General features: G+C 46.9%; 36 protein-coding genes (2 of these 36 only partly in view). 25 read left to right on the top strand and 11 right to left on the bottom strand.

The features are described 5' to 3' along the window. The 11 genes from AC5YBX_RS01575 to gapS1 form a co-directional block, all read left to right on the top strand. Positions 1 to 428, top strand: the 3' portion of a protein-coding gene (locus AC5YBX_RS01575; RefSeq protein ID WP_494524262.1) for a hypothetical protein. It extends 352 nt beyond the left edge of the window; 428 of the gene's 780 nt are visible here — the last part of the coding sequence; the start codon falls outside the window, past its left edge; it ends in the stop codon at positions 426 to 428. A gap of 84 nt (positions 429 to 512) precedes the next feature. Further along, entirely contained in the window at positions 513 to 722 is a 210-nt protein-coding gene (locus AC5YBX_RS01570; protein WP_494524261.1) for a helix-turn-helix transcriptional regulator, read from the top strand. A 473-nt stretch (positions 723 to 1,195) separates the two neighbouring features. Continuing rightward, a complete protein-coding gene (locus AC5YBX_RS01565; protein WP_494524260.1) occupies positions 1,196 to 2,200 on the top strand; it encodes a YagK/YfjJ domain-containing protein in 1,005 nt (334 codons plus the stop codon). Positions 2,201 to 2,370: 170 nt separating this feature from the next. Next, the gene (locus AC5YBX_RS01560) at positions 2,371 to 3,027 is read left to right on the top strand and encodes an HGGxSTG domain-containing protein (RefSeq protein WP_494524259.1); all 657 of its coding nucleotides are present in this window, start codon (positions 2,371 to 2,373) and stop codon (positions 3,025 to 3,027) included. A 176-nt stretch (positions 3,028 to 3,203) separates the two neighbouring features. Next, complete coding sequence (hsdR, locus tag AC5YBX_RS01555) at positions 3,204 to 5,663, top strand: EcoAI/FtnUII family type I restriction enzme subunit R (protein ID WP_494524258.1); 2,460 nt, start codon at positions 3,204 to 3,206, stop codon at positions 5,661 to 5,663. 147 nt (positions 5,664 to 5,810) lie between these two features. After that, a complete protein-coding gene (locus AC5YBX_RS01550; RefSeq protein WP_494524257.1) occupies positions 5,811 to 7,169 on the top strand; it encodes an MATE family Na+-driven efflux transporter in 1,359 nt (452 codons plus the stop codon). A 129-nt stretch (positions 7,170 to 7,298) separates the two neighbouring features. Continuing rightward, the gene (locus tag AC5YBX_RS01545) at positions 7,299 to 8,795 is read left to right on the top strand and encodes an N-6 DNA methylase (protein WP_494524256.1); all 1,497 of its coding nucleotides are present in this window, start codon (positions 7,299 to 7,301) and stop codon (positions 8,793 to 8,795) included. Beyond that, positions 8,795 to 10,600, top strand: coding sequence for a restriction endonuclease subunit S (locus tag AC5YBX_RS01540; protein ID WP_494524255.1), 1,806 nt, complete (start codon positions 8,795 to 8,797; stop codon positions 10,598 to 10,600). The genes AC5YBX_RS01545 and AC5YBX_RS01540 overlap by 1 nt, the downstream gene beginning before the upstream one ends. A gap of 2 nt (positions 10,601 to 10,602) precedes the next feature. Further along, on the top strand, positions 10,603 to 12,249 hold the full coding sequence (locus AC5YBX_RS01535) for an AAA family ATPase (RefSeq protein WP_494524254.1): 1,647 nt from the start codon (positions 10,603 to 10,605) through the stop codon (positions 12,247 to 12,249). Positions 12,250 to 12,251: 2 nt separating this feature from the next. Continuing rightward, entirely contained in the window at positions 12,252 to 13,121 is an 870-nt protein-coding gene (locus AC5YBX_RS01530) for an HNH endonuclease (protein ID WP_494524253.1), read from the top strand. Between the two features lie 39 nt (positions 13,122 to 13,160). Continuing rightward, positions 13,161 to 14,768 carry a GapS1 family protein gene (gene gapS1 / locus AC5YBX_RS01525; RefSeq protein WP_494524252.1) on the top strand — a complete coding sequence of 536 codons (1,608 nt, stop codon included), beginning with the start codon at positions 13,161 to 13,163 and terminating at the stop codon, positions 14,766 to 14,768. 157 nt (positions 14,769 to 14,925) lie between these two features. On the opposite strand, the gene AC5YBX_RS01520 is transcribed toward gapS1, so the two are convergent. From AC5YBX_RS01520 to AC5YBX_RS01505, 4 genes are all read right to left on the bottom strand, one after another. Continuing rightward, positions 14,926 to 16,164, bottom strand: a complete 1,239-nt coding sequence (locus AC5YBX_RS01520) for a tyrosine-type recombinase/integrase (protein WP_494524251.1) — start codon at positions 16,162 to 16,164, stop codon at positions 14,926 to 14,928. A 495-nt stretch (positions 16,165 to 16,659) separates the two neighbouring features. Further along, the gene (locus AC5YBX_RS01515; RefSeq protein WP_475515163.1) at positions 16,660 to 17,184 is read right to left on the bottom strand and encodes a protein disulfide oxidoreductase; all 525 of its coding nucleotides are present in this window, start codon (positions 17,182 to 17,184) and stop codon (positions 16,660 to 16,662) included. After that, positions 17,181 to 19,334: a protein-disulfide reductase DsbD family protein gene (locus tag AC5YBX_RS01510; RefSeq protein ID WP_494524250.1), complete on the bottom strand. Its 2,154-nt coding sequence runs from the start codon at positions 19,332 to 19,334 to the stop codon at positions 17,181 to 17,183. Before AC5YBX_RS01510 ends, AC5YBX_RS01515 begins: the two co-directional genes overlap by 4 nt. A gap of 349 nt (positions 19,335 to 19,683) precedes the next feature. Then, a complete protein-coding gene (locus tag AC5YBX_RS01505; RefSeq protein ID WP_475515165.1) occupies positions 19,684 to 20,073 on the bottom strand; it encodes a hypothetical protein in 390 nt (129 codons plus the stop codon). A 554-nt stretch (positions 20,074 to 20,627) separates the two neighbouring features. Between AC5YBX_RS01505 and AC5YBX_RS01500 the strand changes: the two genes are divergently transcribed. Next, positions 20,628 to 22,154, top strand: a complete 1,527-nt coding sequence (locus tag AC5YBX_RS01500; protein WP_494520269.1) for a leucyl aminopeptidase — start codon at positions 20,628 to 20,630, stop codon at positions 22,152 to 22,154. A gap of 131 nt (positions 22,155 to 22,285) precedes the next feature. On the opposite strand, the gene AC5YBX_RS01495 is transcribed toward AC5YBX_RS01500, so the two are convergent. Genes AC5YBX_RS01495 through lptM form a run of 6 tightly spaced genes read right to left on the bottom strand, consistent with a single transcriptional unit; the run spans position 22,286 to position 26,836 of the window. Next, entirely contained in the window at positions 22,286 to 23,002 is a 717-nt protein-coding gene (locus AC5YBX_RS01495) for an HAD-IA family hydrolase (protein WP_475517059.1), read from the bottom strand. Then, a complete protein-coding gene (gene xerC, locus AC5YBX_RS01490) occupies positions 22,998 to 23,894 on the bottom strand; it encodes a tyrosine recombinase XerC (protein ID WP_475515170.1) in 897 nt (298 codons plus the stop codon). Before xerC ends, AC5YBX_RS01495 begins: the two co-directional genes overlap by 5 nt. 4 nt (positions 23,895 to 23,898) lie before the next feature. Further along, positions 23,899 to 24,537: a DUF484 family protein gene (locus AC5YBX_RS01485; RefSeq protein ID WP_475515171.1), complete on the bottom strand. Its 639-nt coding sequence runs from the start codon at positions 24,535 to 24,537 to the stop codon at positions 23,899 to 23,901. Positions 24,538 to 24,539: 2 nt separating this feature from the next. Beyond that, positions 24,540 to 25,373 (bottom strand): diaminopimelate epimerase, encoded by an 834-nt coding sequence (dapF, locus tag AC5YBX_RS01480; RefSeq protein WP_494524249.1) that lies wholly within the window; start codon positions 25,371 to 25,373, stop codon positions 24,540 to 24,542. 45 nt (positions 25,374 to 25,418) lie between these two features. Next, on the bottom strand, positions 25,419 to 26,663 hold the full coding sequence (lysA, locus tag AC5YBX_RS01475; RefSeq protein WP_494520272.1) for a diaminopimelate decarboxylase: 1,245 nt from the start codon (positions 26,661 to 26,663) through the stop codon (positions 25,419 to 25,421). Positions 26,664 to 26,665: 2 nt separating this feature from the next. Further along, positions 26,666 to 26,836 carry an LPS translocon maturation chaperone LptM gene (gene lptM, locus AC5YBX_RS01470; protein WP_494520273.1) on the bottom strand — a complete coding sequence of 57 codons (171 nt, stop codon included), beginning with the start codon at positions 26,834 to 26,836 and terminating at the stop codon, positions 26,666 to 26,668. A 449-nt stretch (positions 26,837 to 27,285) separates the two neighbouring features. Between lptM and cyaY the strand changes: the two genes are divergently transcribed. After that, a complete protein-coding gene (gene cyaY, locus AC5YBX_RS01465; protein WP_475515175.1) occupies positions 27,286 to 27,618 on the top strand; it encodes an iron donor protein CyaY in 333 nt (110 codons plus the stop codon). A 38-nt stretch (positions 27,619 to 27,656) separates the two neighbouring features. Here cyaY and AC5YBX_RS01460 read toward each other — a convergent pair whose 3' ends face one another. Beyond that, positions 27,657 to 30,077: a class I adenylate cyclase gene (locus tag AC5YBX_RS01460; RefSeq protein WP_494520274.1), complete on the bottom strand. Its 2,421-nt coding sequence runs from the start codon at positions 30,075 to 30,077 to the stop codon at positions 27,657 to 27,659. 211 nt (positions 30,078 to 30,288) lie between these two features. Between AC5YBX_RS01460 and hemC the strand changes: the two genes are divergently transcribed. From hemC to AC5YBX_RS01400, 12 genes are all read left to right on the top strand, one after another. Further along, positions 30,289 to 31,218 (top strand): hydroxymethylbilane synthase, encoded by a 930-nt coding sequence (hemC, locus tag AC5YBX_RS01455; protein ID WP_475515177.1) that lies wholly within the window; start codon positions 30,289 to 30,291, stop codon positions 31,216 to 31,218. Between the two features lie 5 nt (positions 31,219 to 31,223). Further along, the gene (locus tag AC5YBX_RS01450; RefSeq protein WP_475515178.1) at positions 31,224 to 31,955 is read left to right on the top strand and encodes a uroporphyrinogen-III synthase; all 732 of its coding nucleotides are present in this window, start codon (positions 31,224 to 31,226) and stop codon (positions 31,953 to 31,955) included. A 49-nt stretch (positions 31,956 to 32,004) separates the two neighbouring features. Further along, positions 32,005 to 33,144, top strand: a complete 1,140-nt coding sequence (locus AC5YBX_RS01445) for a uroporphyrinogen-III C-methyltransferase (RefSeq protein ID WP_494524248.1) — start codon at positions 32,005 to 32,007, stop codon at positions 33,142 to 33,144. Next, positions 33,141 to 34,310, top strand: a complete 1,170-nt coding sequence (locus AC5YBX_RS01440) for a heme biosynthesis HemY N-terminal domain-containing protein (RefSeq protein WP_494520278.1) — start codon at positions 33,141 to 33,143, stop codon at positions 34,308 to 34,310. Before AC5YBX_RS01445 ends, AC5YBX_RS01440 begins: the two co-directional genes overlap by 4 nt. Before the next feature lie 290 nt (positions 34,311 to 34,600). Next, complete coding sequence (locus AC5YBX_RS01435) at positions 34,601 to 42,211, top strand: retention module-containing protein (RefSeq protein ID WP_494524247.1); 7,611 nt, start codon at positions 34,601 to 34,603, stop codon at positions 42,209 to 42,211. 249 nt (positions 42,212 to 42,460) lie between these two features. Next, complete coding sequence (locus tag AC5YBX_RS01430) at positions 42,461 to 51,037, top strand: cadherin-like domain-containing protein (RefSeq protein WP_494524246.1); 8,577 nt, start codon at positions 42,461 to 42,463, stop codon at positions 51,035 to 51,037. A gap of 194 nt (positions 51,038 to 51,231) precedes the next feature. Next, positions 51,232 to 53,412: a type I secretion system permease/ATPase gene (locus AC5YBX_RS01425; RefSeq protein WP_494520281.1), complete on the top strand. Its 2,181-nt coding sequence runs from the start codon at positions 51,232 to 51,234 to the stop codon at positions 53,410 to 53,412. After that, complete coding sequence (locus AC5YBX_RS01420; RefSeq protein WP_494520282.1) at positions 53,405 to 54,787, top strand: HlyD family type I secretion periplasmic adaptor subunit; 1,383 nt, start codon at positions 53,405 to 53,407, stop codon at positions 54,785 to 54,787. Before AC5YBX_RS01425 ends, AC5YBX_RS01420 begins: the two co-directional genes overlap by 8 nt. Before the next feature lie 31 nt (positions 54,788 to 54,818). Continuing rightward, the gene (locus tag AC5YBX_RS01415) at positions 54,819 to 56,231 is read left to right on the top strand and encodes a TolC family outer membrane protein (RefSeq protein ID WP_494524245.1); all 1,413 of its coding nucleotides are present in this window, start codon (positions 54,819 to 54,821) and stop codon (positions 56,229 to 56,231) included. Next, positions 56,231 to 56,836, top strand: coding sequence for an OmpA family protein (locus AC5YBX_RS01410; RefSeq protein WP_494524244.1), 606 nt, complete (start codon positions 56,231 to 56,233; stop codon positions 56,834 to 56,836). The genes AC5YBX_RS01415 and AC5YBX_RS01410 overlap by 1 nt, the downstream gene beginning before the upstream one ends. Before the next feature lie 18 nt (positions 56,837 to 56,854). After that, complete coding sequence (locus AC5YBX_RS01405) at positions 56,855 to 57,562, top strand: transglutaminase-like cysteine peptidase (protein ID WP_494520285.1); 708 nt, start codon at positions 56,855 to 56,857, stop codon at positions 57,560 to 57,562. A gap of 8 nt (positions 57,563 to 57,570) precedes the next feature. Then, positions 57,571 to 57,671 carry the start of a bifunctional diguanylate cyclase/phosphodiesterase gene (locus AC5YBX_RS01400; protein WP_494524243.1) on the top strand. It continues 1,822 nt past the right edge of the window, so only the first 101 of its 1,923 coding nucleotides appear in the window; its start codon is at positions 57,571 to 57,573; its stop codon lies off the right edge, out of view.

Raw genomic sequence — 57,671 nt, 5'->3', positions numbered from 1 at the left:
TGTACAACTTGATGTTGCTATATAAGTTAATTGGTGAGTTTAATCAGTTTTTTGAAGATTACCCATATATAAAACGCACCAAACTTACTGATGCTCAGGCTTCGTTTGATGAGTACGAGAAATTTAATAATGAGTACGAAATAGCTCTAGACTTTACGTATGAAGTGTTCAGTAAGTTCTATATGCTCAAAGAAAATCGACACTACAAAGTACATACCCTCATAAAGGTGATAAATAATTACTGTAAAGACAACGATGTCCCATATCCAAAATCCAAGGATAGTAAGGCATACACTGATTTTTATAAAAAAATCCTAGTCTTTGCTACTAAAGAAGCAAAAAAAGTTGGTCGCAGCATAAAGGGATCGACCTTTATAGACTCTGATGATTTTGCTCGGTGTTATGGACACCTCCTGCTAAAAGTTTAATTACCCTCCCCCCCCTACTCCTTCTATTTCACGATTAAAAAAGTAAGTAAAGTCACTCTCGAACAAACTTAAACGAGAGTGACTATGACAACACTAAACCCTATCTCAACAGACCGTATCGTCCGCGAAGCCGAGCGTAAAAGTATCACCTCTATATCACGTACAACGGCTTGGACTCTAGAGCGTAAAGGCCTTTTCCCAAAGCGTCGCCAACTATATCCCCAAGGCACCGCTGTCGGATGGTTGCTATCAGAGCTCAATGAGTGGGTCAGCTCACGCCAAGCTATCAGTTAGGGAAAGTTAAGATGCCGAAGATAGAAAATGATCACTTAGCAATGTACTTAGATGAAAACCGGTTGCTCAAGAAACCTGAAATCCAGAAGCTCTTAGGGATCAGTCGTTCAACATTAGGGAGAAGGGTTAAGTCAGGTCAATTCCCATTACCAGCACTGATACAGAATGGTCGCTCATTTTGGCGATTCAAAGACATCCATAAATGGCTTACTAAGTGATAAACAATAAGCAGGCTCAGGCCTGCTTTTTTATACCCTAAATAACTCATTGGGTTCGTCAGCTGGGTCTCAAAAGACAAGCTTCGCCGCTGACACACTTTGACCCACTTATGAAATTAACATTAACAAGCTGAAAAGCCCTCGAACCCAGATACGCAGCATCGTTCAGGCAAAAACCAATAATGGATTACGGCGGATATTAAATAATATACCCCGTTAGGCTAGCAGTAATGCAAACAACTAGAAAAACTAACCATGGCTAAAAAGACAAATAAACCCAGCAGCAAAGCTAAGTCCCGTAAAAAGCCCTTTTGTATAACCAAACACAACTCAACATTGTTTGCTTACAAGAACCATGCTTACGATGTTTTTAAACCGGATCATAAGTGTTTAAGTAAAAGCATAGTCAATACCATGATCTCTAATTACGAGATCATGCTTAGCCATTACAAGCGACTGCTGGTTGCTAGGATTGACCTACACCCAAGCTATTACTCTGTTGATAATCAAACAATTACAAAATTCTTAAAGCAGTTACAGCAATTGCTTGAAACCCAATACCAGTGCAAGGTTATTTACCATTGCGCCAGAGAGCAGAACACATCGGAGATTGAGCATTATCATCTTGAAGTCATGCTAAGCGCCCACAAGATAAAGCACTCATACCGATTACAATCGCTTATTAAAGCAATGTGGGAAATGCATGCAAATGGCACAGTGTCATTTGTTGAAAACCCTTATTGCATCACTTACAGAGGCGACAAAGCCTCACTCAAGAGTGCCATCTACCGCTCAAGTTACTTGGCTAAAGAGCACACTAAAGAGCTAAATGGCAAAGCTAAAGGCTTTTTAAGCAACAAGCTCGCTCCGGCAACAGGCTTCGACCCAACTACAGATCTCATGCTGGTGGACCCAGAAATCACCTTAGAGAACAACAGGCGAAAACAAGCGTTTAAACATTTCCAAATAACTAATCCACAATTCAATAGCCAAACAACTCGGCCATCAAAATATGGCTGGTTTAATCCGCTTTCTCATGAGCAGCAGCTAAAAGCGTGTATTGCCGAAAGGCCCACCAGCTTAAAGCATTTAACCAATAACCCTCTAAGTGATGCCAAACCAAAGTATCGCTACAAAGACTCGCTCATAAATGATCAAGCTAATGAAGTGATCACTCAGCATGTAACAGTGATCACTCGACTGATAGCCCATGAACCGAAAAGTGATCACTCTTTTTTGGATCACTTAGCTCATCAATGAGCAAATCATAAGACCGCTATAAACAACAGAAAACCAATAAACCTCGGGGTGTTGTGAGCATTTCAGTGATCAACTGCTAACGACAAATTTCAAAATGCAGAACAAAGCCCATGAACCGAAGCAATTTCAAAAAGTGATCACTCGATTGATCCAAAGGAGCAGAAACAAAAATGGCTAGATTTAACCTTGATAACTTGCCCAAATGCGGTGCTAAAACCAGAAGTGGAAAGCCTTGCCAGCGTTATGGAAATATTACCAATGGCCGCTGTAAGCTACATGGTGGACGCTCTACTGGTGCAAAAACTAAAGAGGGAAAAATGGCGCTACGTACTAATGCCTTACTCAACGTTTTTGCCTGGCACTGCGATAAAACAATCTATCAACAAATCAAAAATTCAGACCTTGAAGGCGCCCTTACCGCCTATCTAACTCTAATTGAATTAATAGACCTAGACTCTCGTGAACTAAAAGATACGGTTTTCAACCTCGTTAACCAATATAGAGTTGAGCTAGAAATGTGCAAATACCTCATCGCAGAGCGTGATGGCGCAGCAGCTTTATTGCTCATTCAATCAGCGTTAGATCATTACTATAAAGATGATGCCTACCAACACTTACTCTTCCACATTCATGCGCCAATATACCCCACACCTTTCTTTCAAAGGCTTATTGGTTCCAATGCTGAATTCAATCATCAGATGAAGTTAATGGCTAATACTAACAGAAAAAAAGGACCTTTCTACACAGGCAGCACTAGATTAACCCCGGGAATGAGAGCATTCAACAAGCAGATAAAAGCACTGAAGAAAATGTACAAAGACCTATGACGTCAATGCCACCTGCAAGATCCACTCAAGTAATTAAGGCAGGTAAATAGTCAAACACTCTCCTTATCAATCCTTGAGCTAAATCCTGTGCTTCCTTAAGGCTTTATGACACAATCGAAACGGGCAAAGCTGTCCGTAACTGTTTGTTATCTTTCCTAGAAGGACCTTGTTAGGTTATGAGCATCAATAAAGCAAAACTGACTGAAACCGATATCATCAGCAAATTCATCATGCCAGCGATTAAAGATGCGGGCTGGAATGATATGACGCAAATTCGCCAAGAGGTGAAGCTGCGCGATGGTAAGGTGATTGTGCGTGGCCAGCTCGGTGTGCGCAAAACAGTAAAGTCTGCTGATATTGTGCTTTACCATAAACCAAGCATGCCCCTTGCAGTGATTGAGGCTAAGGCGAACAAACATGAAGTAGGCAAAGGCATGCAGCAAGGTCTCGATTATGCGCGCTTGCTTGAAGTACCTTTCATCTTCGCCTCTAACGGTGATGGTTTTATCTTCCATGATAAGACAAAACTAGGAACGCCTGAAGCACACAACCTAGAATCCGAAATCCGTCTTGAAGACTTCCCATCCCCCCAAGAGCTTTGGGCTAAATATTGTGTCTGGAAGGGCTATACTGAAGCACAGCTGCCGATTATCAACCAAGAATACTATGACGATGGTAGCGGCAAGCACCCTCGTTATTACCAACTGCAAGCCATCAACAAAACCGTAGAAGCAATATCATCAGGTAAAGACCGTGTATTGCTAGTTATGGCAACAGGCACGGGTAAAACTTACACGGCGTTTCAGATCATCTGGCGCTTATGGAAGTCTCGCGCTAAAAAACGCATTCTATTCCTAGCCGACCGTAATATCTTAGTCGACCAAACCAAGACAGGTGACTTTCAACCTTTTGGTCCCGCAATGACCAAAGTCTCAGGCAGAACCGTTGACCCTTCATACGAGATACACCTCGCACTCTATCAAGCCTTAACTGGCCCAGAAGAGAGCCAGAAAGCCTTTAAGCAAGTAGACCCAGACTTCTTTGACTTAATCATTATCGACGAGTGCCATCGCGGTAGTGCCTCTGAAGACAGCGCATGGCGTGAGATTCTAGAGTATTTCAAAAGTGCAGCTCAAGTAGGTTTAACGGCGACCCCTAAAGAAACGACTGAAGTATCAAACTCAGACTACTTTGGCGATCCGGCTTATACCTACTCCCTTAAAGAAGGTATTGAAGACGGCTTCTTAGCGCCCTATAAAGTAGTGCGCGTTGATATTGATGTTGATCTGCAAGGCTGGCGACCAACAAAAGGCCAAGTCGATAATCAAGGAGAGGTAATAGAAGACCGGATCTATAATCAAAAAGACTTTGACCGCACCATGGTGATTGATGAGCGCACTCAGCTGGTGGCCGAGACGATAACCAACTACCTAAAACGTACAGACCCAATGGCAAAGACCATTGTATTTTGTAACGACATCGACCACGCCGAACGCATGCGCCGTGCTATCGCCAACCTCAACCCAGAGCAAATGGCGAAGAACGATAAGTACGTGATGAAAATCACTGGTGATGATGAGCTAGGTAAAGCCCAGCTTGATAACTTCATCAATCCTAAAAAGCCTTATCCTGTCATTGCCACTACTTCAGAGCTGATGACCACAGGTGTCGATGCTAAAACCTGTAAGCTGGTAGTACTGGATCAAAACATTCAATCAATGACCAAGTTTAAACAGATCATTGGTCGCGGCACACGTATCGATGACAGATACGGCAAGTTGTGGTTCACCATCTTAGACTTCAAAAAAGCTACCGAACTGTTTGCCGATGAGCGCTTTGATGGTACGCCAGAGAAGGTCTTAGTCGTTACCCCTACAGATATAGAAGATGACGATACTGACATTGATGGCACAGATGCGATTGATGACCCAAGTGATGAAGATAATCCATTCGATGATGGTGAGCTTGGTGGCGATAGCAGTAATAATCAACCCGATGGTAATGGCGATGATCGTCAAACTGGTGAAGGTGAATGGACAGACGATGAAACTCGTAAAGTAGCCAAATACCGCGTGTCGGGTGTAAGCGTTAGTAAAGTTGCAGAGCGTGTGCAGTATTACGATAGCGACGGCAAGTTAGTTACCGAGTCTTTCAAAGACTACACTCGCAAAACCATGGCTAAGCAGTTCAGCTCTCTCGATGAGTTCGTAAAGCGCTGGAATGATTCTGACCGTAAACAAGCCATCATCGATGAGCTCGCACAAGAAGGCATTATCTGGGCCGCACTTGAAGAAGAGGTTGGCAAAGAGATGGACCCCTTCGACATGATCTGTCATGTGGTATACGACCAACCACCACTAACGCGTAAAGAACGTGCAAATAACGTTAAAAAGCGTAATTACTTCACCAAATACTCTGACACAGCCCAAGCAGTATTACAGAATTTACTGTTAAAATACGCCGATGTTGGGGTGCAAGAAATTGAATCAATGCAGGTGCTCAAAGTACAACCCTTTAACGAGATTGGCAGTCTCAGTGAAATCGTTAAAAAAGGCTTTGGTGGTAAAAAAGAGTACGATCAAGCGATTAGCGAGTTGGAAGCTGAGATTTATCAGCTCCACCAGCAATCAGCATAAGGGTTATTCTTAGCGGCTCAATGCTAAAGCCCGAATCATTATTATAAGAATGAGCAGTGACTAATCCGTTAGTTAGTCACTGCACTAGCTCTAGTACGAACTCTAACCCAAACAGAACCCTAAACTGCCACTACGAATCCAATACACATGCAACCAAACCTCAAAGCTTCAGCCTTTGTAACCGCCTATTTGAAGAGCTATCAAAGTATCAACTTCAAGCTGCTATTGGTGCTCGTCTTAACCAGCTTAATCCCGTTAATATATTCCACTACTCGGATACATTTTTTAGGCGATATCCCTAATCCATGGGCGTTCAGTATCGCAGCGCAAGTGGCTTGGCTTAACGTAATTTATGAGGTGCTTAGTGAAGCGCTACTTTTGCCGCTAGCATTCGTATTTGGTCAAGTGATACGAGAACCTAAAAAGTACCATATCAGGTTATCGACAGGGCTTACTATCGTGGTCATGGCCTATACCATAGTTACTATTACGGTAATAACACTGGCACCACAAATGGTTGCAGCTATGCAGCAGCAAGCCGCGCTTATAGAGCAAACCGTCAGTTATATTCGCCTAGAGTCCCTCGCGATTTTATTGTCGAGTGTATTTTCATTTGCAAGCTTAGTGCTCGTACTCAAAAACAAGCAAAAACTCATCTACCAGTTATTACTTATCCAGACCCTACTCACCCTATTATGCGACAGCCTGTTTGTCAGTCAGCTGCCATTCTCTTTAAACCTTGGGGTTAATGGCATTGCGTGGACCAATATTATCGTCAGCTTGGTTCTATCTAGCGTGGCCATTTTATATTTAACCAGTAAGGGCCTATCGCTACGCCGCATTCAGTTTAATCAGCAACCATGGCTTACAACTTGGCTAAGGGTTGGCGCTAAGTCAGGCTTAGAGTCATTAGTACGCAACACCGCTTTTGTGGTGATGATCTTGCAGCTGGTAAATCAGGTTCAACAAGCCGGAGTATTTTGGTTGGCGAATCAGTTTATCTGGGGTTGGTTACTATTACCTATTCTGGCGCTAGGCCAGTTAGTAAAGCGCGATGCGGCCAATAATGGCGGATTAAGCAAAGGTAAGGTGAACAGCTATATGGGCATAGTATTGGTATTTATATGCGGCTGGCTGGGGTCTATGCCTGCATGGCAGCCTTTTATCGAACACGTTATGGGTGTTAGCCAGTCACAAGCTGTCACCAAGCTAGTGTTACTCATGCTTGGCTTTTACATTGTGTTTGCCTTTAACCATGTCATTGATAGTTACTTTTACGGTATAGGCCGAACAGACTTAATGTTATACCAGTCTTTAATCGTAAACATCGGCTTCTACGGCAGTGCATTTATGTCTTATCAAATGGGCTGGTTCGTTCCATCACTAGATAAAATCGCCATCATGTTTGGCTTAGGAATAACAATCGATGCCATCATCACCGCTTACCTGTACTACCGGCTAACTAAAGCCCGTGCCCCCGACATGACTAACATTCTAGTCCGTTAGAATATGCAGCGACCATAGGGGTGCTAGCCCTACTAGAGCAGCAAAATAATCATAACTAACTCACTGATCACCAGCGCAGGTATTGCTATACTGCCCGGCATTATATTTAGCAATTAAAGTAGCTTTGTTATGTCTATCAGTTCAGCGATTAAATCCATCCAAGATATTATGCGTAAAGATGCCGGAGTTGACGGTGATGCCCAGCGTCTAGGGCAAATGTCTTGGTTACTTTTCCTTAAAGTGTTCGATGCCCAAGAGGAAGAGTTAGAACTTGAACTAGACGATTACCGTGAGCCGATCCCAGCAGAGTTCCTATGGCGCAATTGGGCTGCAGACAACCAAGGCATCACAGGTGAAGAGTTACTGGACTTTGTTAACGATGAGCTATTCCCGCAGCTTAAAAACCTCACTGCGCCGATAGATAAAAACCCACGTGGTTATGTAGTCAAAGAAGCATTCTCAGATGCCTTTAACTACATGAAAAACGGCACCCTACTGCGCCAAGTGATCAACAAGCTCAATGAAATCGACTTTACCGACTCAAAAGAGCGTCACTTGTTTGGTGACCTGTACGAGCAGATCTTAAAAGACTTACAAAGCGCAGGTAATGCGGGCGAGTTCTATACCCCACGCGCCATCACTAAGTTTATTGTCGCGGTAACAGACCCTAAACTTGGCGAATCTATTATGGACCCAGCTTGCGGAACAGGCGGCTTCTTAGCATGCGCGTTTGACCACGTTAAAACTAACTACGTTAAATCAGGCGAAGACCACAAGACTCTGCAGCAACAAATCTTTGGTGTTGAGAAGAAGCAGCTGCCGCACCTACTGTGTACTACCAACATGATGCTGCACGGTATTGAAGTACCAGTACAGATTAAGCACGGCAACACCCTCAATAAACCGTTATCAAGCTGGGATGACCAAGTTGACGTCATCATCACTAACCCACCATTTGGCGGCACCGAAGAAGACGGTATTGAGAAGAACTTCCCAAGCGAAATGCAAACCCGTGAAACTGCTGATCTATTCCTACAGCTAATCATTGAAGTTCTAGCAACGAAAGGCCGCGCAGCTGTGGTATTGCCAGACGGCACCCTATTTGGTGAAGGCGTTAAAACCAAAATCAAAAAGCTACTGACTGAAGAGTGTAATCTGCACACTATCGTGCGTTTACCTAACGGTGTATTTAACCCATACACTAGCATCAAAACGAATATCCTGTTCTTCACTAAAGGGGATGGCTCTGCAAAAACAGCAACTAAAGATGTTTGGTTCTATGAGCACCCATATCCTGCTGGGGTGAAGAACTACAACAAAACCAAGCCAATGAAGTTTGAAGAGTTTGCAACTGAACTGAGCTGGTGGGGTAGCGAGGCCGACGGTTTTGCATCACGAGTTGAAAACGAGCAAGCATGGAAGGTGTCTATCGATGACATCATCGCTCGCAACTACAACCTCGATATTAAAAACCCCCATGTAGGTGATGTGGTCAGCCACGATCCTCAAGAGTTATTACAAGACTACGCCAAGCAGCAAGCCGATATTCAAGCCTTACGTGATCAGCTAAAAGGCATTCTTTCTGCCGCCCTTTCTCCAAAAGATCCAGCGGGAGAAGCTAAATAATGGCTGAGCATGATGTAAAAGTTGCGGCTAAGAAAAGCGCAGAGCAATTAATTACTGAAAACCTAGATATCTGGACCAGCGCCATCGAGCAAAAGTCAGCTTCAGGCCGTGGTTCATCGAAGAAGTTTTCATTGCATGGCATCAAAAAGCTGCGTGAGCTGATTTTAGAACTCGCCGTGCGCGGTAAGCTAGTTCCACAGGACGCTGAAGATGAGCCTGCTAAATATTTATATGAGCGTATAGAAAGTTACCTATGTAATAAAATAGGAAAAAAGAGTTTACCTATTTTAAAGCGTGATAAATCTGTATTTGAACCATCAGAGTTTCATTATGAATTGCCAGCTCTTTGGCAGTGGTGTGAGCTGCAGGACATCACATTGTTTTTGAATGGTAAAGCTCATGAACAATACGTAACAGATGCATCAGGTTTCGTATTGATAAACTCAAAGTTTGTTTCAAACAATGGCACGATAAAAAAGTATACTACTGAACGCTTAACACCATTAAGTCGTTTTGATATTGCTATGGTTATGAGTGATGTCCCTAATGGTAGAGCATTAGCGAGATGTTATCTCGTTGAAGAAGATAATAAATATACTTTAAATCAGCGAATTTGTGGACTGTCTTCATCACCAGAGTTAAACATGCGTTATCTGATGATAGCGTTAGACCGTAACAAATATTTACTTAGCTATAATGATGGTAAAAAGCAATCCAACTTAAAGAAAGTGCAGGTAATGTCCTGTCCAATTGCATTACCTCCTTTAAAAGAACAACACCGCATCGTCGCAAAAGTCGATGAGCTGATGAGCTTGTGTGATGCCCTAGAAGCGAAAACAGAAACGAGCATATCTGCACACCAAACCTTAGTGGAAACCTTGCTAGGGGCGTTACTGCTTCCTTCTGCTGATGCTAACAGCCTTGAGCCGGTAGAAAGCTCTGAGCAGAACTTTATAGAGAGCTGGCAACGTGTTGCCGAGCACTTCGACACGCTATTCACCACCAGCGCCAGCATCGACACGCTAAAGCAAACCATCCTACAACTCGCTGTCATGGGCAAGCTGGTGGAACAAAACTCTAATGACGAACCTGCAGCTAAGCTACTAGAGCGTATCACCGCAGAAAAAGCCCAATTAATAGCCGACAAGAAAATCAAAAAACAGAAGCTACTGCCAGCCATCACCGACGAAGAAAAGCCATTTGAACTACCGAATGGCTGGGAGTTTGTAAGACTCGGGGATTTAACTTCTAGGCTTGGTTCGGGCAGCACTCCAAGAGGCGGACAAAGTGCATACGTGGATGAGGGAGTGATTTTTTTACGATCTCAAAACGTATGGAGTGATGGCCTTAAGCTTGATGATACTGCCTACATCAGCAAAGAAACTCATGAGAAAATGTCTAATACGCATGTATTTCCCAATGATGTGCTTCTTAACATAACAGGGGCATCTTTAGGCCGCTGTACAATATTTCCTGAAGAGCACATTACTGCAAACGTCAGTCAACACGTTACTGTTATCCGATTAATAGAACCTAAAATGAGCCAGTTTCTGCATTTGGGAATTATTTCTCCGTTAGTACAGCGTTTAGTATGGGGGCGACAAGTTGGTATGGCGATAGAAGGACTTAGCAAGAAGGTGCTTGAGCAATTTGAATTTCCGTTACCACCACTCGAAGAGCAACACCGCATAGTAGCCAAAGTCGATGAGCTAATGGCACTGTGCGACCAACTCAAAGCCCGTTTAAGCGACGCCCAAACAACCCAACTCCACCTCACCGACGCCATCGTCGAACAGGCGGTGTAATTATGGAAGAAAATAAAAAGTTAGAGGTTATATTTTGTGAAAGTAAAGGGATTTCTGCTTCACCTCTTGCTGGTCAGGTCTTAATTAGACAGTCAAATGATTGGAATGATTTTGGCTACAATATTAATGCGACCTACAAGTTGTGTATGTGGGACGGCAAGACTGTTTTAGAAGGTGAGTTGCTAGTTGGTTTCTTACCGGAAGTTAATGAAAATCTAGCCTTAGAAGACATTGATAAAGAGTATTTTGAACTACTTGGTAATATAGATAAAGCCTTGAAGTACCAAAACTATGGTAAAGATTTTGTCTTTTTTACTCATTTCCCGAACTTGCAAGAGTACAGAAAAGTTGTTCTAAACCTAGGTGTAAAACATACAGCATTACTTTTGAAATCAATAAACAACGTCCTAGTTGCTGACAATTTCTCATCCCCAAGCGGTTTTTACGAAAAGGTGCTTGCATCAGCAGTCTTTAGCCGCGCTTTTATGCGTAAGTCAGAGTCTTTCTTTGCTTTTCATAATGCAGAGTCAGTTATCAGAGGGATTGAATTCGAAAATTACTCTGCGATTTCAGACTCTTTTACCTTAGGGTTCCAATTAAACAACTTTAAAAATAGTCATAAAATTAATTTCTATTTCGATAGTAAGGCGTTGATACCAAGCCGTATCAGTGTGCTTATAGGAAAAAATGGATTAGGAAAAAGCCAAAGCTTAAATAAGTTATGTCGAGCGCTCTTGAGAAGGTCTGAACCTAATACAACTAAGATTTCTACAAACGATAACCCCTTAAATCAACCGATGTTAAACCGGCTATTAGCGCTTGTTAGTCCTGGGGAGGCAAGTGCTACATTTCCCGGAGAATATGCAAATAGTCAAAAGCTTTTTTACCGCAAAATCGACCTAAATAGTTCTTCAACTACGAACAATAAATCTATAGGCGACTTGTTTGAGCAACTTTTGAGAAGCGATAGCTATATTAGAAAAAGCTATCGTATTGATATATTTAAAGAGGCGCTATCAAAAGCTATTGATATCAAAACGTTATATTTAAAAGTAACGGACAAATACTACATTCCTGTTGAAAAAATGAGGTTTGTAGATGGATTTACGGAGCAAGACTTGAAAATTGCCGAGCAAGTTAAGAACTGTAAACAACCTGTAGTTAAAGTAGCTGATGAATATTATCCTTTAAGTAGTGGACAATTAACATTTTTTCAATTTGCATTGCAATGCTGCTTATATATCGAAAATGGGACTCTTATTGTTTTAGATGAACCTGAGACCCATATGCATCCTAACTTTATTGGTGAGTTTGTTGAGTTGTTAGATTATCTGCTAGAGCACACGGGATCCTTCGCTGTTATAGCAACTCATTCGCCTTACTTTGTAAGGGAGGTTGGTCGTAAACAGGTTCATATCTTTTCATCTGATAACGGGTTTATAGACATATCGATTCCTAGATTAAGAACTTTCGGAGCTGATGTGGAGTCTATATCTCAATTCGTTTTTAAAGAGGATATTGAAAATCGATTGACCGATAAGATCTTTGAGAAAGTAAAAGGTAGAGAGTTTAGTTCGGTTGCTGAAGAGCTAGGTGATGAATTGTCATTAGGTGCGCTAATGGATTTGAAATCTAGGTTAGAGGCTTAGCTATGAAAAAACTAACTCCTGTTAGGGTTAACGACTTCAGGCATTTAGACCATCTAGCTGAGAATAGTGGATTGAATGAAACCTCATATCCTGAGCTTAGGAATCAGAAACAGCTAATAGTTCAGGCGTATAATGATTATGAGGTCAATGGAGGTAACCCTTGGTTAATTTCTATGCCTTTAATCAATAATAAGTTGAAATCGGGATTACTAAAACATTACTCCTCACCACCTGTATCTATAGATTATTTAGATAAAATAAAAGATTCCTCTCCTGAGGTTTGCCCTATGTGTGGCGGTTTTAAGCCTTTTACTCGAGATCATATACTCCCAAAATCGAATTACCAAGCATGGGCAATTTTCTCAAAGAATTTGGTTCCCGCATGTGACTGCAATTTGAAACGAGGTACTGCACTAAAGGGAGATGCAGCAGCTCAAGCCAGAGTCTTGCACCCTTACTTTGATGATGTCTTATCTGAAAGACTACTTAGTTGTAAAATAACCCATCGCGACAATTATCGCTGGTTTGATTTAGGCATTGTTTATGTTGACCCCACCCACCCTGAGATAGCCTCGATAAAGTATCACACTCAAAATATTGTGATTAAGTCTGGTATAGAAAAGTGGCTTAAAGGTCAAATTGGTAAGCTAAAGAATCGACCTTCAAATGTTATTCAGACATTGCCAAGAAGAAGGCAGCAGTCCGAAGCACAAGTAAGGCAAGCTATTGAAGATTGCTTGGATAATAATGATGAATTAACAAATTCTAAAAATAATTGGCTATCGATATTATGCCATGGTCTTCTGAATTCTGATGGTATGGTGCATTGGATAAAAGAACGACATAACGCAACATTGGTCGGTGCAAATTAATTTTAATAGTTTTCGAATATTTGGGATTGAGATGGGCTTATGATCTATAGAAACAAAGCGTTAAAAATACAAGATAGATTATCTAACTATAATCAAAAATCAGTTTTTGAAGCTATTTTACGCCATCTCCATGCACCTACTCATAATATTTATGAAGAAGCCCAGAAAATGCCATGGGTTTGCTTTCTTGCTATTGAGTGGCTTTACCAAATACAACCTAAAAGTAATGCTAAAACAGCCAAGCCTAGCCAAGTTCATAATATTTTAAATCAGATCTACTTATTACAAAGTGAAGCAGTAAAACTAAACGGTCCACTCGCTATAGAGCTTGGATTGAGAAAAATTATGATAGGCCAAATGCGCTGTCAGCGAGCTTTTGAGTTTCACTTATTTTCTTTATCTCGCCTCTACAGTTTGATGGACGTAAAATCTAAATCTAATCCTTTTAAACAGAGCTTCCTGAAAGTTACTGGGGTAGAACTAAAAGACTTTTTTACTTTTTCATTATGGATATTAGCTGGATTTAAAGAAAATAGGTGTGAGATTTCATATGAGAATATTCTTTTGCACTTTTACCCTGAGTGGAACATAGCTAAGATCGCAAAGGTTTTACGTGTTATAGGTAATCTTCCCGTAGATTTAAAACTGATTATAGATAATAAAGGAAATTGCTCTCCAGAGCAGTACTTCAGCAAACCTCAACTGCTGAAGAGTCCCATTTTTTTAACTGAAAGAACAGTACAATGTGCACATATATCTATTGTTACTGAAGGGATTAGTGAACTTGCTCTCCAGATATTGAAAACAGCAGATAATCAAGGATTTCGTAAAAAATTCACAGTGTCATTTGAAAGATATGTTGAAACAGTTTTAAAAGAAAATGATTGTAGCTTTATCACTGAAAATGAAATCAAAGAAATTTATCAAAGCAATGGAGTTAAAGCTAAAGTTGTCGATTTTCTTTATCAATCTGATGGTGCTGTGGTGTTTATTGACGCCAAAGGCGTAGAGCCGCATGCTAAAATTTTAGTAAGCGAAGATCAAAGGGTTATCAGAGACAAGTTAAAAGATAGTTACTTAAAAGGTATTGAGCAGGCAGCGGAGTGCGCTGAAACACTTGAAGCCCTTAATCCAAGCCTATACCAAAACAGACAAAAGTACGCATTGATAATCACTCATCAAGACTTTTATTTAGGCTTCGGCAAACGATTAAAAAGTATTTTAGGCCCTGATAATACCAAAAAAATAGTAGAACAATGTGGGGAAACCATATCGTTAGATAAGACACACTTTTGTAGTATCGAAGATTTTGAAAGCATTATGGCTGTTTGCAATCAAGCGAACATCGGGTTGAATCAATTTTTAGATTTTTGTTCAGAACAACAAGAAAATCCAGCGTCACAAAAATTTACAATGCGACAACACATTGAAGACTTTACAAAAGAACGTTTGGCATTAGAGAAAACACCTCTAGGCACAGATTTGATAGCGAAAGAACAAAAGGAGCAGCTAGAAGCACTTGCCTCTAAGGTTTTAGCTAACCAACTATATTGGAGGAATAAAGGTAGAGACGGCAGTGGTATTAATGAGTTCATCAGCAAATACAAGCAATTACTAAAGTTAGTTCACAAAGCAAAAAGTGAATAACAAACAGAGCCAATACTATTTACCACTCAGCATTGTAAGCATCAACATCAAGTGTATGTGATACGTATTGACTCCTATTAAAACTGGTAATCATTTCTAATGAGAATCTAACTTTTATGAGTCTCTACTAGAACACATCAACCTGAAGAGTTGATAATTACCCTTTTTGATTTGATAAACTCCCCTCTTCCACAACAGACTCTCCCTGTATCTCATCAAGCCACTTATCAAGCGCTACCTTTTTCTCATTGATATAGTGGCTGCGGTTGTAGATCCCTGCAACACCCAAGACAGAGTGACCTAAGAGGTGTTCTACAATATGAGGTGGGATACCTAAGTCATTAAGTCGAGTCGCAAGGGTTCGCCTTAAATCGTGCAAGGTCCACTTCTTCTCGTGCTGTAGCTTTTCCCAAATCTTGCCACCGTAAACGCTGACTGACTCAGGGCTCTTTAACTGCCCAAGCAGATAGCCTGACTTCTGGTTCTTAGCTTTGAGCTGCTTTAACCACGAGTACAACCTAGGCGGTATTGGCCGGATAATTAGCTCGTCAGTTTTGCTGTTAGCTTTAGGGACTGTCCACAAGCCTTTATCAAAGTCCCATTCATCCCAAGAAGACAAACGGACCTCTTGTGTACGCGCACCAAAGATAATCAACAGCCAGATAAGATTGTTGTAATACTCTTGATGCTCACCGGCTTTGACTTGATTGATCACATCTTGCAGTTCAGCTTCAGTCAGTACCCTATCGCGCTTTTTCTGCTTACTGCCAACATCAGTGATAGTTAAGTCGTCTATCACATAGCTGGTGGCATATTCCCGCTTACGGCAAAACAGCAGCGCTTGCTTAGCCCCTTGTAAAACTTGCCCAGCAGCAACAGGAGCCGCCCTTTGCTCATTAGGTATGCCTTTTCTAATTCGATCAAAACAAGCTAGCCATTGAGGCTTAGTTGTTTTTTCTAATGGATACTTACCTATGTACGGATACAAATGCCGTGCAAACTGCGCCCTATGCTTATCAACATTTTTACGGTTATCAGTGGCATATTCCACCAGCCAATACTCTAGCGCCTCTTTAACTGTCACAGCTTCTTTGCGAACGACTTTAGCCAGTGCTAACTCGACACTTGGATCTTTGTCATTATCCAACCATTCACGGCATTGATCGCGCTTATCTCTCGCCTGTTTGATTGAGGTTTCTGGGTACTTACCCAAGCTTGCCCACTTAGGGTTGGTTTCACGACCACCCAATCTGTAACGAAAAACCCAACCAATAACACCCGTTTTTGAAATACGTACAGCTAAGCCATCACCATCAGAAATGACTGATTTTCCGGTGTAAGGCTTACCGGAAACTTTACGTAGAAATGTGTCTGATAATTTATTGATAACGCCCATTTGAATCCTTGGATTGTGACCGTTCGTGCTACACACCGTGCTACACACGGCTTGCTTAAAGGCACGAAACACGCTTAAACGAATACGAACAAGAGTTTTACTAAGATATTAAAAAATAGCAAGTTTTAAATAAAAAACAGAACAAACCCGAACAGGGAAAAACACAGATTAGAAAATACGGCATGAACTAAGAAGTAATTCTTAACCAGCTGTATCAGAACGGGTTTTCCAGAAATGGGAAGCCCGTTTTGCTATCTATTGCACATAATTGTCCCCTTACACGCTCTAATCGGTAACTCCCACCGCTGAGATCACGTCACAAGAGTTGCCCTCGACTCTCTACATAATGGCGCTATCTATCTGTTTATTTTACGAAGCAGCCGTGCTTACCGCGATGAAGTGATGCTGTTTGTCGCTAGCACGCTCAAGTCAATATAACCTTAACGAAAGACGTATCAATGCCTTGAGCGCTTTGCCAGCGGCAAACAGCTATGGTTAGGCTAAGAGCATGCGCCACCACATACCGGGCAGACTGGTAAAGCCTGTGGTGTAATATTTCAGCTCCCCCTCTTTAAATACCATCAGTGTGGGGGTGGCCTGCAACGACCAGGTACGGGCGATGCTATTATCCTTGTCGTTAATGGTGTCGAATCCATATTCTTGATGTTGAAGATATTTTGCTAACTTATCATCTTCACCCGAGTTCATGGCCACCGTTACCACAGGAAAATAAGCCGACATTTGATTGACCGCCGGACTGACAAAGTTACATACGGGGCACCAAGTGCCCCAAAAGTAAACCAGTACCGCTTGCTCTTGGCTTAGCGTCGCAATATCCACCGCCTGCCCTGCTAGGGTTATCCCCTTGAGTTCTGGTAAATTATCCCGTGGAATATCTTTACCACGCCACATATCCATGACACCAGTTAACACCATGGCTAACACTAACCAGAGTGCAATTGTCTTAACTCCACCCCATAATCGCTTAAACAATGGGGTGGATGACTGTTCGCTAGTCATATGTTACTCCTTGGTATTTTCGCTAAGCTGAGCTCTAATTTGTCTTGAACTACCTTGGGTTGAGCATCTGCGGATAATCTGGGTAACATGGACGCCTTATCGATTGCCTCGATCACTAAGTCACTCGTTAGAATCTCTGGTAATTCAATTCCTTGTGGCGCACCAGGGCCATATACCATGTTAAATGGCACCCCAAAACGGTTATGACGCTGAAGATAACGAGTAATTGGCGCTGACGCCTCCGTCCAATCGCCTTGCATCGGTAGCATATGCGGCTGTTGCAATTTGCTGTAAACCGGGTCTTGTAAGATCACGCCAATCTTATTGGCCTTGCAGGTGATGCACCAATCTGCGGTCACATCGACAAAGACTGTCCTACCTTGGGCGACCAGTTGATCGATCACCTGTTGATCCAGCGGTGTCCATGCTAAATCTGCTGGCAAAGGCTTAGCCCACTGATTTACTGTCATAAAGCCTAGTAGCGCCGACAACATGATGCCGACACTGAAACAGCTAACAATGGCAATAGCGCCATATTTTTTAGCCATAAACAGCATAAATGTCAGTGTGATAAGACCGGCTAGCGGCCACAGATACAAGGCATCGATAAAATTAGCTAATAGACTAATCAGCCATAAACTGGTCAGCAGTAGCATGCCTGAGAACAGGATCTTTACCGTATTCATCCAGCGACCGGGTTTTGGGAGGTAGGTTGCCACTTGCGGAAACGCCGCCACGATCAACCAAGGCAATGCCATGCCCACAGCCAATGCAGTAAAGATGACCAACAAACTCAGCACATCGGCGCCTAAGGCAAAGGCCACTACGGTTCCTAAGAAAGGCGCACTGCACGGAGTTGCAAGTAAAGTGGCAAACATGCCCTGTAAAAAGTGGCCTCGATTATCATTGCCACCGGTTGTCGCCAACTTGGTTTGTACACTCGCAGGTAAGGCGATCTCAAATACACCTAACATATTAAAGGCAAAGACAGTGGTCACCAGCGCCATGAAGCCGATAAACCAAGGATTTTGGAACTGCACCCCCCAACCAATGGCTTGGCCAGTAAACTTAAGCATTAAGATAAAACCTGCCAATAACCAGAAAGAGACTAAAATGCCCAGTGCTGAGGCGATAAACTGTTGTCGAATTTGTTTGCGTTTCAGCTCAGGTGCCGCAATCACAGAGCTCAACTTCATCCCCAATACAGGCAACACGCAGGGCATGACGTTTAAGATCAATCCCCCGATAAGCGCTAGCAGGATCATGTTAAACAGTGAGCTTCCCTCCTGCATTACAACTGTGGGGGTGACCTTGGCAGCATATTCCAGCGCACGCTCACTATCGACAACCGTGACGTTAAGCGATTGCCCCAACAGGGCTGGCTCACCAAGCCAGCTCGTGCCACTGAACAGCGCAACCAGTTGCTCACCGCCTGCATCACTCTCTGCGCGCTTAAGGCTTACCAGCTTAAATGTGGTATCTGGCTCGCCATCGATAATCACCATCGGCTGTTGCCAGTGAACATCGCTCAGTCGCACTTCGAGTATGCCTTGCCTTTCATCCCACCCCAATGTCATGGCTGCTGGCGTGACCACCTTTTGCGGTACCAGTGACACCGCCTTGTTGTAAGCAAGCATGGCATCCGTGTCTGCTGGTAAGTTATTAGCGTTAAAATCTAGGCTAATGTGATAATCCGTCAGCACGCAGATGGTGGTACAAGTCGACAGCGTCACTTTACCGCGCAGGGCCGTGGGCTCTGCAAGTTCTGCCAAGGTCAGGGTTAGCGGAAACGTGGTATTGCCGCTATAGCCGAAGGTTTGCAGCCCTAATAACGAAAACTGCTCGGGCGCTGGCCATGCCCAATCCACCTGTTGTAAATTGCTCGAATTATCCCACTTGATAGAGGGCGCGATCCCTCCCTCTCCAGGGCTACGCCAGTAGGTTTTCCAATCGCCATCCAGCTGTACTTCTAACACGGCTGGTAAGGTACGAGTGCTAACATCCACCTTACCAGTCAGCATCAAACGTACCTTGGCGGGCGGATGATTATCATTAACTAACCATCCGGTTGACGCCGCGAGCAACGATGGACTCGCTAACAATAAAACGAATATCCAGCAGGTCGTTAATAGGGATTTTAAATGACTCATTTCGTCCCCTGATTGTGAATAAAATAATTATTATTCAATAACATATATTTAATCTCTTTGGTCAGCATAACGGCTAATCACTCTGATATTCTCGATTCAGCTCATTTAGGTGATACAGCAGTAATACTTAGCATTAGGTCACTTCTATACTCGGGCTTACGCTACGAGCTACACGTCGATATGACTTAGCATTCAGCGATGCGATAGAAGATCGGTATCAAAAAGTCAGATAGGAGGAGTGCTAATTAGGGGATGCTGCAATGACTCAATCTCGCGTAATAATGCGAAAGGGAGTGACAACTGACACATCGACACATACTCACCTATCAATATGATAAATAAGTTGTTTTCATTCTTGAAAACGACAAAAAGTGAGATGTATTCGCCGAGGTTTAGCCTGGTAAACCTGAAGTAGAGGTAAACGCGTAAACACGCGAGAAGTCAGGGGAAAAAGAGGCAGTAAACACAGTAAGATCAATAACGGGGTCAGATCGTTGCTATCGCTACCGAGACGCATCGACTTTTCCGACAACTCACATGGCTTTACCTGAGCCGTGCCAGACGCTGTAGCCGATGACGGGCCATCGATATTACCAAGCGTAAGCGTGCTGCTTGCAACAGAATTAACGCTTGTCACCGCTGTAGCCGAATCGGTTTGCGCGCTCATCTCTTTGAGCAGCAAGTTAAGCATTCCACTATTTTGGGTCAAACAGAGCAGGGTCAAAATGGTAAAGACCATTGTGCCCCATAAACTACCTGTTTGCTTAGTCGCTAACTTAAAAATAGCAATCTCTCTTGGGGTTAATAACGCACATAAACGTTTTGTTGTGTTTGATAGTGCAGGTAAAACGGGTTGGTTTCAATATAGTGATGGATATGACCGCCGGAGTGTAGCAATAGTTCGACCCCATTCAAATTATTTTGCCAGTGGGCTTAGTTGCCCGCTAATGACTCTATAGTTGCACATGGCAAGATAACGCCGCATACATTGCGCTCACGCGGTCTGTAACATAGCCTAGCAACCACAGACACTTGGTTATCTAAGATTTCAAATTAAAAACAGCATATTAACAAGTCAGGTTAGGGGTAACTTAAGTTTCGACTCATGTTTATTTTGTAAACTTACCCGCCATGTGGCAACTCATGATGAAAGTTATCCCCTCTGTTAAATTACAGTGACATCTTTTCATTACATGCTACTGGCCATAATAAGAAAATTGTCAAGTTAAGCACACGCCAACTCAAGTAAAAAATACAACAACCTATCGGGCTCGATTGGCGCTAGAGGATATTATGTTAACTAAAAAAAATCTGATCACCACCGCACTGACCCTTGGCTTATGGGGAACAACTGCACAAGCAGAGACGTTCGACTTTATGCCACAGCCAGAAACTCAAGATACCTTGGTGGTATTTCAAACGGGTGAGCACGCATCCAGTGATTTAACTCGCCTAGATGCATTATCTCAACAACGGATCTCAGCTGCACTACAGCTAAAAAACTTCAGCGGAGAGATGGGACAAACCGTGGAAGTGTTAATGCCACAAGGACTCGATATCCAACGGCTCATCGTCATGGGGATCGGTGACAACAATGGCATGACGCCTGGTGATGTTAACAAGCTAGGTGCTAGCATTACGGCCTACTTTGGTGATAGCCAAAACCAAGCGATATCTATTCTCACCTCGGGGCTTAGCGATGCTAGCAGCAATGTTAGTTTCGCCGCAGAACTGGCCCACGGGATTAACTTACGCGCCTATCAATTTGATAAATACCTAACCGAGAAAAAGCCAGCCGAGAAGCACTACCAGATTAGTGTCGATAATCCCGCAGCCACTGACAAGCGCTACCAACAGCTTGCCGCCATTGAAAAAGGCGTCTTTTTAGCTCGCGATCTCACCTCAGAAGTTCCCAGTGCCATGACACCTGTCGATTTTACCAACGCGGCCCAAGAACTCAAAAAACTCGGGGTAAAGATCACCATCTTAGAGCCCAAGCAGATTGAACAGCTCGGTATGGGCGCCTTGCACGCGGTGGGTCGTGGCTCGAAGGAGGGAGCACGTTTAGTGGTGGCTCACTGGCCGGGTAATGATGATACCCCCATCGCCCTTGTCGGCAAAGGGATCACCTTCGACTCTGGTGGCTATAACATAAAAGCCACCGGCGACTCTATCTCACGTATGAAATCGGATATGGCTGGTGCAGCGACCGTATTGGGTACCATTAAAGCAATGGCCCTGCAGCAAGCTGATGTCAATGTGGTCGGCGTGATGGCAATGGCAGCCAACATGGTGTCAGATACCGCTTTTGCGCCGGGTGATGTCGTGATAACCGCCGAAGGTTTAAGCGTTGAAGTACTCAATACCGATGCTGAGGGCAGATTAGTTCTCGCCGATGGTATGTGGTATGCCCGCCACCACTATCAGCCACAAGTCATGGTGGACATCGCCACCTTAACTGGCTCAAAAGTGCGTGCGCTGGGCAAACGCTATACCGCCATCTTTAGTGACGATGACACCTTAGTCGATGAGTTAACCTTCTCTGGGCATACCGTCGATGAAAAGTTGTGGCGACTACCTCTAGCCTATGAGGATCTATTAAAGAGTCCCATTGCCGATTTAAAAAATGCCGGCTATGGCGGCCCCGGTGCGTCCACGGCGGCAGTATTTTTGAAACAGTTCAGTGGTGACACTACATGGGCCCATTTGGATATCGCTGGCAGTGCACTCGCAGCCAAAGATGAAGGGATCACGCCTAAGGGTGGCACTGGTCACGGTGTACGTCTGTTAAGCCATTGGATCATGAATCGAGACCAATAACTCAGAACACACTAAGCACGCCCCATTGATAATAAGGCGTGCTTTTTCCCTGAATACCATATCAATCGACAATGTAATGGAGTAGGTGAAATACTAATTTTTCACTTACAAGCAACTAGTTAATACCAGTGCTAAACCAGCTGCAGTAGATCGCTCAGGGCGGTTAGGTGTAAGTGCGGCAACAGCCCAGAGCCTGCCACTTGAGACTCGCGGCCAACTGCCGGGTTTAACCACGCCGCCTGACAACCCGCAAGGCGTGCGCCTTGCACATCGGCTGTATAGCTATCACCCACATGCAGTAACAACTTAGTGGGTAAAGCTAAACGTGTGGCCGCTTGATAAAACATATCAGCATAAGGCTTCATACGAGTGCCATTACCCGGATGCACCACAAACTCCAAGACCTCGCCGAGTCCAATTTGCTCGGCATCGACATTGCCATTAGTGATCCCCACTAGGCAATAACGCGCGGCTAATTGCTGTAAAATCGATAACACCTCGGGCGCTACACTAAAGTCGGCGCGATGATAACGAAAATAATCTAAGCCCTCTCTTGCCCCTATTGCCGCCACTTTTCTATCGTAACCGAGCATGAGTAGACCTTGCTCTAAGGTGACGAGTCTGGCCGCCGTGGTGTCATGGGCTAATAAAGGTGACTCGATGACTAGTTGCTGCTTAAGGTGTTGCCAATCTTGGGCTTGCCACTGCAGTGTCTTAGGGTATTGCTGAGCTAAAAAGGCCCATAATTGACGCTCGGCGTTGCGCATAACAGGACGATTATCATAAAGGGTATCGTCTAAGTCGAAGCTGATTGCATTGATAGCCGTTGGCCGAATTGCAACACTAATCATTATCACCTCGTTTTTTGGCTCTAGGGTGAGCCCCGTCGTACACCTTAGCAAGGTGTTGGAAATCAAGACTGGTATACACTTGGGTAGTCGATAAATTGGCGTGACCAAGGAGCTCTTGTACCGCCCTTAAATCGGCGCTCGACTCCAACATATGAGTCGCAAAAGAGTGACGCAGTTTATGCGGATGCACATGCATGCTCAAGCCCTGGGCTTGCCCCCATTTATTCAGCCGCGCCTGAATACTGCGATGGGCCAAACGATTACCTTTAGCTGTAACAAACAGGGCGTCATCAACACAAGGTAAGCTCGCGCGTACCATCAGCCATTGCTCAATCGCCGCCATCGCGATACGGCCGACAGGCACAATACGTTCTTTACTGCCCTTACCCATGACCTTGACCTGATAATCACTGTATTGAATATCCAAGGTATTGAGCGCGGCCAGTTCGGCGAGTCGCAGCCCAGAGGAGTAAAACAGCTCCATCATCGCTTTATCGCGCAGCGACAAAGGATCGTCCCCCTCGATAGATAACAGGTGGGTCACCGAATCTACGTCCATGTTTTTAGGCAGCGGCTTGCCTTGCTTAGGCGCACTTAACTGGGCGGCTGGATCGAGGCTAACGAGCGACTCTCGCAATAAATACTGATAAAACTGTTTTAATGCCGATACACATAGAGCGATAGAGCGTGGCCCTAACCCTTGGCGATGCAGCTTATTGAGCACCCCTTGCAGATGATCGCCATCCAGCTGGTGCCAACTCAGCCCTTGGGGTAATAAGGTTTGCACCCGCCGTAACTCAAAGCGGTAGTTGCGCACGGTATGGGGAGAAACTTGCCGCTCTGAGGTGAGATAACGTTCAAACCGCGCCGTCCAGTCTGCTACGTGCATAACATTACAACTTAGGTAGCAGGTGATCGAGCAACTGTTTTAGTTGGTCTAACAACAAGTTATCCATCTCAGGATGAAAATGTACCGGGTCGGCACTGGCGATAGCAAAGATCACCTGACCACATTGCTTAGATAAACGCGATAAGGCTACCGAACCGACCTCGCTACCAAATAACCGTTTAGACTCTGTTTGGGTCAAACGGCCAAAATAGTAACCTTGCTTCAACCGGTTACTCCAAATATGCGACAGCTCACTGTCGATATCGTGCACGGTAATTAAACGCACATGAGTAAATTGAAATTGTTGCTGCAGCTCATTGGAGAGCACCTGCCTTAGTTCACCTAAGTCGGCGGCCTGCAATAATTTAAGCGATAAAGCTGTATTAAACATGTAGATCTGCTCATTACGCGAGGCCATGGTCAGCAGTGAGGTGATCTCCTCTTCTAACTGAGCCACTCGGCTGCGTAACATCTCTTGTCTGCGTTCGACTAACGAGACGGCGCCACGTTGCGCATGGGGAATACGCATTGCCAACAACAATTCAGGGTAACGACTAAAGAAATCTGGATTATCAAGAAGATACTCGCGGATCAAAATCTCATCAAAAGGCAGCGGTGTTTTTGTATTCATAGCATCATTCATTATTATATTTGTCCGTCATACACATGCTCTGCTGGGCCAGTCATCCATAAGGGAGTCCCCTCACCGTCCCAACTAATAGTGAGCGTGCCACCGGGTAGCTCAACACGCACTCGCTTATCTAGCTTACCTTGCAACTGACCTACCACCACGGCCGCGCAAGCACCACTGCCACAGGCTAAAGTTTCGGCGGCGCCACGCTCATATACCCGCAGCTTGATATGGCCGCGCTCCACCACCTGCATAAAGCCCACATTCACCCCTTTGGGAAAGCGTTCGTGATTGGTGAGTAGCGCGCCTATGCCTTCCACATCGGCGCTGCTGATATCATCAACATCGAGCACACAATGGGGGTTACCCATAGACACGGCGCCACATAAAAAGGTGCGCATCTCATCGCCACGCTGGGTTTGCAGTAAGTAGGTCTTTTCTGCTTTTTTGGCGCTAAAAGGGATCTGGCTTGGCTCTAGAATGGGCACGCCCATATTCACAGTGACATTACCGTCGTGCTCTAACCGTAAAGTAATTTTACCCGATGCGGTGCTGACCTTAATTTTATGCTTATTGGTGAGGCCTTTATTGCGTACAAAACGGGCAAAACAACGCGCACCATTACCGCATTGTTCCACTTCGCTGCCATCGGCATTAAAGATACGATAATGAAAGTCCAAGTCAGGATCGTAAGGCGGTTCAACCAATAAAAGTTGATCAAAACCGACACCGAAATTTCGATCCGCTAATCGCTTTATCTGCTCTGGCGAGAAATAGACATTTTGGGTGACACCATCGACCACCATAAAATCATTGCCTAAACCATGCATCTTGGAGAATTGGATCAAAAGTATATTCCTTTAAATAGCTTACCTAGCTGAATTAACCATAGTTTACGGCAGTAACTGCTCACCTTGCCACAATTGCGACACGGTTTCTCGCGCTCTGACCACATAATGCTTATCACCGTCGACCATCACCTCTGCCGCTCGGGGGCGAGAGTTGTAGTTAGATGACATAGTAAAGCCATAGGCGCCCGATGAGCGTACCGCCAGTAGATCCTTGGCCTGCAGATTGAGCATTCTGTCTTTACCTAAGAAATCCCCAGTTTCACACACAGGGCCAACCACATCGTAATTACGCTCAATCCCTGCACGCGGCACTACGGGGATAATTTTTTGCCACGCACTGTACAGCGATGGGCGGATTAAGTCATTCATTGCACCATCGACAAGTGCAAAATTTTTGTCACTATTTTCTTTTAAATAAAGCACTTGAGTAACAAAGATACCGGCGTTAGCGGCAATAGCCCTACCCGGCTCGAAGATCAATTTAAGATCGCGATCGTCGAGCCTATCGAGTAACGCCGCGGCATAATCGCTGGGCGCAGGCGGCTGCTCATCATCATAAGTCACCCCAAGGCCACCGCCCACATCAAGGTGTGCAATCTTCACCCCTTGCTCGGCGAGGCGATCGATAAGCCCAAGCATTCTGTCCATCGCATCAAGAAAGGGCTGTATCTCGGTCAGCTGCGAGCCGATATGACAATCGGCCCCTTTGACCTCTAGCCCAGGTAATTGGTGAGCCCGCATAAAAATACCTTCGGCCTCTTCCATGGCAATACCAAACTTGTTCTCTTTCAGTCCAGTGGAAATATAAGGGTGTGTGCCCGCATCGACATCGGGGTTGACCCGCAATGAGACCGGGGCAATCTTGCCTACACGCAGCGCCACTTCATTAAGCTGCTCAAGTTCGGCGGCCGACTCCACATTAAAGCAATAGATACCTAGCCCTAACGCCATCTCCATTTCTGCAACGGTTTTACCCACCCCAGAAAACACCACCTTACTCGGGTCACCACCGGCTTCCATAACTCGTGCCAGCTCGCCACCTGAAACGATATCAAAACCGCTACCAAGGCGCGCCAACACGTTAAGCACCGCCAAGTTAGAATTAGCCTTCACTGCATAACAAATAAGGTGGGGATGATTAGCCACGGCACTATCAAAGGCATGCCAATGGCGCTCAAGGGTCGCGCGTGAATAAATATAAAGCGGCGTGCTATAGGTGCGCGCTAAGTCAGCCACTGAACACTGCTCGGCATGGAGCGTGCCCTCTTGATACAGAAAATAATCCATGGTTATTCCTTTACTGCAGATGTTGTTGTGGGCACCTCAGACTGGGGGGTTGCTTGCTCAGCCTGGTTATCTTGCACCTCTGGGGCCTTGTATAGTGGGCCTTTTTGACCGCAGGCCACCATAAATACACTGCCTAGCAGCAGTAACGACATCAACTTCATCTTGTTCAACATCAGACATTCCGGGATTTAGAGGGATGATAAACGACACAACAACAGCGCCGCAGTTTGCGATTTAGCACGCTTGTATCGCCCTATACTACATGGCTAATCGACCTACGCCAGCAATTTAATTTAATGGCGCGCGCCACAGGGGGGACCCCCAAATAACCAACTCACGCATTAAGCGATTCAGCTGCTGAAAATCCACATGTTTTCAATCAGCCGACCCGCCTTTGGCTCAGGCGCTTTATCGGCTAAAACAGCCCAGCCACACGCGTTTATATGCATTATTTGTGATGTTTGCAGAGATAGCTATAAAACGTCAAGCAGATATCCACCTCTTGACCGCCATTGTGAATATTTTTACTGCTTAACCGCGCTTAGCATAAAAATCAATGGAGCCTAATGGATAGCGTTGCTACTATATTGACTCTGAAAATCATTTCATTGAAGGATGCCCCATGGCAATGACTGACTCCGAGTATCACAAACTCGCCGACGAGATGTTTAGCGCACTAGAAGATGCCATAGAATATGCAATCGATGAGCAAGATGCTGATATCGATGTCGACGCATCAGGCAACGTATTACAACTGGAATTTCAGGACCGCTCAAAAATTGTGATCAACAAACAAGAGCCACTGCATCAAATTTGGGTAGCAACTCAATTTGGTGGATACCATTTCTCTTTTGTCGATGGTAAGTGGATTGATGAACGCAGTGATGCGGGTGAATTTATGCCGTTTGTCGTCGAGTCTATTCGTCGACAAGGTAATGTAACCCTTAAGTTATAAGCGTTAGCTCACGATGGCGGTGCGGCGTCTCTGCACCGCTAAAATTGCGCCGACGCCTCCTCAATACTGACCCCAAACGGTAATGCGCGCAATTGGCCATCGATGCGCACCAACCTAAAAAACTGTGGCAAGTTAAAACGCTGGTTATCGTTGTACGATTTGTTAAAGGCATGGTGATGGCTCACCTGACTGGCTAACTCGTCAATATTAGTGCCCAGCTGAGTGTAATGATTAAGCTCATTTTTTTCATCCAGCACATACACATCAATTCCCTCTTCATGCTGACGTAAGAAATACTGAATCGCGCCTAACGCGGCAAACTCTTGGATCACCTGCGGGACTTTGCTAAAAGGCTCATTGCCTAAATCTGGCCGAGGCAGCTCTAACATCCGCTGTTTAGACAGGCGCTGATAAAATGCAGATGCCTGACTTAGGTCTTTATAGTTCATCCCTTTGGAGTTAAAAAACAAGCCGTATTTTATCCCCCCGACCTCTAGCGGGTAGGCCATGGTCGATGAGCTTTGTGCTTGTTTACTTAACCGGTTGGCACGTTGCACCAATAATCTTATCGCTTTCTCAAATTGTGACGCTAGGCGACTAGAGCAGCTCACCACGTCCACTTGTACCTCATTGGGCGCCCTTTGCACCCCAGGATTGGTGTAAGACAGCGCGTCTAAAATAGCTTCATTGCCATCAAAATGATGACAATGCCACTCTCCCCAACTATTTTGGCAGATCACGTCTAACGATTGCAGCATATTGGTATGCTGACGCCCCAGCGAAAAGATATTGGCATTCATATAATCGACCATGATCTCTTGGCCACGCCAACTCACGGTGGGGTCGCTATTGAAATTGATCAAAAAAATCAATTTACGAAAGTACCAAGGTTGGCAAAGATCGAGTTTTGAAGCCCGCCACTCTGTCTCTTTTAAAATCGCCGGTAAGCGCCGAGCCGCTTTGGTTAACCGCTTAGTTTGATGCGAGCTACCATTGAACTCATACCAATGGGTTGTGGCGGTAGAAGCGCCATTTAATGCCGCCCACGCCAATAGCTTCGCCTTGCTGGGCGAGTGATATACCGCGCGGTTTGCCATAAAGTTTCTCGACTCAGGCGTGCAACGATACAAGTGGTAGTCTTGCGTTTGCTGGCTATACACCACGGTTAAATCGGTTTCGGCAATTGACTCACTCCACAGCCAATTGAGCCGCGTGATTTGAGTGTCATCTTCGCTAAAATAGGTGTGTAGCTTACGGGTTAACAAGCCGAGATCGGAGATCTTAAGGCTTTCACTCAGCTTGTTCACCGAGGCAAAATGCAATAAGGTTTGGTAACTTCCCAGCATCAATTCATTTAACTGCTCGTTAAACCATTGCAGTTGTCCACAGTGCCAATGAGCGCACTGATCTAAGGTACTTAGCAGGTTAGTAGACCAGCCCCAACACTCAACTAAGTGCTGCAGTTTGTGATAACGCCAGTCTTTGGGGTGATCGGCAACAGTCAATCTAATACCACACTTGAGGTAAAAACAGCGTCTAACAATTTCAAGACGGCGTTGATCATTTTTACTTTCTAAATAACGCTCTATCGATTGGTACAATAGAAAGTAAGCATCATTAAATGCGGAAAAATCCCCCGCCAAGGTACGCTGCCACACCTGGGCACTGACCAGCTGACTCTCGGGGTAATCACTGGCATAAGCTTCGAGCAACATTACCTTAAGCAGCGCCTTATGGGGCTTATCTAGTCCTTTATATAGCTGCCAAAGCGAAGCACCAAAATATTCACTCGCGGGTAAGTTGCTCACATCCCCCAAAAATAGGTGTGTCTTGGGGGTCGCCGATTGCGGCCACCAAGCAACAGGCTTACCCGCTAAACAAATATGGCTACGATAGAACTCTTCGAGTAACAACCAATGCTGTGAGCTACCGCTGTTTTCAATGCCAATAGTCGATGCGATGCCATCATCTTGACTGACTGAAAGTAAAAACTGCTTCGGGTGCACCAAGTAGATATTGACCTCAAAATCATACTGGGCAAACCAAGCGGTCAATTGGGTTGATTTTTGCTGTAACGATAGACGTTCATCACGAGACAAATTGGGGTCATACACCACCCAAATGTCGATATCACTTTTCGGGTTTTGACCAAAGGTGGCCGTGCTCCCCATGGAATATACGCCATAGATCGCGCTTGACTCATCGAGCCTGCTTTCTGGGATAGGGATCTCAAAAACGTTACATGCTTCTAACACCTTGTCGTCTAGGGTGTAATGCTCAATACCAAAGGGAGTCAAGGGGCCGTTATAACCGGGGAGTTCGCTGCTGTGACCATGAAAAAGCATAGGAATCAAATGGAAAAGGTGGCGCTGCAAGGGGGTGAGTATCGCCAAAGCTCGTGCAAAACGAACTTGGTTTAAGCGTTCAGCCGTTTCGATATCATGCACTTGGTTACTCAATGTTTAGTGACCCTGTTACAAATTAATTCCACTTACGCATGCTAACAGTTAATACAAAAACAGCAAGTATATGTGAAGCGGGTCACACTTTATTGAGAGGGTTACCCCGATTCAAATGGGTACACTTCAAAGAATCGACAGTCGATTCTTACATAAGTTTGAAACCAATGTTAGCATTAGCGCAACTATGGCCTCTGATGGAATATCGAGCATGTCTGAAAACGTCATTCGTATCGCGACACGTAAAAGCCCACTTGCAATGTGGCAAGCTGAATTTGTAAAAGCCGAATTAGAAAAAGCGCATCCAGCGCTAGTTGTAGAACTGCTGCCAATGAGCACCAAGGGGGATGTCATGCTAGACACACCTTTAGCAAAAGTGGGCGGTAAAGGGCTATTTGTAAAAGAACTTGAAGTAGCCATGCTCGAAGGCTTAGCCGACATTGCCGTGCATTCAATGAAAGACGTTCCGGTTGATTTTCCTGAAGGATTAGGACTGGAAGTGATCTGTGAACGCGAAGATCCACGTGATGCTTTTGTGTCAAATACCTATAAAACCATTGATGAACTTCCACACGGCGCAGTGGTAGGTACCTCAAGCTTACGTCGTCAGTGCCAGATCCGTGCGGCTCGCCCAGATCTCGAAATTCGCGATCTGCGTGGTAACGTCGGTACTCGTCTTGCCAAGTTAGATGCCGGTACTTACGATGCCATTATCCTTGCCGCTGCCGGGCTCATTCGCCTCAAGCTAGAAGATCGCATTGCTAGCTTTATCTCGGCTGAAGATTCACTACCGGCCAATGGTCAAGGTGCCGTAGGCATCGAATGCCGTTCTAATGATGAGCGTGTTAAAGCCTTATTGGCGCCACTTGAGCACACAGAAACTCGCCATCGCGTAATAGCCGAACGTGCCATGAACACCCGTTTAGAAGGCGGTTGCCAGGTGCCGATTGGCGCTTTTGCCGAAATATCGGGCGATACCCTCACCCTTCGCGGTTTAGTCGGTAACCCTGATGGTAGCCAAATTATCGAAGGCACAACGGTCGGTTCAAGAAACGATGCTGAAGCCTTGGGTATTGCACTAGCCGAAGACCTACTTGCTAAAGGTGCTAAAACCATCTTAGATGCTGTTTACGCTAAGTAATCAACATGAAAGTACTGCTGACGCGCCCTGAAGGGCGCAATCAGTCAATGATAGAGGCACTGAGTCAACGACAGGTGCCTTTTGTCGTTACCCCCTTACTCGAAGTCATCGCGACCGATGATATCTACAATGAAGCAGATATTACCGCTTTTCATCGAGCCGATATCGTTATCTTCATCAGCACTAATGCAGTGGAATATGCCGCTCAGGCGCTCAACAATCACTTCCCTGATAACATCGACTATTATGCCGTTGGTAAAGCCACCTTCCTGGCACTGCAAGCCCTAGGGCTTAATGCTATTGAGGCGCCAGCCGATTGCCAACAGACAGAGGGCCTATTGACACTCTCCTCACTGCAAACCTTAGATGGCCAGAAGATCACCATAGTTCGTGGTGTCGGTGGTCGCGAAGCCTTGGCAGAGCAATTAGCCCAAAGAGGTGCTATTGTCAGTTATTGGCAGGTTTATCAACGGGAATGCCCACCGCTCAGTCACAGGATTGCTTACGATTGGCAACAGCAAAATATCGACACTATTGTTGTTACCAGTGGACAAATTCTCAGCCATCTAATGCAACTTGTACCCAAAGAACTGTTTGCTTGGTTACACGCATGTCATATTATAGTGCCGAGCTCGCGGGTTTATGACCAAGCCATAAATGCCGGGTTTACACACGTTACTAATGCTAAAGCAGCCAACAGCGATGCAGTCCTAACAGCTTTAGGTTTAACAGCTTAAACCTTTTAGCCGCCTGCAATACTGGCTTTCGTCTTCAAGGATCTGTTGAATGGACAATAAAACGCAACAAAGCAACACCGTCGCCACACCTGAGCCCGATGACAGCATAGAGGCGACATTTGCTGAGACTTCGCCAACGTCATCATCGACAGAACCCACGAGTGAACCTAAAGCATCGACTGGAGTATCTTGGGGATTTTTATTTAACCTGGTATTTATCTTATTGCTACTGTTCGCCACGATAGCGGGCGGCTTCTACCTATACCAAGAGTTAACCATTCAAAAGCAAAAGGCGCTCGATTTATCGGCCCAGCTTCAGCAACGCCTCGATGATCCTGTCGCTCGTCTCACTCATTTAGAGCAGCAGCAACGTATGATAGAGCGTGAGGTGACCAATAAGCTTAACCGCATCACTGACTCACAACAGCTACTGCAGGAGCAAGTGAATAAACTCGCTCAACAAAACCCCAATCATTGGATGGCTGAAGAAGCCAAGTATTTAGTTAGAATGGCAGGGAGTAAACTCTGGCTCGAAAAAGATCCTCAAACCGCATTGAGCCTACTCGAAGTCGCTGATGACCGCATTGAAACCATGAAAGATCCCTCGCTGACGCCGCTGCGTAAAGCATTAGCGCAAGATATGAGCAATGTGGCCGCCATTAAAACCACTGATATTGCAGGCACAGTGCTGACCTTAGACAGCATGATAGACAAGTTGCCAAAACTAAAATTAAATCGTACCCAATCAATATTAAGCAGCAAAGATGATTCATCGGCAATGACAGAGTCACTGGATGATTGGCAAGACAATTTAGCAAAATCATGGCAAGCGCTAATAGAGGAGTTTGTGGTGATACGTAAGCGCACCACAGATCAGGCCCCCTTATTAGCGCCCGATCAGCAGTGGTATTTAGTCGAAAATATTCGCAATAAATTACTGCAAGCCCAACTCGCGTTATTGCGCCAAGATCAGGTCAACTATCGTCAATCTATCCGCTTGGCAAGAAAGTGGATTTTTCAGTATTTTGATTTAGCCGATAGCAAAACCGAGCAAACCTTAGCCGCTTTAGATGCCTTGGTCACCTTGGAGGTTCAAGCGCCAACCATCAACCAGTTCGCATCAACCCCACTGCTACAACAACTTGTGACACGAGGGAGCTTGATAAGCGAGCAGGAGAATCCATTATGATTAAGGCGCTTGTCTACCTTGTTATCATCTTAATTGGCTTAGTCATCAGCCCTTATCTATCGGGTATTAATGGCTACCTTTATTTGGCCATTGGCGACTATGAGCTAGAAACCAGCCTGATGTTCGCCCTATTTGCAGCCATCTTATTTTATGCCGCCTTGGTGCTGATTGAATGGTTGGTGGTTTGGACCCTCAATTTAATATTAAGCAGTCGTTTTTTACCGGAAAAATGGCGTAGAAAAGCCGCTAGAAAACATACTCTTCAGGGCGCATTAGCCCTTGCAGAAGAGGATTGGAGCGCTGCAGAACAGGCCATGGCTAAAGGGGCTAACAAGGGTGAACTCCCGGCACTGAATCTATTAGCAGCAGCAAGAGCGGCGCATCATCAACACAATATTGAGGCTCGCGATCACTATTTACTCGAGGCCGAAAAAGATCTTCAGGCCAGTAAAGCCGTGCAAACGACCCGAGTACGCTACCTTATGCAACAAGGCGAACTCGAACAAGCCAGAACCGTTTTAGATAAGCTCAATCCGACCAGTAAAAGTAAAGCCCCGCTGCTCCGCTTGGCATTAGAGCTATATCAAGCTCAACAAGATTGGCCCGCACTCAAGTTACTGCTTCCTATCATTAGTAAACGCGGCTTGCTCAGTGCAGAAGAGTTTCAAGCACTCAACACCGAAACCAATAAGGCATTACTACAAAGTGCGGCAGAGCAAAATGAGCAAGAGCTTGAGAAAGCTTGGCACTGGTTGAGCCGCGCTGATCGTAAGCAACCTCTATTTATCGCCCAATATGCCATTGGATTGGCGAGCTATGAGCGAAAAGAGGAGGCTTTAAAGTTATTATTTAAGCAATTGAAGCATAGTGCTGATCAGGATATTTTTGCCGCGATGACAGCCATCGTCACTCCAGTCGATCTTGAGGCAAGAAAGCAGCTATTTGATCTGCAAAATAAATATGCTGAAAACCCAGATTATCAAGCCTGTATAGCCACCCTTTACGATCAAAGCAAAGAGTTTACTGAATCACTCAAGTGGTGGCGAAAAGTATGCTTTCAAGCTCCCACCAAAAATCGCTGGCTGGCTCTCGCGACGGCTCAAGAGCATATTGGCGAACTACACGCAGCATTACAAAGTTACCGCAACGCCTTTAGTGACTGCTGATTGTTTATATTATTTTTAACTAAAAAACCACCTTCATGGTGGTTTTTTGTTTAAAGAATGAACAACCTTATGGCAAGGTAAAAAGTAAACCCCGTTAAAACAGATGATTACTTATTTTTACTGCAAAAGCTTATTTTGGCACTCATTTCTCCCCCCCGCCGAACAGTTGACATCAATTCAAAGCTCACCACACTTAATGTAAGTAGAAGCAAGCCCCAAAAACACGCATAACTAGAGCAATACCGCTGTATTAGCTCAATGTTTTATGCCTAGTAAAGCGAGAAATTATTATGGGTGCATCAATTACGACACAAGACGCTGTAGTCACTAATCTTGTCGGTCAACTTACCGTTAAGGATGAGCAGGGAAATATCAGAGAAATTAATATTGGCGATACCATTAAAGCGGGTGAGCAGCTGATTTTTCCTGAAAACGCGACATTTAACTTAACCTATGAAGATGGTACTTCAGTAGATCAAACACAAATAGCCCTGCCCACAGTGGAGCAGCAAGCCAACAGCAATGAGGCGGTAGAGGTAGATAATACCAACCAAATTGCTGATACGCCGGTCGCCCTCGACCCTGAAATCGCAGCGCTTCAAGCACAAATACTGGCAGGTGAGGATCCTACTGAAGGATTACCAGAAACCGCAGCAGGTGCTGGTACACCGGGAAATGAGGGGGGGTCTGACTTTGTATCCCTCACACGTAATGGCGATGAAACGCTCGCCAATGCGGGTTGGGATACCGCTGGATTCACTCAAGCAACGGCGACTACAGCCGAAGCCTTAGCGATCCCAGATATCGTACTTGATACGCCCACGGTTTCTTCAGCAACTTTCTCCATTTTTGAAGCTAACATGCCAGAAGGGAGCGATCCGTCAGCGTTACTCAATAGACTGGCATCTAACATAAGAGCGAATGCTGAAGCAGGAATCGATATCCTTAAAATCAACGGCATTACTATTATTGATAATGGCCAATTTGTCGGTCCATTAGTCATTAATACCGCCAATGGTGTACTGACGATCACTAGCTTTAATGATGCAACTGGCCAATTTGACTATGACTACAACCTTGACTCCAGTGTCGATCATAATGTCAGTGATCAAGCCCAATTACTGTTTAATATTGAATTAATCGACGGGGCTGGCAACGTTGCCAACGGTATTATTACCATAAACATTATTGACGACCAGCCAACTAGTTCTGCCGACATCAATAGCGTCGCAGAAGATCAAGGGGGGCAAGTCCTAGGTAATCTACTTTCGAATGATACCTTGGGCGCCGACTCAGCCGAAGTCACCGCGGTCACCAACAGCCAAGGCGAGACGATAGCGATAGCTGGAGCAACGTCTATCCAAGGAACATTTGGTGTACTCATCGTATTTGCCGACGGTAGCTATACCTATCAATTAGATAATTCATTAGCGGCTATTCAGTCATTAGCAGAAGGTGAGCAACTCACCGATATCTTTACTTATCAACTGACCGATGGTGACGGTGATATCGTCAACTCACCACTGACTATCACGATTACAGGTACTAACGATGCCCCAGAAACCAATGCGTTACAAACCCTTGGCGATGAAGACACCTTAATTACGGTGCCGGCCTTAAGTGGTAGTGACCTTGATGGCCAGGTGGTGAGCTTTGTGATTGACAGTCTGCCTGCCAACGGCACCTTGATGCTCAACGGCGTGGCGGTCACCCTTGGTATGACCGTGCTCGTCGCCGATGCGGCCAACCTCACCTTTATGCCCGATGAGAACTGGAACGGTGAAACCACCTTTACCTATCACTCGGTCGATAATGATGATTTGGCCGATGCCACGCCTGCCACCGTCACTATCACCATTGATTCCGTCAACGATGCGCCTGAGACCGACGATTTAGCCACCACTGGCGATGAAGACACCTTGATTGCGGTGCCGGCCTTAAGTGGTAGTGACCTCGATGGTCAGGTGGTCAGCTTTGTGATTGACAGTCTGCCTGCCAACGGCACCTTGATGCTCAATGGCATGGCGGTGAGTATTGGCATGACGGTGCTCATTGCCGATGCGGCTAACCTCACCTTTATGCCCGATGAGAACTGGAACGGTGAAACCACCTTTACCTATCACTCAGTCGATAATGATGATTTGGCCGATGCCACGCCTGCCACCGTCACTATCACCATTGATTCCGTCAACGATGCGCCTGAGACCGACGATTTAGCCACCACTGGCGATGAAGACACCTTGATTGCGGTGCCGGCCTTAAGTGGTAGTGACCTCGATGGTCAGGTGGTGAGCTTTGTGATTGACAGCCTGCCTGCCAACGGCACCTTGATGCTCAACGGCGTGGCGGTCACCCTTGGTATGACCGTGCTCGTCGCCGATGCGGCTAACCTCACCTTTATGCCCGATGAGAACTGGAACGGTGAAACCACCTTTACCTATCACTCGGTCGATAATGATGATTTGGCCGATGCCACGCCTGCCACCGTCACTATCACCATTGATTCCGTCAACGATGCGCCTGAGACCGACGATTTAGCCACCACTGGCGATGAAGACACCTTGATTGCGGTGCCGGCCTTAAGTGGTAGTGACCTCGATGGTCAGGTGGTGAGCTTTGTGATTGACAGCCTGCCTGCCAACGGCACCTTGATGCTCAATGGCATGGCGGTGAGTATTGGCATGACGGTGCTCATTGCCGATGCGGCTAACCTCACCTTTATGCCCGATGAGAACTGGAACGGTGAAACCACCTTTACCTATCACTCGGTCGATAATGATGATTTGGCCGATGCCACGCCTGCCACCGTCACTATCACCATTGATTCCGTCAACGATGCGCCTGAGACCGACGATTTAGCCACCACTGGCGATGAAGACACCTTGATTGCGGTGCCGGCCTTAAGTGGTAGTGACCTCGATGGTCAGGTGGTGAGCTTTGTGATTGACAGCCTGCCTGCCAACGGCACCTTGATGCTCAACGGCGTGGCGGTCACCCTTGGTATGACCGTGCTCGTCGCCGATGCGGCCAACCTCACCTTTATGCCCGATGAGAACTGGAACGGTGAAACCACCTTTAACTATCACTCAGTCGATAATGATGATTTGGCCGATGCCACGCCTGCCACCGTCACTATCACCATTGATTCCGTCAACGATGCGCCTGAGACCGACGATTTAGCCACCACTGGCGATGAAGACACCTTGATTGCGGTGCCGGCCTTAAGTGGTAGTGACCTCGATGGTCAGGTGGTGAGCTTTGTGATTGACAGCCTGCCTGCCAACGGCACCTTGATGCTCAATGGCATGGCGGTGAGTATTGGCATGACGGTGCTCATTGCCGATGCGGCTAACCTCACCTTTATGCCCGATGAGAACTGGAACGGTGAAACCACCTTTACCTATCACTCAGTCGATAATGATGATTTGGCCGATGCCACGCCTGCCACCGTCACTATCACCATTGATTCCGTCAACGATGCGCCTGAGACCGACGATTTAGCCACCACTGGCGATGAAGACACCTTGATTGCGGTGCCGGCCTTAAGTGGTAGTGACCTCGATGGTCAGGTGGTGAGCTTTGTGATTGACAGCCTGCCTGCCAACGGCACCTTGATGCTCAATGGCGTGGCGGTCACCCTTGGTATGACCGTGCTCGTTGCCGATGCGGCTAACCTCACCTTTATGCCCGATGAGAACTGGAACGGTGAAACCACCTTTACCTATCACTCGGTCGATAATGATGATTTGGCCGATGCCACGCCTGCCACCGTCACTATCACCATTGATTCCGTCAACGATGCGCCTGAGACCGACAATTTAGCCACCACTGGCGATGAAGACACCTTAATTGCGGTGCCCGCCTTAAGCGGTAGTGACCTCGATGGTCAGGTGGTCAGCTTTGTGATTGACAGCCTGCCTGCCAACGGCACCTTGATGCTCAATGGCATGGCGGTCACCCTTGGTATGACCGTGCTCATTGCCGATGCGGCTAACCTCACCTTTATGCCCGATGAGAACTGGAACGGTGAAACCACCTTTACCTATCACTCGGTCGATAATGATGATTTGGCCGATGCCACGCCTGCCACCGTCACTATCACCATTGATTCCGTCAACGATGCGCCTGAGACCGACGATTTAGCCACCACTGGCGATGAAGACACCTTGATTGCGGTGCCGGCCTTAAGTGGTAGTGACCTCGATGGTCAGGTGGTGAGCTTTGTGATTGACAGCCTGCCTGCCAACGGCACCTTGATGCTCAATGGCGTGGCGGTCACCCTTGGTATGACCGTGCTCGTTGCCGATGCGGCTAACCTCACCTTTATGCCCGATGAGAACTGGAACGGTGAAACCACCTTTACCTATCACTCGGTCGATAATGATGATTTGGCCGATGCCACGCCTGCCACCGTCACTATCACCATTGATTCCGTCAACGATGCGCCTGAGACCGACAATTTAGCCACCACTGGCGATGAAGACACCTTAATTGCGGTGCCCGCCTTAAGCGGTAGTGACCTCGATGGTCAGGTGGTCAGCTTTGTGATTGACAGCCTGCCTGCCAACGGCACCTTGATGCTCAATGGCGTGGCGGTCACCCTTGGTATGACCGTGCTCGTTGCCGATGCGGCTAACCTCACCTTTATGCCCGATGAGAACTGGAACGGTGAAACCACCTTTACCTATCACTCGGTCGATAATGATGATTTGGCCGATGCCACGCCTGCCACCGTCACTATCACCATTGATTCCGTCAACGATGCGCCTGAGACCGACAATTTAGCCACCACTGGCGATGAAGACACCTTAATTGCGGTGCCCGCCTTAAGCGGTAGTGACCTCGATGGTCAGGTGGTCAGCTTTGTGATTGACAGCCTGCCTGCCAACGGCACCTTGATGCTCAATGGCATGGCGGTGAGTATTGGCATGACGGTGCTCATTGCCGATGCGGCTAACCTCACCTTTATGCCCGATGAGAACTGGAACGGTGAAACCACCTTTACCTATCACTCGGTCGATAATGATGATTTGGCCGATGCCACGCCTGCCACCGTCACTATCACCATTGATTCCGTCAACGATGCGCCTGAGACCGACGATTTAGCCACCACTGGCGATGAAGACACCTTGATTGCGGTGCCGGCCTTAAGTGGTAGTGACCTCGATGGTCAGGTGGTGAGCTTTGTGATTGACAGCCTGCCTGCCAACGGCACCTTGATGCTCAATGGCATGGCGGTGAGTATTGGCATGACGGTGCTCATTGCCGATGCGGCTAACCTCACCTTTATGCCCGATGAGAACTGGAACGGTGAAACCACCTTTACCTATCACTCAGTCGATAATGATGATTTGGCCGATGCCACGCCTGCCACCGTCACTATCACCATTGATTCCGTCAACGATGCGCCTGAGACCGACGATTTAGCCACCACTGGCGATGAAGACACCTTGATTGCGGTGCCGGCCTTAAGTGGTAGTGACCTCGATGGTCAGGTGGTGAGCTTTGTGATTGACAGCCTGCCTGCCAACGGCACCTTGATGCTCAACGGCGTGGCGGTCACCCTTGGTATGACCGTGCTCGTTGCCGATGCGGCTAACCTCACCTTTATGCCCGATGAGAACTGGAACGGTGAAACCACCTTTACCTATCACTCGGTCGATAATGATGATTTGGCCGATGCCACGCCTGCCACCGTCACTATCACCATTGATTCCGTCAACGATGCGCCTGAGACCGACAATTTAGCCACCTCAGGTAACGAGGACACCTTAATTACGGTGCCGGCCTTAAGTGGTAGTGACCTTGATGGCCAGGTGGTGAGCTTTGTGATTGACAGTCTGCCTGCCAACGGCACCTTGATGCTCAACGGCGTGGCGGTCACCCTTGGTATGACCGTGCTCGTCGCCGATGCGGCTAACCTCACCTTTATGCCCGATGCGAACTGGAACGGTGAAACCACCTTTACCTATCACTCAGTCGATAATGATGATTTGGCCGATGCTACACCGGCCACCGTCACCATTACCGTTGATCCCGTTAACGATGTTCCTGAGATCACAAATATTGATCCGGCAAGGGTTTCAGAAGAAGGACTACTCTATGGAATAGAGGATGATAATACTGGTGATGCTGATACCACCAATGAGGTCAGTACATCTGGCATTATTAGCTTTACCGATGTTGATAGCTCCTCCTTTGATGTATTGATTTCTGATCCCGTAGGATTGACCTCGGGTGGTGAGCCCGTAGATGTGTGGGAGCGAGATGGTAACACTTGGACAGGTAGCACACAAAATGGGCTTCTTGTAATGACCATTATAATCGGAGAGGTTGAAGGCACTTCTCCTGACTACACCGTCGGCTATCAAATCACTCTAAATGCAAACATTGATCACCCCTCAAACAACGATGAGGATATATTACAGTTCAATTTAGGGGTTACGATAAATGATATGCTGGGTAACAGTATTCCAAGCGAGCTGCTGGTAACTATTGAAGATGACTCTCCCATAGATGAAGTTGACGAGTCTGCCGAACTTTCAATACTCAACGCTATTGGTCAGTCTATATCAGGCGATCTCTTCGCTCCTGGTGCGGATGGAATTGGTGAAGTTGTTTTTACAGTGGAAACTGCTGGGCTTAAATACAATGGTGAATATTTAAGCTATAGCATGAGCGGTAATACATTAACCGCGACGGCCAAAATCGATGAACTCACAACTATAGATGTATTTACCCTTACAGCAGTTCAAGATCTTGATGGTCATTACGACTATCAGTTTAATCTGTTACAGGAAATTCAATTAGAATCGACAATCAGTTATGATGTCAGTGGCGCTCCTGCAAACAGCAAAGGCACCTACTTCGTTCATTCTGATGGCTCAATATCAGCTGGGGATCCAACACCGGGGCTTACTGTCATCGCAGAAATAACAGGCACAGGCAGTCAATCCAAGATCAACTCTAACAACGCTGGCATTGGCGTTGATGACAATGTTTCAATTGGCAATGGTGAGGCCGTTAGATTCGATTATGTAAATGGTGGTACTAGCTCAGCATTGATTAGTCTCGGAGTAGGTAATAATGATACTCGTGATGGAACAAGTTACTTTTATTATAAAGTGACTTATCAAAACGCTGGGGTCGTTGAATTTACAGATCAGTCTTTCGTTGGCACTCAAGATATAGAAATCATTGCTCCCATCGGAGACACAATATTAGCCATTGAAATTTTCTATGATAATACCCATGATGATGACCCTAATAACCCCGGAGAAGCTTTCCAAGTTTTTGCTGTCTCATCAAATACAATAGTTACAGAGTTGCCTATCGGAGTAGAATTCTCTTATACAGCAACAGATGGTGATAACGATAGCGTTATCTTTGCTGGTGATCCAGATGATGGGCATTTCACTATTGTAGTTGAGCCATCCGAAACTATGCAATTAGCAACAATGTCAGCAGATAATAGTAGCCTTAAAGGCTTAATCGTGAATGAATCTACTGACCCTAGTACAGGGGGAGAAATTCTAATCGGCACAAATGGGTCTGATACGATTGATTTAGGAGATGACACTGACGCTGATATTGCCATTTGGGAGGTAGGAGCAGCAGACGGAAGCATAGACACCATCATTAACTTCGACATAAACAATGACTTGCTTGATTTATCAGATATTTTAGTAGATGAGCAATTAGGTGATTTAAATGATTACCTCAATATCACATTTGATGCAGTAAATGGAGACACCATTATTACTGTCGATGCCAATGGAGATGGTAGTGGATTTAACGATCTGACCATTGTCCTTCAAGACACTAATGTTACCCTGGGTGATTTAACAGACATCAATAACTTACTTGGCTATAGCCCATTGGTAGTAGATACTATCCCTTAAGTCAAAATATTAACAGTATAATAAAGCCAAACACTCCATAAAAGTTGTTTGGCTTTTTGCGTTAATAAGCCTATTCCCTAGCCTACTCAGACTAAGATAACAATTAATAACGAACCTTAGCATGATTTAAGCGTCAAAAAATTGACCCGAAGACAGCAGCTTGCTAGCATCCTATCCTGGAAATAATTTTATAACAACTGCAATACATCGTGTATTAGTAAGTGTTAATTTAAGGTGTGGGAGCAGGTCATGCAATCAATCGTTACAACGGCAAATGGACAGGTCATAGATGCTCGCGGAGAGATCTCGATTGAAACCAGTAATGGTCAGAAACCTTTAACGATTGGCGAGCACATTCCCGTAGGTTCGACGCTGCTTATCCCCACCGAATCCAGTCTATTTATCGCATATGACGATGGCAGCATGTTTGACAGTAGCGCCTCCGCATCGAAACCATCTAATATGGCAGAAAATAGCGATACCACTAACGCCGAAAGTGTTGATGCACTGACTGAAATCGAGCAATTACAAGCACTGATTCAATCAGGAGAAGATCCAACAGCTAATTTACCAGAGACAGCTGCAGGTGGAACAACGAATAATGAAGGTGGATCTGATTTCATCTCCCTTGGCCGTGATGGCGCACAAACCATGGCAGCTGCAGGCTTTAACACCCAAGGTCTACCGCAGGATTTAGCTAATACAGCTGTAGAAACAACCATCATTACCGATGAAAGCCCAACGCTGACAACAAATGATACAGCCAGTATTGATGAAGATACTATCGCCACTGGCAACGTCTTAGATAACGATGCTGATATCGACAGCGACCTATCGGTGGTCAGCTTCACGGTTGATGGCCAAACCGTTACGGCGGGCACCACGGTAGAACTCGACGGCGGCACACTCGTCATCAATGCTGATGGCTCATACACCTTCACACCCAACGACAACTGGAACGGCAGCGTCCCGGTGATCACCTACACCACTAATACGGGCGCAGAAGCGACGTTAACTATTGAAGTCAGCCCGGTGGATGATGCCTCTGTGCTGGCCAACGACAGCAACACGATTGCAGAAGATACAGTCGCCACTGGCAACGTACTGGATAACGACAGTGACATCGACAGCGATCTGTCAGTGGTCAGCTTCACCGTTGACGGCGAAACCGTTGCAGCGGGCACCACAGTTGAACTCGACGGCGGTACAGTCGTCATCTACGCCGATGGCACATACACCTTTACGCCCAACGACAACTGGAACGGCAACGTCCCGGTGATCACTTACACCACTAATACCGGCGAAGAAGCGACGTTAACCATCGTCGTCACCCCGGTGGATGATGCCTCAGTGCTGACCAACGACAGCAACACGATTGCAGAAGATACAGTCGCCACCGGCAACGTACTGGATAACGACAGTGACATCGACAGCGATCTGTCAGTGGTCAGCTTCAGCGTCGACGGTCAGACCGTCACCGCCGGTACCACAGTTGAAGTAGAAGGCGGCAGCCTGGTGATCAACGCCGATGGCTCATACACCTTTACGCCCAACGATAACTGGAACGGCAACGTCCCGGTGATCACTTACACCACCAATACCGGCGAAGAAGCGACGTTAACCATCGTCGTCACTCCGGTGAATGACACCGCGCCGATTGGTGCAGATGATGCCGCTAACGTCGACGAAGGCGCGCAGGTGGTGATTAATGTCGCCAGCAATGACGCGGACAGCGAAAGTGAGCTGAACTTAGGCAGCATCGTGATTGTGGGCCAGCCTGCCAACGGCACGCTCACCGTCAATGCCGATGGCACCGTCACTTACCGCCATGATGGCAGTGACACCACGCAAGACACCTTTACCTACACCATTGAAGATGCGCAGGGCAACGTCTCTGAGCCGATCATCGTCAACGTTGATGTCAACGCCGTCGATGACACCGCGCCGATTGGTGCAGATGATGCCGCTAACGTCGACGAAGGCGCGCAAGTGGTGATTGATGTCGCCAGTAATGACGCGGACAGCGAAAGTGAGCTGAACTTAGGCAGCATCGTGATTGTCGGCCAGCCTGCCAACGGCACGCTCACCGTCAATGCCGATGGCACCGTCACTTACCGCCATGATGGCAGTGACACCACGCAAGACATCTTTACCTACACCATTGAAGATGCGCAGGGCAACGTCTCTGAGCCGATCACCGTCAACGTTGATGTCAACGCCGTCGATGACACCGCGCCGATTGGTGCAGATGATACCGCTAACGTCGACGAAGGCGCGCAGGTGGTGATTAATGTCGCCAGCAATGACGCGGACAGCGAAAGTGAGCTGAACTTAGGCAGCATCGTGATTGTGGGCCAGCCTGCCAACGGCACGCTCACCGTCAATGCCGATGGCACCGTCACTTACCGCCATGATGGCAGTGACACCACGCAAGACACCTTTACCTACACCATTGAAGATGCGCAGGGCAACGTCTCTGAGCCGATCATCGTCAACGTTGATGTCAACGCCGTCGATGACACCGCGCCGATTGGTGCAGATGATGCCGCTAACGTCGACGAAGGCGCGCAAGTGGTGATTGATGTCGCCAGTAATGACGCGGACAGCGAAAGTGAGCTGAACTTAGGCAGCATCGTGATTGTCGGCCAGCCTGCCAACGGCACGCTCACCGTCAATGCCGATGGCACCGTCACTTACCGCCATGATGGCAGTGACACCACGCAAGACATCTTTACCTACACCATTGAAGATGCGCAGGGCAACGTCTCTGAGCCGATCACCGTCAACGTTGATGTCAACGCCGTCGATGACACCGCGCCGATTGGTGCAGATGATGCCGCTAACGTCGACGAAGGCGCGCAGGTGGTGATTAATGTCGCCAGCAATGACGCGGACAGCGAAAGTGAGCTGAACTTAGGCAGCATCGTGATTGTGGGCCAGCCTGCCAACGGCACGCTCACCGTCAATGCCGATGGCACCGTCACTTACCGCCATGATGGCAGTGACACCACGCAAGACATCTTTACCTACACCATTGAAGATGCGCAGGGCAACGTCTCTGAGCCGATCACCGTCAACGTTGATGTCAACGCCGTCGATGACACCGCGCCGATTGGTGCAGATGATGCCGCTAACGTCGACGAAGGCGCGCAAGTGGTGATTGATGTCGCCAGCAATGACGCGGACAGCGAAAGTGAGCTGAACTTAGGCAGCATCGTGATTGTCGGCCAGCCTGCCAACGGCACGCTCACCGTCAATGCCGATGGCACCGTCACTTACCGCCATGATGGCAGTGACACCACGCAAGACGCCTTTACCTACACCATTGAAGATGCGCAGGGCAACGTCTCTGAGCCGATCACCGTCAACGTTGATGTCAACGCCGTCGATGACACCGCGCCGATTGGTGCAGATGATGCCGCTAACGTCGACGAAGGCGCGCAGGTGGTGATTGATGTCGCCAGTAATGACGCGGACAGCGAAAGTGAGCTGAACTTAGGCAGCATCGTGATTGACGGTGAGCCTGCCAACGGCACGCTCACCGTCAATGCCGATGGCACCGTCACTTACCGCCATGATGGCAGTGACACCACGCAAGACACCTTTACCTACACCATTGAAGATGCGCAGGGCAACGTCTCTGAGCCGATCACCGTCAACGTTGATGTCAACGCCGTCGATGACACCGCGCCGATTGGTGCAGATGATGCCGCTAACGTCGACGAAGGCGCGCAAGTGGTGATTGATGCCGCCAGTAATGACGCGGACAGCGAAAGTGAGCTGAACTTAGGCAGCATCGTGATTGTGGGCCAGCCTGCCAACGGCACGCTCACCGTCAATGCCGATGGCACCGTCACTTACCGCCATGATGGCAGTGACACCACGCAAGACATCTTTACCTACACCATTGAAGATGCGCAGGGCAACGTCTCTGAGCCGATCACCGTCAACGTTGATGTCAACGCCGTCGATGACACCGCGCCGATTGGTGCAGATGATGCCGCTAACGTCGACGAAGGCGCGCAAGTGGTGATTGATGTCGCCAGTAATGACGCGGACAGCGAAAGTGAGCTGAACTTAGGCAGCATCGTGATTGTGGGCCAGCCTGCCAACGGCACGCTCACCGTCAATGCCGATGGCACCGTCACTTACCGCCATGATGGCAGTGACACCACGCAAGACATCTTTACCTACACCATTGAAGATGCGCAGGGCAACGTCTCTGAGCCGATCACCGTCAACGTTGATGTCAACGCCGTCGATGACACCGCGCCGATTGGTGCAGATGATGCCGCTAACGTCGACGAAGGCGCGCAAGTGGTGATTGATGTCGCCAGCAATGACGCGGACAGCGAAAGTGAGCTGAACTTAGGCAGCATCGTGATTGTCGGCCAGCCTGCCAACGGCACGCTCACCGTCAATGCCGATGGCACCGTCACTTACCGCCATGATGGCAGTGACACCACGCAAGACACCTTTACCTACACCATTGAAGATGCGCAGGGCAACGTCTCTGAGCCGATCACCGTCAACGTTGATGTCAACGCCGTCGATGACACCGCGCCGATTGGTGCAGATGATGCCGCTAACGTCGACGAAGGCGCGCAGGTGGTGATTGATGTCGCCAGCAATGACGCGGACAGCGAAAGTGAGCTGAACTTAGGCAGCATCGTGATTGTCGGCCAGCCTGCCAACGGCACGCTCACCGTCAATGCCGATGGCACCGTCACTTACCGCCATGATGGCAGTGACACCACGCAAGACATCTTTACCTACACCATTGAAGATGCGCAGGGCAACGTCTCTGAGCCGATCACCGTCAACGTTGATGTCAACGCCGTCGATGACACCGCGCCGATTGGTGCAGATGATGCCGCTAACGTCGACGAAGGCGCGCAAGTGGTGATTGATGTCGCCAGTAATGACGCGGACAGCGAAAGTGAGCTGAACTTAGGCAGCATCGTGATTGTCGGCCAGCCTGCCAACGGCACGCTCACCGTCAATGCCGATGGCACCGTCACTTACCGCCATGATGGCAGTGACACCACGCAAGACGCCTTTACCTACACCATTGAAGATGCGCAGGGCAACGTCTCTGAGCCGATCACCGTCAACGTTGATGTCAACGCCGTCGATGACACCGCGCCGATTGGTGCAGATGATGCCGCTAACGTCGACGAAGGCGCGCAGGTGGTGATTGATGTCGCCAGCAATGACGCGGACAGCGAAAGTGAGCTGAACTTAGGCAGCATCGTGATTGTCGGCCAGCCTGCCAACGGCACGCTCACCGTCAATGCCGATGGCACCGTCACTTACCGCCATGATGGCAGTGACACCACGCAAGACATCTTTACCTACACCATTGAAGATGCGCAGGGCAACGTCTCTGAGCCGATCACCGTCAACGTTGATGTCAACGCCGTCGATGACACCGCGCCGATTGGTGCAGATGATGCCGCTAACGTCGACGAAGGCGCGCAAGTGGTGATTGATGTCGCCAGTAATGACGCGGACAGCGAAAGTGAGCTGAACTTAGGCAGCATCGTGATTGTCGGCCAGCCTGCCAACGGCACGCTCACCGTCAATGCCGATGGCACCGTCACTTACCGCCATGATGGCAGTGACACCACGCAAGACGCCTTTACCTACACCATTGAAGATGCGCAGGGCAACGTCTCTGAGCCGATCACCGTCAACGTTGATGTCAACGCCGTCGATGACACCGCGCCGATTGGTGCAGATGATGCCGCTAACGTCGACGAAGGCGCGCAGGTGGTGATTGATGTCGCCAGTAATGACGCGGACAGCGAAAGTGAGCTGAACTTAGGCAGCATCGTGATTGTGGGCCAGCCTGCCAACGGCACGCTCACCGTCAATGCCGATGGCACCGTCACTTACCGCCATGATGGCAGTGACACCACGCAAGACATCTTTACCTACACCATTGAAGATGCGCAGGGCAACGTCTCTGAGCCGATCACCGTCAACGTTGATGTCAACGCCGTCGATGACACCGCGCCGATTGGTGCAGATGATGCCGCTAACGTCGACGAAGGCGCGCAAGTGGTGATTGATGTCGCCAGTAATGACGCGGACAGCGAAAGTGAGCTGAACTTAGGCAGCATCGTGATTGTCGGCCAGCCTGCCAACGGCACGCTCACCGTCAATGCCGATGGCACCGTCACTTACCGCCATGATGGCAGTGACACCACGCAAGACGCCTTTACCTACACCATTGAAGATGCGCAGGGCAACGTCTCTGAGCCGATCACCGTCAACGTTGATGTCAACGCCGTCGATGACACCGCGCCGATTGGTGCAGATGATGCCGCTAACGTCGACGAAGGCGCGCAGGTGGTGATTGATGTCGCCAGCAATGACGCGGACAGCGAAAGTGAGCTGAACTTAGGCAGCATCGTGATTGTCGGCCAGCCTGCCAACGGCACGCTCACCGTCAATGCCGATGGCACCGTCACTTACCGCCATGATGGCAGTGACACCACGCAAGACATCTTTACCTACACCATTGAAGATGCGCAGGGCAACGTCTCTGAGCCGATCACCGTCAACGTTGATGTCAACGCCGTCGATGACACCGCGCCGATTGGTGCAGATGATGCCGCTAACGTCGACGAAGGCGCGCAAGTGGTGATTGATGTCGCCAGCAATGACGCGGACAGCGAAAGTGAGCTGAACTTAGGCAGCATCGTGATTGTCGGCCAGCCTGCCAACGGCACGCTCACCGTCAATGCCGATGGCACCGTCACTTACCGCCATGATGGCAGTGACACCACGCAAGACACCTTTACCTACACCATTGAAGATGCGCAGGGCAACGTCTCTGAGCCGATCACCGTCAACGTTGATGTCAACGCCGTCGATGACACCGCGCCGATTGGTGCAGATGATGCCGCTAACGTCGACGAAGGCGCGCAGGTGGTGATTGATGTCGCCAGTAATGACGCGGACAGCGAAAGTGAGCTGAACTTAGGCAGCATCGTGATTGTCGGCCAGCCTGCCAACGGCACGCTCACCGTCAATGCCGATGGCACCGTCACTTACCGCCATGATGGCAGTGACACCACGCAAGACATCTTTACCTACACCATTGAAGATGCGCAGGGCAACGTCTCTGAGCCGATCACCGTCAACGTTGATGTCAACGCCGTCGATGACACCGCTATTGCCAATGATGATACTTTTTCTGTACTTGAAGATCACACCTCTGACGCGTTAGATCTGTTAGGGAATGATATTGGCGAAGGTTTAACGATTAAGTCTATCAACGGCGTGCAGCTAACTGGTGGTGAACAATCCATTGAGATCGATAACGGCTCGATTTTCATCAATGCCGATGGAGAGATCACTTTTACCCCTAACGATAACTACAGTGGTACTGTGACCTTTGATTATGTTATCGAAGATGTCGACGGTGGTGAAGAAACTGCTACCGTTACGGGCACAGTGATTCCCGTAGCCGATACTGTAGGCGATGACCTCACCGTTGCTGTCGGTGAGGTATCTCTGGTCGACATTACATTTAATGAGGGTGAAACGACCTATGACGCAGAAGGTAACCCAAGTCAAAATAAAATAACAAAAATTGAATATGCAGACGGCACTACTGTCACCACTAGCGATGGCGAATATTTACAAGTTAGTAACGGCCAGGGTATAGGTGTCGGTGTCGGAGGTGATTTTAGGATTAATGACGATGACTATCTCAACATAGATATGCCAGGCTACGTAACTGATATTAAATTGTCTTTCAAAAATGCTTCGGGGCAAACCCTCACCTTTACCATGCAAAATATCGATGGTAGCACCACAGAACAGACATACACTTTCCCGGAGGATGCCAATAGCAGTACCAGCATGATACTGCACAGTGACATTGCCTTTAATTCGTTCAGCTTCGTCGTTTCGGGTACTTCTAACGGCGGAAACGGATCGACACTTGAAGGCATGACCACAATTGGCGTAACCCAAACAGCCTATGCCTATCCGCTGACAGCCTCCTATTCGTTCAGCGATCTAGATGGCAGCGAGAGTGTACAAAGCATCACCTTATCGGGTTTCCCCGACGACGCTAATGCGATTATTTATGATGGTGATGGCGATGGTGCTATAGAGATGACCTCGAATGGTGATGGTACCTGGAGCATAGATTCGAACGCGTTCACCCTCAATGGTGGCGTATTCAACCTTGAAGATTGGATAGTGCAAACCGAAGTACCATTACCGTCTGATTTCGAACCCCGTATAGAAATTGTCATTGTCGATGGTACAGATACCTCTATTTCTATTCGTGGAGGCTCAGAAAGCTCGGAACTTATCGGCGGAGACGGTAATGATCTGCTTGATGGTCAGTCTGGCGACGATTATCTCATAGGTGGCTTGGGCGACGACACTCTGATCGGCGGTCTAGGCAATGATACCTTCGTCTGGCAACAAGGCGATACAGGTACCGACCATATTACTGACTTTAACGTCACTCAAGATCGACTCGATCTAAGCGATCTGCTTCAAGGTGAAACTAAAGATAACTTAGAAAACTATCTACATTTTACGGTTGAAGATGGCAACACGACTATCGAAATTGATGCCAATGGTGATGATCATGTCGATCAGATGATTGTACTTGATGGGGTCGATTTATTTGCCGAACTTGGTGTTAACAGTGATGCCGAAGCGATCAACTCACTCCTAGGCACGAATGGGGATGGAGCGCTAATCATAGACGATGCAAGTTCTGCTTATTCTAGTAGCAGTACCGAACCATTAACTTTCTATACTCCACAAGAGCTTGATAGCAAAATTATGTAGTTAATGCATAAGATGATAGATGATAGATGATAGATGATAGATGATAGATGATAGATGATAGATGATAGATGATAGATGATAGCACTAGTTAGTCATACTAATTGGTGCTATCAATCCTTTTGTTATGTCCCGTTAATACTTCTATAATTAAAATCAAATAATGTTTAATAAAATCTTAAGGATATGTTTTTAAGGTGCAATCAACAGCGTCTGCAAAAACTGAGCAATGGAGCATTTCAGCCTCGCAACGAGTGACGGTTGACCCATTGTTAGACAGTTTAGTCCTATTAACCGAATTTTTCGGTAGCCCCTGCTCTAGCGAATCACTAGCCGCAGGTTTACCGCTGTCTGGCAGCATTTTAACCCCAGAACTAGTACCACAAGCTGCGGGCAGAGCTGGCCTTACCGCCAAATTAACCCGCAAAGGCTTAGATCAAATCTCGCCTATTTTTCTTCCCTGTATCTTGCTGCTTAAAGACCAAAAAGCCTGTTTACTTCGAGAAATAGATTTAGAAAACGATCGCGCTGTCATTCAATTGCCCGAAACCGGTGGTGAAGAGCAACTGACCATAGAGGCACTCGAAGCCCTGTATGTGGGTTATCTCTTTTTGGTTAAACAGCAATACCGTGGCGACATGGGCTTTGATCTGCGCCTGCACGATAATAAGACTCACTGGCTGTGGCAGACCCTAAAAGATTCGGCACCGATTTATCGTGATGCATTAATAGCTTCAGTGTTGGTGAACCTGTTTGCGCTGGTATCACCACTGTTCATTATGAACGTTTACGATAAAGTGGTACCCAATCTTGCATTTGAGTCGCTGTGGGTATTAGCGATTGGTGCCGGTATCGCCTATATCTTTGATTTGATTATGCGGCAACTGCGCGCCTACCTAATTGATGTCGCTGGCAAAAAAGTCGATATTATTGTGTCATCACAGCTCTTTGCCAAAGCCATTGGCATCCCATTAGAGAAACGCTCTCCTAGTGTCGGTGGAATGGCCAGACAATTAGGTGAATTTGACAGCATACGTGAAATCTTAACTTCGGCCACCATCACCACCTTAGTCGATCTTCCGTTTGCGATATTTTTTGTCATCATCATCTACATTGTGGCTGGCGACTTGGCTCTTATCCCCTTAATTGGCGGAGCTATCATCATCATTTACACCTTATTCATGCAGCCTCGGCTTAAGGTCGCTATCGAAGAAAGTAATAAATTTGCCAGCTTAAAGCATGGTCATCTTATTGAATCGCTTGCGTCTTTAGAGTCAATAAAGTCCAGTGGCGCTGAAGGGCTAGTACAAAAAAGCTGGCAACAGATGATAGGCCATACTGCTAATTGGCAATTAAAAGCCAAAAAAATATCCACATCAGTCACCAATATTGCCAATTTCACCGTACAACTCTCGGTGGTCTGTGTGGTGATTTTAGGGGTTTATCGAGTAGCCGATAACGCAATATCCATGGGTGGCATTATTGCCGCGGTGATTTTATCGAGCCGTGCCATCTCACCAATGGCGCAGCTAGCCGGCTTAATGACTCGGGGGAATCATACCGCCAGCGCTCTGCGTCAACTTGATCAGATAATGACGCAAGAAGATGAGTTTCAACACAAAGGGCACTTGGTCAGCAAGCAGCGCTTACAAGGGCAAATTAACGCCGACCATGTCAGCTTTAATTATCCGGGCTCTGAACGCCCAGTACTACACCCTATGTCCTTGTCTATCTCACCTGGTGAGCGCGTGGCAATTATCGGTCGCAATGGCTCGGGTAAAAGTACTTTGGCTAAACTGCTTGTGGGCTTATATCAACCCACTAAAGGCAGCCTGCGTTACGACGGTCTCGATGCCGCCCAGATACACCCTACCGATCTGCGACGTAACTTTGGTTATTTGCCACAAGACATTACCCTATTTCATGGCACCATTCGTGACAATATTCTCTTTGGTACTCGTCAAGTGACCGAACACCAATTGATTCGGGCAGTGCAACTCTCTGGCGTCAATCAATTTACTGATATTGAGACTGAAGGCTTAGATCAACAAGTGGGTGAAGGTGGTCAATCTTTGTCACGTGGTCAGCGCCAAACCATTGCACTTGCTAGAGCAACCCTTAACGATCCACCAGTCCTGCTAATGGATGAGCCTACGGCCAGCTTAGATGCGCGCGCCGAAAAGCAGTTTATTCGCGCCATGAAAAACGTCACCAAAGAGAGAACCTTGTTACTGATCACCCATAAAATGCATCTGCTTAACTTAGTCGATCGCATCATAGTGTTAGATCGCGGCCATATCGTGGCCGACGGCCCCAAAGAAGCTGTGCTGAATAAACTCGCCAAAGGGCTTTTATCTGGAGGTCCAAAGAGTGAGTAAACACTTAACGACCCATGATTTAGAGATGGTGGATGATGTTTATGGTGCCATGATGACCGACGCTCCGACTAGTCATAGGCTGATTATTTGGGCTTTATCGGCACTAGTTGTGTGCTTTTTATTGTGGGCCTATTTTGCCGAATTAGATCGCGTCACCACAGGCATGGGTAAAGTCATTCCCTCGTCGCAAATTCAAGTCATCCAGAGTTTAGATGGCGGCATTATGCAAGAGCTGTACGTTCAAGAAGGGATGATGGTCACTAAGGGGCAGCCGTTAGTGCGTATCGATGATACCCGCTTTAAATCTGACTTTGCCCAGCAAGAACAAGAGGTTTACAGCCTGCAAGCTAATGTGTTGCGCCTGCGCACCGAACTTAACAGCATTACCATTTCCGATGTCGCATCGGATTGGCGCGAGCAGGTCAAAATTGTTAAACAGCCACTACAATTTTCGCAAACACTCATAGATAACGAACCCGACTTAGTTCGCCGTCAACAAGAAGAGTATGAGGGGCGTCTCGATAACCTCAGTAATCAACTTGAAATTTTGGCGCGTCAGATCCAGCAAAAGCAACAAGAAACCCAAGAGCTGGCATCAAAAATATCGACGTTAACCACCAGTTTTCAGCTGGTCACACGAGAATTAGAGCTGACTCGTCCACTGGCTAAAAAAGGCATTGTGCCTGAAGTTGAGCTACTCAAACTCGAGCGTATCGTTAATGATATTCGCGGTGAGTTAGCGTCGGTTAGGTTATTGCGCCCCAAAGTGAAAGCATCACAAGACGAAGCCATTTTAAAGCGACGTGAAGCACTATTTGTGTTTGCCGCCGACACTCGGACTCAGCTTAATGAGATGCAAACTCGCTTGTCTCGCATTAACGAAGCGCAAGTGGGTGCGCAAGATAAGGTCAGTAAAGCCGAAATCGTCTCACCCGTAAACGGCACCATTAAAACAGTGCATATCAACACCTTAGGCGGTGTTGTTCAGCCTGGTATTGATATTATCGAAATTGTGCCGTCAGAAGACCAACTACTGATTGAAACCAAAATTCTGCCAAAAGATATCGCATTTTTACATCCTGGCTTACCCGCCGTAGTTAAAGTGACCGCTTATGACTTTACCCGTTATGGTGGTTTAAATGGCGTTGTGGAGCACATCAGTGCCGATACAACACAGGACGAAGAGGGAAACAGTTTCTATCTTGTAAGGGTTAGAACTGAACTATCAAGTTTGACGAAAGACGATGGAACCTTAATGCCGATTATTCCGGGGATGTTGACCTCGGTAGATGTAATAATTGGGCAAAGATCCGTGCTGGAGTACATACTTAATCCAATTTTAAGAGCAAGAGATACTGCTCTACGTGAACGTTAAGTTCACCGAAATTAACCAGGGGGGTTACAACATGAGTAAGCAAACTGTACGTCAGCTAAAGCGCAGCGCCATGGCGCTAGCTATTGGCGCGATGTTACTACCAGGTGTCGGTTCTAGCCAAACACTAGAACAAGCTGTCGCTCACACACTGGATACCAATCCAGATATTCGTATCGCGTTTAATCGCTTTAAAGCACGCGAAGAGCAAGTGAGCCAAGCATACGCGGGCTACATGCCAACCGTTGATATTAGCGCTGGCTACGGCTGGGAGCAAACCAACAGCCCATCAACCCGCAGAAAAGCAGGCCAAGGTGACGTTGATAGCGATGGGGTTATCGAGCTCACCCGCGGTGAAGCTGGCTTTAGCATCAAACAGATGTTATTCGATGGTTTCTATACCTCTAGCGAAGTCGATCGTTATAGCTTTGAAGCCAGTGCCGATCAGTGGGCACTGTTTGCCGCAGCCGAAGATATTGCACTCGATGTAGCCAATGTCTACGTCAACTATATCCGTGCTGAGCAAGTATTAACCTTAGCGGAGAAAAACCTGCAAAGTCATAAAGACATTTACGACCAAATTAAGCAGCGTACTGATTCTGGCTTAGGTTCAATTGCCGATTTATCACAGATCACCGGGCGTCTTGCACGCGCCAATGCCAATGTGATTTCAGCGAAAAACAATTTTTACGATGCCAAAGCGCAGTTCGTCAGAATTGTTGAGAAACAACCTGAAGATCTCATTGTCCCAGTACCCGATGATGACATGCTACCGGCTGACTTAAACAGCAGCATTCAAATTGCTCAAGACAACCATCCGGTATTAAAATCGGCGGCTAGTGATATCACTGCTGCCGAATATGAACGCTCATCGGCACAATCTAACTACTATCCCAAGCTAACGTTAGAGTTGGGTGGTAATTGGAATAACGACATCGACGGTGAAGATGGTTATTCACCGATTGCCTCGCAGAATGTGGGCGGCCATAGTAATGACTTAGTGGCCATGGTTCGCGTCAAATACAACTTGTTTGCCGGTGGTAAAGATGTAGCCCGTGAAAAAGAGGCGGCCTACAAACTGGGCGAAGCCAAAGAGATTCGCCAACGCGCTTATCGTCAAGTCGTCGAAGGGGTTAACTTAGCCTGGAACGCCTATGAACTGCTCGAGCCTCAAAAGATGTATATTCGCGACCACGTTGTGGCCGCCAAGGATACACAAGTGGCCTATAGCCAGCAGTTTAATTTAGGTCAGCGTACCCTGCTCGATCTGCTCGATACAGAAAACGAGCTATTTGAAGCACGTAAAGATTATTTAGAAGCCGAGTATGATGAGATCATTTCTGAATACCGAATTCTTAATGCCACAGGAAGATTATTAGAATCACTTCGAGTTACTCGTCCCGATGTGTGGAAGGGTGAACACGAATATGAAGGGGGAGTGAAATAATGAAAGCTCTATTAATACTCGTCAGTATCGCCTTAATTGGTGGCTGTTCGATGCGTGACACTGTCAACATGGACACACCTACAGAGCAGGCATTTGACCTCAATGATAATGATAGAGATGGCGTCATTGTTGCCAGAGAACGCTGCAATGATACCGTCACAGGCGCCACTATCGATAACTACGGTTGTGGTAAAATAAAACCGATTAACGAACGGCAGGAGTTAAAGATATTATTTGCTAACGATTCCTTCTATATTGATCCACAATACTATGATCAAGTGGAAACCGTCGCGACATTTATGCGGCAGTTTCCTAATACTCAAGTTACAATCGAAGGCCACTGTAGTAAAACAGGCTCTTACGATCACAACTTAACTTTGTCACAAAACAGAGCTAATGCGGTAAGCTCATTACTGTCAGAACGTTTTGGTATTGATAACAGTCGAGTCACAGCCATTGGCTACAGCTACGACCGCCCAGTTGATCCAACTCATACGGCTGAGGCGCATAAGCGCAATCGCCGTGTGATCGCTGAATTGACCGGAGAAGATACCACTGCCGATATGAAGTGGCATATCTATACCGTAGACGAAGAAGCTAAATAACCAAGATAGTCGGAGAACATGAAAGCGAAACTTGGCGGACATCGACAATACTTAAAAGTCTGCCAACTTAGCGTGATGGCACTGGCTCTTGGGTTTTCATGTCTTTATGCTTCTCCGACGCAAAAACTGGACGCAAACCGTATCACCTCTACTCTAGAGAGCCGATACGGTGAGCGCGCCGGTAAACGCGCTAAAGCCTGGTTTAAGGTGCTCAATGAAGCACAAGGGTTAAGTGAACAAGAAAAAATCACCAAGGTGAATAACTTTTTCAATCTTTTTCGGTTTGTCGATGATATTAAGCTTTGGGGCGAGAGCAACTACTGGGCAAGTCCTATGGAATTTATCGGTGTCAATGGGGGTGATTGTGAAGACTTTTCTATCGCAAAATATTTCACTCTATTGCAACTTGGTATTGCCGATGACAAACTGCGCATCACTATGGTCAAAGCCACTTCGGTGAATCAATATCATATGGTACTGGCCTACTACGAGACCCCCGGTTCAATCCCCTTAGTCCTCGATAATCTCGATAGAACGATAAAACCCGCCACTCAAAGAAACGACCTTATTCCTGTGTATAGTTTCAATGGTCGACAGCTATGGTTAAATAAAGAGAAAGGACGAGGTGTGCTTGCAGGCTCATCTGAACGTCTTGAAAAATGGAATGATCTCAAACACAGATTGGGTGTCGAACGACTTAGAATGCCCAAATTAAGATTGGAGTAGCTATAACAATGACACTGTTTCGACAGATATACTCACTACTTTTGGGCCTGTTTCTGGTTGTTGTCGTTAGCTTAGCTTACGTACAGTTTACTGAGACCCAAAGCTTTTT

This window comes from Shewanella sp. 492 (assembly GCF_059338445.1).
Note: the sequence above shows the minus strand (reverse complement) of the source record. Positions and strands in the feature narration are given on the sequence as shown.

What these genes read in the sequence shown, in the direction of transcription:
- AC5YBX_RS01570 (WP_494524261.1), top strand. Translation starts at nt 513, where the DNA reads ATGACAACACTAAACCCTATCTCAACAGACCGTATCGTCCGCGAAGCC.
- AC5YBX_RS01565 (WP_494524260.1), top strand. Translation starts at nt 1,196, where the DNA reads ATGGCTAAAAAGACAAATAAACCCAGCAGCAAAGCTAAGTCCCGTAAA.
- AC5YBX_RS01560 (WP_494524259.1), top strand. Translation starts at nt 2,371, where the DNA reads ATGGCTAGATTTAACCTTGATAACTTGCCCAAATGCGGTGCTAAAACC.
- hsdR (WP_494524258.1), top strand. Translation starts at nt 3,204, where the DNA reads ATGAGCATCAATAAAGCAAAACTGACTGAAACCGATATCATCAGCAAA.
- AC5YBX_RS01550 (WP_494524257.1), top strand. Translation starts at nt 5,811, where the DNA reads ATGCAACCAAACCTCAAAGCTTCAGCCTTTGTAACCGCCTATTTGAAG.
- AC5YBX_RS01545 (WP_494524256.1), top strand. Translation starts at nt 7,299, where the DNA reads ATGTCTATCAGTTCAGCGATTAAATCCATCCAAGATATTATGCGTAAA.
- AC5YBX_RS01540 (WP_494524255.1), top strand. Translation starts at nt 8,795, where the DNA reads ATGGCTGAGCATGATGTAAAAGTTGCGGCTAAGAAAAGCGCAGAGCAA.
- AC5YBX_RS01535 (WP_494524254.1), top strand. Translation starts at nt 10,603, where the DNA reads ATGGAAGAAAATAAAAAGTTAGAGGTTATATTTTGTGAAAGTAAAGGG.
- AC5YBX_RS01530 (WP_494524253.1), top strand. Translation starts at nt 12,252, where the DNA reads ATGAAAAAACTAACTCCTGTTAGGGTTAACGACTTCAGGCATTTAGAC.
- gapS1 (WP_494524252.1), top strand. Translation starts at nt 13,161, where the DNA reads ATGATCTATAGAAACAAAGCGTTAAAAATACAAGATAGATTATCTAAC.
- AC5YBX_RS01520 (WP_494524251.1), bottom strand. Translation starts at nt 16,164, where the DNA reads ATGGGCGTTATCAATAAATTATCAGACACATTTCTACGTAAAGTTTCC.
- AC5YBX_RS01515 (WP_475515163.1), bottom strand. Translation starts at nt 17,184, where the DNA reads ATGACTAGCGAACAGTCATCCACCCCATTGTTTAAGCGATTATGGGGT.
- AC5YBX_RS01510 (WP_494524250.1), bottom strand. Translation starts at nt 19,334, where the DNA reads ATGAGTCATTTAAAATCCCTATTAACGACCTGCTGGATATTCGTTTTA.
- AC5YBX_RS01505 (WP_475515165.1), bottom strand. Translation starts at nt 20,073, where the DNA reads ATGGTCTTTACCATTTTGACCCTGCTCTGTTTGACCCAAAATAGTGGA.
- AC5YBX_RS01500 (WP_494520269.1), top strand. Translation starts at nt 20,628, where the DNA reads ATGTTAACTAAAAAAAATCTGATCACCACCGCACTGACCCTTGGCTTA.
- xerC (WP_475515170.1), bottom strand. Translation starts at nt 23,894, where the DNA reads ATGCACGTAGCAGACTGGACGGCGCGGTTTGAACGTTATCTCACCTCA.
- AC5YBX_RS01485 (WP_475515171.1), bottom strand. Translation starts at nt 24,537, where the DNA reads ATGAATGATGCTATGAATACAAAAACACCGCTGCCTTTTGATGAGATT.
- lysA (WP_494520272.1), bottom strand. Translation starts at nt 26,663, where the DNA reads ATGGATTATTTTCTGTATCAAGAGGGCACGCTCCATGCCGAGCAGTGT.
- lptM (WP_494520273.1), bottom strand. Translation starts at nt 26,836, where the DNA reads ATGTTGAACAAGATGAAGTTGATGTCGTTACTGCTGCTAGGCAGTGTA.
- cyaY (WP_475515175.1), top strand. Translation starts at nt 27,286, where the DNA reads ATGGCAATGACTGACTCCGAGTATCACAAACTCGCCGACGAGATGTTT.
- hemC (WP_475515177.1), top strand. Translation starts at nt 30,289, where the DNA reads ATGTCTGAAAACGTCATTCGTATCGCGACACGTAAAAGCCCACTTGCA.
- AC5YBX_RS01450 (WP_475515178.1), top strand. Translation starts at nt 31,224, where the DNA reads ATGAAAGTACTGCTGACGCGCCCTGAAGGGCGCAATCAGTCAATGATA.
- AC5YBX_RS01445 (WP_494524248.1), top strand. Translation starts at nt 32,005, where the DNA reads ATGGACAATAAAACGCAACAAAGCAACACCGTCGCCACACCTGAGCCC.
- AC5YBX_RS01440 (WP_494520278.1), top strand. Translation starts at nt 33,141, where the DNA reads ATGATTAAGGCGCTTGTCTACCTTGTTATCATCTTAATTGGCTTAGTC.
- AC5YBX_RS01435 (WP_494524247.1), top strand. Translation starts at nt 34,601, where the DNA reads ATGGGTGCATCAATTACGACACAAGACGCTGTAGTCACTAATCTTGTC.
- AC5YBX_RS01430 (WP_494524246.1), top strand. Translation starts at nt 42,461, where the DNA reads ATGCAATCAATCGTTACAACGGCAAATGGACAGGTCATAGATGCTCGC.
- AC5YBX_RS01415 (WP_494524245.1), top strand. Translation starts at nt 54,819, where the DNA reads ATGAGTAAGCAAACTGTACGTCAGCTAAAGCGCAGCGCCATGGCGCTA.
- AC5YBX_RS01410 (WP_494524244.1), top strand. Translation starts at nt 56,231, where the DNA reads ATGAAAGCTCTATTAATACTCGTCAGTATCGCCTTAATTGGTGGCTGT.
- AC5YBX_RS01405 (WP_494520285.1), top strand. Translation starts at nt 56,855, where the DNA reads ATGAAAGCGAAACTTGGCGGACATCGACAATACTTAAAAGTCTGCCAA.